The sequence below is a fragment of the Streptomyces antnestii genome (genome assembly GCF_004005495.1).
In the GTDB taxonomy this organism is placed as follows: domain Bacteria; phylum Actinomycetota; class Actinomycetes; order Streptomycetales; family Streptomycetaceae; genus Streptomyces; species Streptomyces antnestii.
Genome location: NZ_RZYA01000008.1, coordinates 170,945 through 228,615, shown reverse-complemented (window position 1 = coordinate 228,615; position 57,671 = coordinate 170,945). Strand labels below are relative to the sequence as shown.

Sequence of the window (57,671 nt, the reverse complement as noted above, 5' to 3'; positions counted from 1 at the left end):
CCGGACCGGGCCGGGTCACGCAGCAGCAGGCCATGGACGACGGTGCCGTCCCCGATGGTGAATTCCCGTTCTTCGTGACGGAAGAGCTCCACCTCGGCGAGTGAGGCGCCGTGTTTCGTGCGCACGTCGACGGTTCCGGTGGCCGGGTCGACGACGGTGATCTCGCCGAACGAGGTGGCCGTGGCCATGACCACCACGACCCTCCCGCTCGCGGTGTCCATTCCGGACACGACGAGGTCTGTGCCCGCCAGTACCGCGCACGGGTGTCCGCCGTCGACGTCCACTTGGTACAGATGGGTGCAGCCGCGGTCGCGGAGTCCGAACAGAGCCGAGCCACCATCCCCGGTCAGTTTCGGGAGCGCGCCGGGGTAGCCCGCGCCGCCGGACATCACGTTGCGGTCCAGCGAGACCGTCAGGTCGACCGCGTCACCACCGTCGAGCGGGACCCGCAGCAGCCCGAGATGGCCGACCTCGGTGTCACCCCGGCCCGTCACCAGGAGTTGGCCCCCGTCGGCGGTCCAGGTGACCGGCCCCGCCATGCCGTCGCCGGAGCCGATCAGCCGCGGCTCGGCGCTCTTCGCGGTCACGTCGACAACGTAGGCACCGGAACGGAAGGACAGGTCCGCGTCGTCGTCCCGTCCGGCGGAGAAGGCCAGGTGCGTGCCGTCGGGAGACCAGGCGGGGTCGCCCGCGTGCCAGTCGCCGAAGGTGACCTGCCGGACTTCCCGGGTGGCGACGTCGAGGACGTGCAGGTGCTTGCGGATGGTCTTGATCAACCCGGTGCCGTCGGCCTTGAAGTCGAGCCGGTCCGCCACCACCGGGGCGTTCGGCGCGAGTTCACCGCCCGCCAGGTCGACCGCGGCCGAGAACGCGATCTTGCCCCCGTCCGGGCTCCAGACCGGGGCGCCCGCCCCGAGCGGGAGTTCTGTGATCCGTTCCGCCTCCCCGCCGGACGACGGCAGGAACCACACCTGCGGCGGTCCGTCCTCGGCACGGAGGAACGCGATCCGCGTGCCGTCCGGCGCCCAGCCGGGCGCCATGTCGGCCGTTCCCCGGGTGAGTTGCCGGGCTTCGCCGGTGGTCGCGCCGACCTCCCAGAGCGTGTGCTCGTTCCGGTCTTCGTCGCGGTCCGCCGTACGCAGGACGTAGACGATCCGGTTGCCGTCCGGCGACAACGCGGGCTGGCTGGGGACGGCGATCGCGTACAGGTCGTCGAGACCGAGACGTCGGGTCATGGTGTGCTTGCTCCTCCGGGGATCGTGAGCCGGCGGCTCTCGTCTTCGCTGAAATGGCAGGCCGCCGAATGACGTCGGTGTGCCGCGTCCTCGGTGGGATCCACCTGAAGGCAGATCTCGCGGTCGGCGCGCACGAGCGGGCCGACCGGACAGCGGGTGTGGTATCGGCATCCGGCCGGTGGATGGTGCGGGTCAGCGGGTTCGGCGTCGGCGGTCGCCCCGTCCGCGCGGGTGTCGAACAGCGAGGTGTGTGCGGAAGGTGCCGCGGCCAGCAGGTCACGCGTGTACGGATGCTGTGGATCGGTGAGTACCTGTTCCGCCGGGCCGACCTCGACGATCCGGCCGAGGTACATCACCGCGACGATGTCGCTGAGGTAGCGGATCACCGCGAGGTTGTGCGAGATGAACAGCATCGACAGGCCAAGCCGTCGCTGCACGTCCCGGACGAGGTTGAGCACCGCGCCCTGCACCGAGACGTCGAGCGCGGAGGTGATCTCGTCCGCGATCAGTACCTCGGGCCGCCCCGCCAGCGCGCGGGCGAGCGCCACCCGTTGCCGCTGGCCACCGGAGAGCCGGCCCGGCAGATGTCCGGCGCGTCCCGGGTCGAGGTTGACCAGTTCCAGTAGCCGCGCGACCTCCTCCCGGCGCGCGGCGCGCCCGGAGAAGACGCCGCGCGGGATCGCTTCGGTGATCGACTCCCCGATGCTCATACGCGGGTCCAGAGACGAATAGGGATCCTGGAACACCATCTGCAACGGAGGGCGGCGGCGCAGCTTCCGGACGTCCACCCCGCCCAGCAGGACACGTCCGGCGCTGACCGGCGAGAGCCCGACGGCGGCGCGGGCCAGCGTCGATTTCCCCGAGCCCGATTCGCCGACGAGCCCGACGACCTGTCCGGAAGAGACGGTCAGGCCGACACGGTCGACAGCGGTGAGCCCGCGCCTCCCGCCGTACCGCACGCTCACCGCGTCGAAGACGAGATCGGTCACTCCGCACCTCCGGCGGTTACGGTTTTCTTGGCGGACGGGGAGAACGAGGTCTCGCTCGGATGCCAGCACGCGACCCGGTGCCCGGGCTCCACGCACTCCAGCACCGGATCTTCGAGACGGCATCGATCGGTCACCGCGGGACACCGGTCGGCGAAGGCGCAGCCGGTGGGCACGCGGTCCGGTTCCGGCGGGCGGCCGGGGATCACCGCGAGCGGTGCGTCACGGTCGGTCCCGAGGTCGAGCGTCGCGGCCAACAGGGCCTTCGTGTAGGGATGCCGTGGCGTTCCTGCCGACGGCAGGTCCTCCACGACCCTGCCTGCGTACATCACCAGCATGCGTTCGCAGGTCTGGGAAACGACCGCGATGTCATGGCTGATCAGGATGATCGCCGTATCCCGTTCGGTCCTGGTCCTCGCCAGCAGGCGCAGCAACTGCCGCTGCACGGTGACGTCCAGCGCCGTGGTCGGTTCGTCGGCGATGATCAGCTTCGGATCGCCCATCAGGCCCATGCCGATCATCGCGCGCTGCCGCATCCCGCCGGAGAACTCGTGCGGGTACTGCCGCGCACGTCGTTCGGCCGCGGGGATCCGCACCGTGCGCAACCGGTCCACGGCTCGTTCGAAAGCCTTGGCGCGTGGCAGTCCCTGATGCTGCTCGGCGACCTCGGCCAGTTGACGGCCGATCCGCCTGGTCGGGTTGAACGAGGTCATCGGGTCCTGGAACACCATCGCCAGCGATGTGCCGAGCAAACCTCGCAAGTCCCGCTCCGGGGTCGTCAGCAGGGGTTTCCCGGCGAATTCGAGCCTGTCCGCGGTGACCGCGGCCGGCGCTTCCACCAGCCTTGACACCGCCAGCCCGGTCAAGCTCTTCCCCGATCCCGATTCGCCGACGACACCGATCGCCTCGCCCGCGCGGACGGTGAAGCTCACCCCTCGGACCGGGACGGTCAAGCCCGCCTGACTCGGGAACGCCACTTGGAGGTTCTCCACCACCAGCACGACGTCGTCGGCGCGTCCGGAGGACTCCCGTGCCGGGGAGGCCGGGCGCGGCGCGAGTTTGCGCACTCCGGCGCGAACCCCGATCACCCCGGCCACGGTCTCGCCCACCAGGTTGAATGCGAGGCCGGCCAGGACCACCGCGACACCCGGCGCGAGCGCGGCCGCCGGGTTGACGTAGATCCCGTCGAGCCCTTCACCGAGCAGCCGTCCCCAGTCGTAATCCGGTGCCTGCACACCGATGCCGAGGAACGAAAGGCCGGAGAACGCGAGCAGCGACGCACCCGCGCCGATGGTCGCGTTCACCACCAGCGGTTCGCCCACGTTGGGCAGGATGTGGCGGACCAGCAGCCGGATCCGGCCGACGCCGGAGATCCGCGCGGCGGACACGAAGTCCTGGCCTGCCACGGAAGCCGACAGCGTCTGGGCCAGCCGCGCGAACGCCGGGGCCAGCGCGAAACCGACCGCCAGTACCGCGCCATAGGTGCCGACCCCGAAGATGACCGAGCAGAACAGCACCAGCAACAGCCCGGGGAACGCGACGGCGATGTTCACCGCCGAGGTGACCAGCCGGGCGGCGGGCCGCGGCAGCAGTGAGGGCAAGGTGCCGAGGACGAGCCCGGTCACCACCCCGATCACCGTCGCGAGCACCGCCAGCAGGACCGAAAGCCGCGTCGCCACCAGGACACGGAAGAGGATGTCGTGGCCGAGGGCGTCGGTGCCCAGCCAATGTGCCGCCGACGGTCGTTGAGCGATCGCTTCGGTGTCGATCTCGAAGGCCTTGTCGTGCCAGAGGATCGGGGCGAGCACCGCGAGCGCGATCACCACAAGCAGCAGGGACGCCGCGAACCCGCCCACGGGAGTGCGCAGGGCCGCGAACCATTTCGCTCCGCGCCGATTCACCGTCTCAGTGGCGACCACTTAGTTCTCCCGGATCGTCGAACGCGGATCGAGGACGGCCAGCAGCACGTCCACCGTCAGATTCACCAGCAGCACGCCGATGCCGTAGACGAGCACGATCCCCTGTACCAGCGGATAGTCCTTCTGCAGGATCGACTGCGCGATGGTGGAACCGAGTCCGGGCCAGGCGAACACGTTCTCCACCAGCACTGTCCCGGCGACCATCCCGGTCAGCATCAGCCCGCCCATGGTCAGCGTCGCGGTCAGCGCGTTCGGCAGCGCGTGCCGCAGGTAGACAAGGCGCGCGGGTAGCCGTTTCGCCCGCGCGGTGCGGATGAAGTCGTTGCCCAGCACGGAAAGCGTCTCCACCCGGACGATGCGGGCGAGCACCGAGGCCGGGCCGAGCGCCAGCGCGATCACCGGGAGCACGAGCGAACCCGCCCCCTCGCTCCCGGCCACGGGGAACCAGCCCAGCTGGACGGCGAAGAACGCGACCAGCGCGACGGCGAGCAGGAACTCCGGGACGGCCGCGAGCAGCACGGTCGTCGAGGTGAACGCCAGCTCGCCGCCCCGCCGTCGGCCGCCGCGGGTCAGCACGGCGAACAGCAGGCCCAGCGGGATCGCCACCGCGATGACCACCGCGAAAGCCGGCAACGCCAGCTGGAGGGTGGCGGGCAGCCGGTCGCCGATCACCTCGGCGACCGGCTGCCCACTGTTCATCGACGTCCCGAAGTCACCCGTGATCAGCCCGCCGAGGTAGTGGACGTACTGCAGCCACAACGGATCGTCGAGGCCGAGCGCCGCCCGCCGCGCGTTCACCAGTTCGACCGGCGCGGTCAGGCCGAGCGCCGCCCGGACCGGGTCCCCGGGGATCAGCTGGATCATCAGGAACGCCGTGGTGATCAAGACCCACAGCGAGACCGCGAATCTGCCGAATCGGCGAACCGCGAACGAGAGCCAGGGACTGCCGCGCCATCCGGCCGGGGCGACCTCGACCGCCATCAGCCGTACATCCGGATCGACGACGGCTCGACCGAGCCGAAACTGACCTTGAATCGCGCATTGCTGCCGAAGGTCGGGATGACCGAATTGACGTAGGGCACCACGTCCAGCCGCTCGATGAGCGCCGTTTCCGCGGCGAGCCAGGTCGCGCAGCCCGAATCACCCGGCATGTGCGCCGCCTGTGCGGCCAGTGCCGTGTACCGCTTGTTCGCTATATGCGCGAAGTTCGTGCCGGCGGGTGGTTTCGGCCCGGAGACGAAGGGGACGGCCTGGCTCGGCAGCACCAGGGTCAGCGGGGCGAGCGAGATGTCCCACTCACCGGTGTTGAAGAGCACCTGACTGGTCCCCGGGCTGTCGAGGCCCTTGAGCGTGACCTCCACGCCGGCGGCCTTCCAGGATTGCTGCATCAGTTCGGCGGAGGGCGCCGTCGTCGGCCCCGCCTGGGTTCCGTAGATGGCGGTCAGCGCGAGCCGCTTGCCGTCCTTGACCCGCACGCCGTCCGCTCCCGGCTTCCAGCCCGCCGCGTCGAGACCCGCCTTGGCCGCGGCGACGTCGAACGCGGGAAGCTTTCCGCTGACCGCGTCGCCGGGGCACGCCCTGGGTTCGGTGGTGACCATTCCCCGACTGGGCGCCCCGGAACTACCGGTGAGCACCTTGCCGATCTGGGGCAGGTCGAGTGCCTGCACCAGCGCGCGGCGAACGGCCGGATCGGCGCCCGCGCGACCGGGCGCCTGGTTGAAGAACATCTCGCCCATCGGCACGACCTGTTCGCCGTGAAACAGCTTCTGGGCGCGCAGGCGCTGCTGGTCCTGACCGGTGATCCTGGCGCCGTTGAGTTCACCGGACAGCAGCAGATTCGCGGCCGTCGTCGTGTTCTGGATGACCCGGAAGACGACCTTCTCCGGCAGTCCGGGCTGCTCCCGCTGCCACTTCCCGGGCCCCCACGCGTAGTCCTTCCGCCGGGTGAGGGTGTAGTGGTCGTTCGGCACGATTTCGGTCATGGTGAACATGCCGGTGCCGTACTTCCCCTTGGCCAGCGCCTGCCGATCGGTGACGCCCTTGCCGCAGACGATCGGCAGGCCGCCTGCGTTGCGCAGCAGGAACGCGTCCGGCGCCCCGCTGGTGATGGTGATCTTCCTGGCCGCGTCGTCCGCGGTCGCCTTGGTACCCGGCGCGATCGCGATTCCGGCCATCGGGGACTTGTTCGCGGGATCCCCGATGAAGCCGATGTTCGCCGCCACGTCGCTCGCGGTCAGCGGCGTGCCGTCGTCACAGGTGATCCCCTTCCGCAGGGTGAACGAGGCCGTGGTCGTGGTGGCCTCCCATTTCTCGGCGAGCCCCGCGATCGGTTTGCCGGTGTCGTCGAGGTTGATCAGGCTGTCGTAGAGGTAGCGGTCGATGTCCAGCGCGACCGCGAGCACGGTCATCGCCGGATCCAACGCTCCCGGGTCGGTGCCGATCGCCATGGTGAAGGTCTTGCCTTCGACCGGTTTCTGGTTCGCGGTCCGGTCCTGTCCGGCTTGCGACGTCCCCCCGCACGCGCTCACGGTCAAGGCCACCACGCTCGTGATCGCGGCGGTGAGCCGGGCTTTCTTCATGCGGTTCTCCTACTGGGTCAAGGGCTACGCGCAGAGGTGAGCGACGGCGAGGCCGGCGGCCCCACCGATGGCGGAGTCGACCGCGGGCAGGCGGTCGGCGCGGGATTTGGCGAGGGGATTCGGTGCGGGTGAACACCGCGACGGCGCAGCGGCGACCGTCCACATGGGTCACCACCCCCGCTTCGTCACGGACGGCGGGAAGCGTCCCGGCCTTGGCCGCGATCGCCACCTCGGCGGGGAAACCGGACGAGATCCGGTACGGCCGGCCCTGCTGGGCCATGGGTGTGGCCGCGGCGAGGAGTGCCTCCAGATCTTCGTCCGGTTTCGCGCCGAGATCGGCGATCACCGAGCGAAGAGGTCCTCGCAGCAGCCGATCAGCCGGGGCCGCTCGGTCTCGTCGAGCCGCCCGGCGGCCACCTCGCGGGTGAAGGCGACCGCCACCGGGGTCTTGAACACGGACACGAGCACGACCGGGTCGTCCGCGCCGACACCGACGACCGACGTCACCGGCTCACCCGCCGGTCGGCCCGTCCCGTGTGGACGAACAGCGCCCGGCCGGTGCCGTCATCACCGACGAAAGCGTGCGGCATGTGCAGGCCGAGTCCGTCATGTTCGACGACCAGGGTGTCGCCCTTGTAGCCGAGCAGCCTGCTCTTCTCCGGCCCCGTCCCGAGATCGGCGAAAACCCCCTTCGGCGTGCGCTCCAGCCACAGTTCACCATCCTCGTCCTGCGTGACGACGATGTCCGCGACCTGCGACGAGTACTCGCCGACGTAGCGGTACGGGTCCGCCGGAGCCTCGGCGGCGTCGGGCTCGGGCAGCGGAGGTACCTCGACGCCCGCCAGGTCGCCAAGCACCTTCCGGAAGATGTCCAGGTAGAGGTGCAGCGGCTTGCCGCCGTTGGTCAGCAGGGCCACCGCGACGTTGCTGCCCGGTACCACCCGCAGGAACGCCGACTGCCCGATGGTGCCGCCGTCGTGCCCGATCACCGGGCCGCCGGCCCAGTCGAAGATCATCCAGCCGATTCCCCAAGCCCCGCCCATCAGGCCGAGGTAGGGCATTTCGACCTGGCGTTCCCGCATGGCGCGGGCGGTTTCGGGCCGGAGGACCTGCGTGCCGTCGTCGGCGCGGCCTTCGTCGAGGTGCATGCGCACGAAGGTGAGCAGGTCGCGCGGGCGCATCGCGAGATGCGAACCCGCCGGGGCGTTCGACCGCGTCAACGCCCAGACGGGCGCGGCGACCGGCTCCGCGTCCAGAGCGGGCTGGACATGGCCGATCGCGGCGCGGTACCGGATCGCGTCGTACGGTCCGGCGGCGGCGTGGGTCAGTCCGAGCGGTGCGAAGAGATGGTCGCGCAGGCACTCGTCGTAGGGCTTGCCCCGCAGGACCTCGACGATCCGGCCGAGCACGCAGTACCCGGCGTTGTTGTAGGAGAACATCTCCCCGGGCTGGAACAGCTGCGGCACGTCGGACAGCGTCGCCACGAGCTTCGCCACGCAGTCGTCGCCCTGCCCGGTGTCGGTGAAGATGTCGCCCTCGAACCCGGCGGTGTGACAGGTCAGTTGTCGCACCGTGATCCGCGACGCTGCGACGGTGTCCGAGAGAGTGAACTCGGGAAGGTAGTCGAGGACGGGCTTGTCGAGGTCCAGCCTGCCCTCGTCGACGAGCTGCATCGCCAGGGTGCTCGTCCACACCTTCGTGATCGACCCGATCTGGAACACCGAATCCACTGTGGACCCCACGCCGGTGCTCTTGTTCAGCACGCCGGCCGCGTGATCGATCACCTCGCCGTTTGCGAAGACCGCGACGGCCGCGCCGGGCACCTGATGCTTCGTCAGCAGGGCGGGGAGGTTCTCCGCGAGCCAGGTATCAACCTCAGAAAGTTTCGACATGCGCACCTCTTGTCCGTGGAAAGGTGGACCGGCAGTCTCCGGAATGCTAGGTCTGTGACAGGCGTCACCGGTTCGTGCGGAGCAACGAGAGCGGCGGGAAAATTCATCGGGGCGGACGAATCATTCGCTCCCCGCCTCGGGAAGCCTGAGCCATTCGACGGCCTGTGCCGCGGCGAAGCCGATGAACGCGTCCCGCTCGGGCACCCTCGACCGCCCGTCGACTGCGTCGGTGAAGATCCCTACCGCGTAACGACCGCCATCCGGGTACTCGACCACACCGACCTCGTTGCGCACCGACGGCAGTGTCCCGGTCTTGCCGCTGACGCGGATCCCGTCGTCAGGGAACCCGGACCGCAGCCGGTGCGGCCACACCTGGAGTTCCATCCACCGCCGGACGTCCGCGCACGCGGTGGGCGCGGCCGCCTCGTCACGCCAGATCAGCGCGAGCAGCCTGGTGATCTCTTCGGCGGTCGTGGCACAGGTGTGCTCCGGTCGCAGCGCGCGCAACGCGGTGATCCGCTCCAACGGGAGCTCCGCCAGCAATCTTTCGTCGTCCTCGTAGGAGATCCCGAGGTCTTCCCCGATGCTGCCGAGTACCTCTCCGCAGTCCTGAGGGACGGTCGTGTTCTCAAAGCCGAGTCGCCGCAACGATTTCTCCGTCTTCTCCTTTCCGACGCGCGCGAGGATCAAGTCGGTCGCGACGTTGTCGCTGATCCCGATCATCAGGATCGCGAGGTCGTACCAGGACATCGTGATCTCGTGCCGAAAGGTGGCGAGGCCGTACGGGCTCGGCGTGGGATGTCCTGGCGGGACCGTGATCCGCTCGCCGAGGTCGAGCCCACCCTCGGCGGCCTGCCTCGCCAGTTCCAGCGCGATCGGGACCTTGAAGACCGACGCCGTGACGACGGGGGAGTGTTCGTCGACGCCGATCCGCCGGGTGCCGTCGATCTCGGCCGCGTGCAGCCGCACCCGGACGCCGGCCTGCTTCGCGCGGTCGTTGATCTTTGCGATGACTTCGGACGCGGTGGGCATGGGACTCCTGTCTACTTTCGAGGGCTCGGGCGAGGAACGTGTGGGTACAGCCACTCACGAGGCTTGGGATTTCGCCGGGGAGAAGGTGAACTGCGTGGCGTTCTGCGGTACCCAGAACGCCATCACGGCGGTGAGGAGGGTGGTACCGGTGAGGAAACCGAACGCGGCGGTGTAGGAGAAGGTGTCGGCGAGCCAGCCCATCGCCACCGGCGCGACCGCGCCGGCCACCTGGCCGCCGAAGTTCATCACTCCCATGCCGATCCCGACGACCGCCGTGGGGAGCACCCGCAGCGGCAGGCCGAAGACGGCCATCGTCGCCATGCTGAACACGGCGAGGGCGAGCGTCTCGTAGACGGTGAACTCCGCCGTGCTGTCCGCCTTCACCATCAACGTCAGCAGCACCGCGGTCGCCAGCGCGATCGAACCGAGGTACCAGCGGCCGTGATCGTGGAAGTACCGGTCGAACAGCCAGCCGCCGAGGACGGTCGTCCCGATGCTGACCAGCATAGGTATCGCGGCCAGTACCCCGGTCTGGCTCAACGACAGCCCCCGCGACTCCAGCAGATAGCTGGGTACCCAGGTGATCATCCCGTAATTGAGCATGTTGGTGACACAGAACAGCAGGGTGAACTTCCAGACCACAAAGGACTTCAGCACCTGCTTGCGGGACACCTCGGGAGTCTTCACCTTGTCGCGCGGAAGGCTGCTCAGCTCTTCGGGCAGCGCCTTGGGCAGCAGTGTCCAGACGACCACACCGATGATCGCGCCGATGCCCGCCATCCAGAAGAACGTGTGCCGCCAGCCGATCGCCATCAGCAGCGGGCCGACGATCAGCGGCGCCAGCCCCGCGCCGATCCCGCCGGCGGACAGCATCACACCGGTCGCCGTCGCGCGGTTGCCGGGGGTGGTCCGTTCGGCGATCGCCTTGAACGAGGCCGCCGGGAAGTGTCCTTGGCACACCCCGAAAAGACCACGGACGACCAGCAACATGCCGAAGGTGCCCGCCATCCCGGTCATCGCGGTGAACGCCGACCAGAGCAGCAGCGTGACCAGCATCGGCCCCCGCGAGCCGTACCGGTCGGCGAGGAAACCCGCCGGGATCTGGCAGACCATGTAGACCAGCGCGAATACGGTGACGAGCCAGCCTTGTTGGGTTCTGCTGAGCTCGAACTCGGCGCCGATCATCGGCAGCGCCATCCCGATGGAGAACCGGTCGATGTAGTCGACCGCCCAGGCGAACACCATCACCACCATGGTGATGAGCGCCGTCCGGTTGATCCGCCGCGCTGTCCAGGTGACCTCATTGACCACTGCCGTCATGGCGCCTCCGCGGAAACTCTGGGAGAGAAGGAGAGCGGCGCGAGAGTGGCGCCGATCACTCATTCTGAAACGCGTTCGGCGAGCGGAGTTCGTGCGGTCACACGAACATGTGCCGCCGTTTCGGGCCGGGGAGACCAACCCGGCCGGCGGTCAGGAGTCTTCGGCGTCCGGCGGCGCGGTCCGCGCATCACGGGGCAACAGCCGGAGTTGCAGCATCGCGGCGAACCTCTCCCTCGGGTCGTCGAGGTCGATCTCGCCGACTTCGGCGAGCCGCCGCAATCGGTAGCGGAAGGTGTTCGGATGCACGTAGGCCGACGTGGACGCGGCGCCGATGTCCCCGAAGGCGTCCAGCCAGCACCGGAGGGTGTGCACCAGTTGTGACTGGTGCTGGGCGTCGTAGGAGAGCAACCGCGCGACAGGTCCTGTCGCGACGCCTCCTCTGGCCGCGGCGAGATCGGCCAGTTCCAGTATGAGGGCGTCGACGTGGACGTCGTCGGCGGTCGCGACGCGTTTGGCGCCACCGTTGGTGAGCAGCACGCGCAACGCCCTGTCGGCACCGTCGCGCGAGGCACGCAGACCGGAGCCGTCGAGCGCGAGCGGTCCGATTCCGATCGCGGCCGCCGTCCGGCGTCCCGTGCGTTCCAGGAAGGTCGAGGCGACCCGCACCGAGCGCTCCTGGCAGTCGGCTCGGCCGCCGGGCATCGGGACGATGCCGTAAGCGACGTCACCCACGAGCGCGACGGCGGAGCGCGGCTGGACGGCACTGAGGTGCATGGCCAGCGCGTCGGCGACCCGCTGACGATCCGCCACAAGTCGGAGATCGTCCTCGAGCGCGGGCGCGCCGAGCAGGCCCATGGCGAGCACGATCGACGGCCGGCCGAGCAACCCGAGGCGGGCGATGGCCTCCGGCGCCTCGGCGCCGCCTTCGAGCGCCGTGCTCACCAGGTCCGCGCGCAGTCGCCGTTCGACGTCGGCGCCCGCGCGCAGCCGGAGCATGTGCAACGCGACGAGTTTGGTGGCGTCGATCAACGCCTGGGTCCGCTCCTCGCTGAGCGGCTCCCGGACCGCCGCCCAGACCGACCCGAGTACCTCGTCGCCCGCGCGGACGGCGAGCGCCACGCGCGGTATTGCGATCGCGTTGTCGTCGTAGCGTCTCGGATCGACGTACACGGGAGTGTGGTCGCGGTACAGCTTCTCGAAGACGCCGTCGCGTTCCAGGCCGCGGGTGAACCGCTCCGGCACCTGTCTGCCGAGGATGGTCTCCACCCGGGAAGGGTCCGCTTCGTCCTGACGTCCGGAGAACGCCAGGACCCGGGAGTTGCGGTCCTCGATGGTCACCGGCGCGTCCAGGAGCGCGGCGATCGCGTTGGCCAGTGCGAAGAGATCGCCCGACGGGATTCCGCCGAGGGTCTGCGGCGAGACCTCGCCGACGTCCTCCTCGGCGAGCAAGGTCCTGAGCATGGCGGCGAGCTGAGCCCAGGACGCGCCTCGCGCGAGCCCGAGCAGGGCGACCCCGGAAGAGTCCGCGGCACGCCGGAGTTCGGGCGTCGGGGTGACGGGGGACCGGACGACGAGCGCCGCCGCGCCCCGTGCACCCACGTCGTGCAGAAGGCGGACGACCTCGTCCTGCTCCCGCACCCCGACGCCGAGCACGACGGCCCCGTCAGGGATTTCGGATTCGTCGTGCGGATCGTGGATGACCACCCCGCCGAGCTGCTTGCGGGTGGTCCGGCCGACCGCGACCGGATCCAGGAGCACGTCCCCGAGGTCTTCGAGGACGCGCCCCAAACTCGTCTGCGGCCCACTGGGCACCGGTGTCAGCACCCCCCGAAGGTAGACCCGGCCTCGTCGAACCGACTGGTTCGATCCGACTACATATAGCCCCGGAATCCGTGGGCCGCTACGAAGCGATCCACGTTTTCCCGATGGTGACCTCGTCCAGCAGGTCGGGAATCGGGGTCACCCCGAGGCCCGGCCCGGTCGGCACCGGCAGATGCCCGCCGTCCAGCACGAACGGTTCGGTGATGTCGGTGCGGTAGAACCGGCCGGACGCCGAGGTGTCACCCGGCAGCGTGAAGCCGGGCAGCGAGGCCAGCGCGACGTTGGCCGCCCGGCCGAGCCCGGTCTCGATCATCCCGCCACACCACACCGCGACCCCGTGTGCCGCGCAGACGTCGTGCACCCGGCGGGCTTCGAGGTAGCCACCGACGCGACCCGGTTTGATGTTGACGATCTGGCAGGCGCCGAGTCGGATCGCGTCCACCGCGGCCTTCGCGGACACGATCGACTCGTCGAGGCAGATCGGGGTCCGGATGCGCTTGGCCAGTTCGGCGTGGCCGAGCACGTCCTCTTCTTCGAGCGGCTGCTCGATCAGCAGTAGGTCGAACGAGTCGAGCCGGGACAGCAGGGGAGCGTCGCCCAGGGTGTACGCGGTGTTCGCGTCGACCTGCAGCAGCACGTCGTCACCGAAGCGCTCCCGCACCCGGCGCACCGGCTCGACGTCCCAGCCGGGTTCGATCTTCAGCTTGATCCGGACGTAGCCCTCGTCGAGGTAACCGCCGACGACGTCGAGCAGCCGCGGGATCGAGTCCATGATCCCGACCGAGACCCCGCAGGCCACCGAGTCGCGGACGGACCCCAGTTCGGCCGCGAACGACCGCTCGTGGGCGCGGAGTTCGGCGTCGAGAACCGCCATCTCCAGAGCACCCTTGGCCATCCGGTGGCCCTTGAACTTCGCCAGCAACGGCGTCACCTTGTACGCGGTCACGTCCTCGGCCGCCAGTAGCGCCGGGATCAGATGGTTCCGCAGCACATGTTCGGCGGCGTCGTTGTACTCCGACGAGTAGAGCGGCGCCTCCATCGCGACGCATTCGCCCCAGCCCTCGGCCGCCGAGGTCACGGCGCGGACGAGCAGCAGTTCCCGTTCGGCCTGTGTCCCGAACGATGTCCGGAACGGAGCCACGAGCGGCATCCGGACCCGGCGCAGTTCCACACCGCTGAGTTTCACGACTGCTCCTTCGAGATCACGTACCAGCCGGGACGATCGAAACCGGCGACGTGGGCGTTGTCCGCCATCAGTCCGCCGAGGACTTCACGCAGGGCGACGCGCCACGCCTTGCCGCGACCGGGATCGGAGCGGCGCAAACGTTCGATGTCGGGCGGGACGGCGACGAGCACGGTCGGCGCGTCGGCGGATCCGATCCTCGGACCGCCGTCGGAGTCGACCGACAGTGCCTTCGCCGCGCCCGATGCTTCCGCGTCGATCAGCACGGGTTCACCGAAGGCAGCGGCACGGACTGCCGGGCTCGTCAGATCCCAGCCGACCATCAGCCGGTCGGTGTCGCCCGAGCCGTTGATGCTGTCCTCCATCGGACCGTAGAAGTCGGGCAGGTAGCCGATCGGGCGCGCCCCGAGTTTCCCCAGATTGAAGTAGGCGTTGCGCCGCACCAGCGGGTCGAAGGTCCAGGTGATCAACGAGACGTCCTGGAGCAGCGCCCAGCCGCGCTGGTGCAGTTTGAGCGCGTGCCCGATGCCCCGGCCGGCACCTGCCTTGGCGACGCCGGCGATGTGGCTGTGCAGACTCGCTTTCCCAGGGTTCCCGAAGAAGCCGAAGCAGGCCCCCAGGAGTTCGCCGTGCTCGAACGCGCCGGTGACGTAGTTCCCGGCCGTGGACATCGCGCGAAGCAGCTCCGTGCTCACCGGCCGGGCGCCGGGCGCGGACTGCCAGATCGATTCGAACAGACCGACCACCGCGGCCAGATCGGCGATTTCGGTGAGTTCGCGGATTTCGATGCCCGAAGCCACGGCCGCGGCCCGCGCGGCGGCGACCGCTTCGTCACGCACCTCCCGGGAGGCCAGGCTTTCCGCGTTCATCGCAAGATTTGTCACGGGACAGTCCTTTCCCGGCTCGACGGTTGAGTCACCGTCGTGCCTCACCAGATTGGCCCGCGGGTTTCGTCGCACCGGACGGATTCCGCTTCGCGAGCACGTTCTCCACGAGTGCGGCCAGCAACGCGGTGCGTCTCGGTAGTTCCGCGACGACGACGTGTTCGTGATCCGCGTGGGCCCCGCCGCCGACGGCACCGAGACCGTCCAGGGTCGGGATTCCGATCCCCGCGGTGTAATTGCCGTCCGAGGCACCACCGACCGCCACGGAAGTCAGTTCTCCGAGACCGAGTTCGCCTGCCAGTTCCCGTGCCAGCGAGAAGAGTCCCGCCGATGAACTTCCTTCGAGCGGCGGCCGGTTGATCCCGCCGGTCACGCGGACCTCGGCGTCTTCCAGTGCCGGACGGAGAGCCCGCATGGCCCTGTCGACGCGGAGTTGCTCGGCCACGTTCCACACGCGGACGTCGACCGCCACGTTCGCGGCGGCGGGAACGGTGTTGACCGTCGTTCCCGCCGAGACGACGGTGGGTGTCACACTGGTGCCCGCCCCAGGGTCGGCGAGCGCGGCCACCGCGAGGATCTGGTGCGCGACCTCGATTCCCGCGTTGATCCCCTTCTCCGGTTCGAGCCCGGCATGGGCGGCGCGGCCGGTCACCTCGACCCGGTAGTGGGAAACGCCTTTGCGGCGGCACTTCAGCGCGCCGCCGTCGGCCGAAGCCTCCAGCACGAAGGCCGCGTCACAGCCGGCCGCGGCTTCTTCGATCAGCGCACGGGAGGACGGCGAGCCGATCTCCTCGTCACCGGTGACCAGAATGGACAGTCCGTCACGGTCGGGCAGCGTCGCGGCGGCGTGCAGTGCCATCACGACCCCTGCCTTCATGTCGAAGCAGCCGGGACCGCGCAACACCCCGTCCCGTACGGAGAACGGATGCGTCTCCAGCGAACCGTGGGGCCACACCGTGTCGTGGTGACCGAGCAACAGCACACGAGGCGGCCCGTCACCGAACCGCCAGCGCAGGTGCGTGACTCCGTCGACGACGATCCTCTCCGGCTCCGCACCGAGCAGTCTCCGGCCCACGTCGGCCACCACTTCGGCGCTGCGGGCCACCGCTTTGTGATCCGACGACGGGGACTCGCAACGGACGAGCGTCTCGATGTCGGCCAGCAGGTCGCTCATCGCGGCTCACCGCGCAACGGCTTGCCGGGGAAGGCGTCGGTGCGCAGGTTCCCGTCGGTGACGACCGGAACGCCCGAGACGAACAGATGCCGGACTCCGACCGATGGCCGCGTCGAATCGAAGTAGGTCGCCGCGTCAGTGATGGCGTTCGGGTCGAGGACGACGATGTCGGCGTCGGCGCCGACGCCGAGCCGTCCCTTGGCCAGTGCCCCGGGCGCGACCTCGTCGAGCACCCGCGCCGGCAGGTAGGAGCAGCGCCGGAACGCCTCCAGCCAGGTCCAGGCCTTGCTCTCGCGCACCATCAGGCGCAACGTCTTGGCGTAGGTCCCCGCCGTGCGCGGATGTGTCGCGCCACCGCGTGGCAGCGGCCATTCGGTGCTCTCGCTGGTGCCGTTCTTCCAGTACACGGGCAGCGCGTCGCTGGCGACGATGGCGTCGGGGAACGCGAGCGCCTTCTGCAGCAGGCCGAGGTCGTGCGGGCTGCTCTCGTCGAGGAACTCCAGGATGCACGGTGCGCCCGGATCCTCGGCACGCACCTGGAGCAGACGGCCTGCGTCGGCGATACGCTCCCCCGACTCGAGCATGATCACACTGGACGGGGTCAGGCCCTTCATCTTCAAGCGTTCGGGTGAAAGGAACGCCGCGCCGATCCCCGTGCTGCCCGCACCGTAGGGATAGGCCTCGACGGTCACCCGTGATCCGGCCGCGCGGCCGGTTTCGAGCGCCGCGAGCACCCGCTCGATCTGGTGGCCGGACGTGCTGTTCACGTGGCAGTGGTGCATCGCGGCACCGGTCTCGGCCGCGACGATCGCGATTTCCGCCGAACCGTCGATGGGTGTCTCCGGATTCACCTCGACCAGTTCACGGACGTGGGTGTAGGTCGGCGCACCGGCCTCTTTGGCGAGTCGGGCCAGCGCGAGGAACTCACCGGGGTCGGTGTCGGGCGCGTAACCGAGGAGCACACCGACGCCGAGCGCGCCCGCGGCCAGCTCACCGTCCACGAGGGACAGCCAGGCCGCCATCTCCTTCGGCGACGAAGACCGTTGCCAGGCCGGGTTTCCGAGGACGGCAAGCCCGCTGTCGATATTCGCGTCCGGCTCGATCCCGGCGAGCACCTGCGCCCGCGCGGCACCCCAGGACGCGGAGAACCCGTAGTGCAGCGGACGTCCCGCCGCCGCGGCCTCGGCGTAGGCGCGCTCGATCGGCATCAGACCGGCTTCGAGGTCGAGCGCGGTCGTCACGCCGTCCATCGCCTGCAACCGCTGGCCCGCGATGGTGTGCACGTGGCTGTGCAGGTCGATGAAGCCCGGTCCCACGACGAGCCCGGAGACATCGATCTCCACATCGCCGGGCCCCGCGGTCAGACCTTCCCCGACGGCGGTGACCACCCCGTCGGATACCAGCACGTCGGCCGTACCGTCGAACCCCGTCGCCGGGTCGATGACACGACCGCCACGCAAGAGTGTCCGCATGCTTCGCCTCCTAGGATCGCCTCGTTCATGGCGACCCTAGGAGCTTTCTCGGACCGACCGTTCGTACCGCGCTACGAATCCGGGGCCCTCGGTCCATCCATCCGCACGAACCGCTCTCCCGGCAGGCGCCTATCCACTTACGACACCGGCCAGGGCGTGTTGCGAAAGCGGCAGTTGAGCCGCGATGAGATTGCCTTGAGGGTCGCTCCCCCCCCCAGGGCAGCTGTCGACGCAGCACCGCATTCTCGTGTTGCAAGGCCGGCAACTCAGCTGCCTCACTGCTTGGTTCTGCGGGCCAGCTCGCGCTTGAGGATCTTTCCGGTGGCGGTCATCGGCAGGCCGGCCACGAACTCGACGGTGCGCGGGTACTTGTAGGACGCCATCTCTCCCTTGGCCCAGGCGACGAGCTCGTCGGTGGTGAGGGAGGAACCGGGCTGCAGGATGACGTAGGCCTTGATCTCCTCGCCGTGGCTGTCGTGAGGTACGCCGATGACGGCGGCCAAGCTGACCTCCGGGTGCTTCATCAGGACTTCTTCGATCTCACGCGGATAGACGTTGAAGCCGCCTCTGATGATGAGGTCCTTCGACCGGTCGACGATGTAGTAGAAGCCGTCCTCGTCGCGTCGTGCGAGGTCGCCTGTGCGGAGCCATCCATCGCGCATGACCTCGGCGGTGGCTTCCGGCCGGCCGTAGTAGCCCTTCATCACGTTGTGGCCCTTGACCGCGATTTCGCCGACCTCGCCGCTCTCGGTCACCTCGGTCCAGTCGGCGTCGACGAGTTTCAGTTCGACGCCCCAGATGGGCACCCCGATCGATCCCGGGCGTGGGTCGAGGTCGGGGTCGCTGAACGTCGCGACGGGAGATGTCTCCGACAGTCCGTATCCCTCGAGCACCGTGATCCCGAGGCGCTGTTCGATCTGGTGGGCCATCTCCATCGGGAGTGCGGCACCTCCGGAGATGCCGATCCGGAGGTTGCTCGCGATGCGCTTGACGTCGATGTCGTCGCTGAGCGCGTTCAAGAGCCCCCACCACATGGTGGGTACGCCGGCGAAGAACGTGATGGGCTCGCGGCCCATCAGGCCGACGACTTCGCGCGCATCGAAGCGAGGGACGAGGTAGAGGGTGGCGGCCATCGAGAAGCCTGCGTGCATCTGCACTGTGGCACCGAAGGTGTGGAAGAGCGGGAGGCAGAGCAGGTGGCTGTCGGAAGCCGGCGTGCTGCGGAACAGGCGGTTGCATGCCAGCACGTTCATCACCGTGTTGGCGTGCGACAGCTCTGCGCCCTTGGCCTGTCCGGTGGTCCCGGAGGTGTAGAGGATGACCGCCGTGTCGGTGGGCTCGGTCGTCACCGAGTCGTACGTTGTGCTGTGGCCGGCCAGGACACTGCCGAGCGTCTCGACGCCGTCGATGGGACTGGGAGCGGCCGGATCATCGGTGATCACGAAGAAGTGCTCGACGGCGTCGACCTGCTGGAAGCCGGCGAAGCCCTCGGCGCTCATGGGCAACTCGGCGGTGCCCTCGAAGCAGAAGTAGGCCTTCACGTCGGCGTCGTCCAGGTGGTAGGCGATCTCGCGGCTTTTCAGGAGGACGTTGAGCGGGACGACGACTGCGCCGGTCTTGATGATGCCGTAGTAGACGACCGGGAAGTGCGGCAGGTTCGGGCAGCTGAGGGCCACCCTGTCACCGGGGCCGATCCCGCGTTCCACGAGCAGGTTCGCGACCTGGTTGGCCGCGGCGTTCACCTGGCTGTACGTCAGGCGGGTCGGGCCCAGTACGACAGCTTCGCGGTCGGGGTACTTGCGGGCGGAATCCTCGAGCAGGATCGACAGGTTCAGCATGGTGACTCCTCAGAGCCTCGCGGCGGGCTTGTTCGCCCGCGGATGGATCGTGGGGTCCGCGCCTCGCCGCCGGCGCGGCCGTGTACGTCGTCGTCTCGATCGATCGACGAAGATGTCGTACTCGAGATACCCCGTGCCGCCGTAGGGCGAGAGGTCGGTGACTCCGGTGTCGCGGAGACGGCGGCATCGGCCACGATCTCGGGTGAGCGTGACCTACCTCTCGGATGAAGGTCGGTGGGAAGAACGGCGGCTACCAGCCGTACTGGTACTCACGCCAAGTGATGCTTCGCTGCATGCCTGCCGCCTGCCGTCGCTTACGCGCCGGCCGGCACGACACCTGTCCCTCGCGCCCGGGTGGCCACGATGGGCTCGGCCAGTACCTTCGCTCGACCGGTCTCGTCCAGGGAGCGGCAGATGATGCGCAGCTCGAAATCGACCGTTCGACTCCGGTTGCCTCTGGACGCGAGGCGCGCCTCGACTTCGATGACGTCTCCGCCGCGGACCGGAGCGAGGAACTCGACCGAGGAGTACCCGACGAACAGACTTTCGTGGCCGTCGGTGGCGATCGCCAAGTGTGTGCCGGCATCACCGAACAACTTCAGGCTGAACGCACCGTCGACGAGGTTGCCGGCGTAGTGGGCATCGGAGGAGGCGACGTACCGCTGGTGGACGACGTTCACGCGATCTCCTCGTCGATACGGCCGATCCCGGGTGTAACGGCCTCTCCGCCGATCCTGACGCCGGGGTAGCCGCGCTTGGCGATCTCGGTGCACATGCGGCGGTACTTGCCGACGCCGCCCACGTAGCCGAGGAAGGTGGTCGGCTTGCCGGTCACGTTGGAGCCGCGGTACCAGGAGTCGGTGGTCGCGTACAGCGTCTGGCCGACCGTGGCCTCGGTGATGCTCACCCAGTCGTCCTGGGCCTCGGTGGTGGGTTCGACGACATCGCTGCCTTCGGTCTTGGCATGCGCGATCAGGTCGGTGATCCAGTCGACCGCCTGCTCGATCGTCACGACGACGTTGCTCGCGAGTGCGGGGCTCTGGGGGCCGGCGATCATGAAGAAGTTGGGGAATCCGGCGGTCATGGTGCCCAGGTAGGTGCGTACGCCGTCGCTCCATGCATCCTGGAGCGTGCCTGCCTCCGGCGTCGTGACGTTGAGTGCGTACAGGGGGCCGGTGAAGGCGTCGAAACCGATCGCGAGAACGATGGCGTCGACGTCGTAGGAGCCGCGCTCGGTGATGATGCTGTCGGAGGTCATGGTCGCGATCGGCTCATCACGCAGCGACACGAGCGAGACGTTCGGACGATTGAACGTCTCGTAGAAGTCGGTTCCGAAGCAGCTGCGCTTGGCGCCCAACGGGTGGAACCGGGGCTCGAGCAGGGACGCGGTCCGCGGATCATCGACGATCTGACGGATCTTCTGACGCACGAACTCCGCCGCGGTCTCGTTGGCCTCCGGGTCGGTGAGGAGGTCGGCGAACTCCCCGCCGACGCCCTGGAATCCGCTGCGTTCGTAGGCCCGCTCGTAGCGCTCCTGACGCTCCTCGGCGGAGACGTCGAAGGCGCAGTCGGTCACCGGGCGGTCCGGGATGCCGCCGGGGGACTGCCGGCACTCCTCGCGGATGGCGGGGTAGTCGCTCTTGATCTCGGCAACTGTCTGCGCGGGCAGTGGGGCGTTGCGGGCGGGGAAGACGTAGTTCGGGGTCCGCTGAAAGACGGTCAGGTGGTCGGCCACTTCGGCGATGAGCGGGATGCACTGCACGCCCGACGATCCCGTGCCGATGACGGCGACCCGCTTGCCGGCGAGGTCGTCGAGCGAGATCGTCCAGCGGCTCGTCGACACCGTAAGCCCGGTGAAGTTCTCCAGGCCCGGCACGTCGAAGTCCTTCGGCGTCGACAGTCCGCCCGAGCCGGCCAGGAGGTAGCGACCACGGCGGGTGTCGCCGGAGTCGAGGGTCAGCTCCCACAGGTGCTCGTCCGGAAGCCAATGCGCCGCGATTACTTTGGTGTTGAACCGGAAGTGCCGACGAAGGTCGAAGCGGTCGGCGACGTGGTTGATGTAGCTCAGGATCTCCGCCTGCGGGGCGAAGCGCTCGCTCCAGGTCCACTCCTGCTGGAGTTCCTCGCTGAACGAGTACGAGTAGTAGACGCTTTCGACGTCACATCGGGCGCCGGGATACGTGTTCCAGAACCAGGTGCCGCCGACATCAGGGGCGGTCTCGAACCCGGCGAACGTCCAGCCCTGCTCGGCCGCCTTGTAGGCGGCGTACAGGCCGGAGAACCCGGCACCGACGCACAGAACGTCGACGATCGGGGGCGTGGAAGAGGTTGCGGTCATGTTCTCTGCCTTCTCGTGTCCAAGGGGCTGACAGACAGCACTGAGCTAGTCATTTGACTATGTCGGATGACCAAGAATGTAGCTACGGGCCATGACCTCGTCAATGCCCGGCTGTCATCAAGGAGTCGAGGTCGATGCGGCGCGGGCGGCGGCGACGCCTCGCAGATGCCGGACCACGTCGTCGATCGCCGCGTCGGTCTTGGCGAAGACGCCGACCTCGGTGAAGAAGCCGTGGAACACGCCCGAGTGGCGAATGGCGGTGGTGGGTACGCCGTCGTGTCGCAGTCGTTCGGCGTACGCCTCGGCGTCGTCACGCAGAGGGTCGACCTCGGCGGTGAGGACCAGGGCCGGCGGCAATCCACGGAGGGACGCCGCCTTCATGGGGGCTGCGTACTGATCGACGCCGTCCTGGTGCGGGCCGACGTATTGCTCCCAGAGCCAGCGTGCATCGGCTGTGGTCAGCAGGGGCGCGTCGGCGAACCGGGTCCAGGACGGCGTGGAGAACCGGTCGTCGACCGCGGGATAGACGAGGAGCTGCGATGCGGGGAGCGGGAGTCCGCGGTCCCGGAGGTGGAGGCAGAGCGCAGCGGTGAGGTTGCCGCCTGCGGAGTCGCCGCCGACGGCGATCATGTCCGGATCGATGCCCGCATCGAGGGCTGACCTGCGGAGCCAGGCCAGTGCGTCGAGCGAGTCCTCGAAGGCCGCCGGGTAGGGGTGCTCCGGGGCGAGCCGGTACTCCAGGGAGAGCACCGCCCACCCGGAGCGAGCGGCGATGGCGCGGCAGACCTCGTCCACTCCGTCAAGGGTTCCGAGAACGAATCCGCCGCCGTGGAGATACAGCAGGGCCGGCCGCAGGTCCTTGGCCGGCGAGCCGGGTGGGTGGTAGAGGCGCGCGCGCAGTGGTCCGGAACGGGTCGGGACGGTCACCGCCTCGATCCGGTCGAGGGGTGTCAGCGGGCGGTCGGACGGCGTGCTCGCGAGCAGCTCGCGCGCCGCCTGGGCTCCGAGCTCGCGGACAGGTGTGGTCAGCGCCTCGGCGATCGCCTGGGCGACGAGCAGCGCGTCGGCGTCGAGGCGCTCCCAGTTCGGTGGGACTGGCTTGGTCATGCGCGGGGGCCTTTCCGGCGAGGTGGCAAGGGGGGTGTTGACAGGTTGTGAACCGTGCCCCAACATCCTAGTCACGCGTTTGAGTCAGATGACTAAGAAATCGCGGATTGCCAGAGCCCGTGCGGCGCCCATACCGGGTCGCGTGGCTCGTGAAGTCGAAAGGACCGAAGGATGAGCGGAACCATGACGGCCCCCACGTCGACATCTGCGGGTGCCGCAGATGTCGACGTCAGGATCGAGGACGATGCGAGTCCCCTCGTGCGACTGATCGGCCGCACGCTGCGTGACTCCGCCCGGACCGGGCATGCCGTCGACACCCTGAACCGGTCGACCGGCACCGTTGCGATTCACTCCCACGACACGCCCCAGGCCGCGACGATCAGCTTCGGCGCCAACGGAATCGACGTCTCCAGCGGCGTGCTGGTCGAGCCGGACGCCGCCGTGACGGTCGACCTCAACGCGCGTTTCGCGCCGACAGCGGATCCCTCCGGTGACGCCGGCCTGGCAGGGGGCGTCCTGCAGGCGCTCACCCCGCCGCTGCCCGGATGGCGTGATGCCGCTCAGCGGTTCTGGGACGCGACACGTTCACTGCCGGGCATTCCCGACGTGCTGATCGCGGTCACCGAAGGGCCCGAGGGCCTGGAGCAGGCCGTGCTCGGCGACGGCCCCACGCAGTACCTGATCGCCGGAGCTCCCGAGACGCTCGCCGCTGTGTTCTGCGGTGCGGACGACCTCTTCGCTGTCCTGTCCTCGGGTGCCCTGGGCATCCAGGGCACCCTCTCGCAGCTGTCGGTGATGACCGGCGCGTCCTGGAAGGTTCGTTACGATGTCTGAACTCACCACCTCGGCCACGAGCGCGCCGCTCCGCGACTCCGGCACGCGAGCCGTCCGGCTCGAGGCGACGAATCACGAGGGATGCTTCCTCGGCAAGAACGTCTCGCCCAAGAAGTACGCGGCGGGCAAGGACGCAGGGTTCGCCTTCGCAGATCTCCTGTTCGGCCTCGACCTCGGCAACCTCCCCGCCTTCGGTGCCGCCTACCCCGCCTGGCGTGGCCACCTCGACGACGTCTACCTCCGCCCCGACGTGTCGACCCTGGTCGAGTGGAAGCCGGGCCTGGACGCGGTCATCGGTGACTACTGGCTCAAGGACGGCACGCCGGTCCCGATCTGTCCGCGCAACCTCGTGCGGAAGATGGTCGAGCGTCTGGCAGGGCTCGGATTCACCGCGACCGTCGCGGTCGAGATCGAGGCGACCGTCTTCGAGGAGTCGATCCACGAGGCGCGCGCCCGCGGGTACCGCGACCTGACCCCCTTGGGCGGCAGCGCGGGCACGGCGTACCACCTCGCCAAGTCGAAGGACTGGACCGACTACATGAACGCCGTGGCCGACCGCCTCGACGAGGTCGGCATCGAGTGGGAGGCCTGGAGCGACGAGGACGCCGCCGGTCAGATCGAGCTCAACATCTCACCGGGCGATCCGATCAAGGTCGGCGACGCCTGGGCGCGGACCCGCCAGATCATGCGCGAGGTCGCGTTCGAGCGCGGGCACAGCGTGACCTTCATGGCCAAGCCCACCGCCGGTTACGGCCAGGCATCCCACATCAACCTCTCCCTGCAGCGCGACGGTGCCAACGCGTTCTACGCCGAGAACGGACCGTCGGACACGATGCTGCACGCCATCGGTGGGCTGCTGGCGACGATGGAGGGCAACACCTCGATCGTGTTGCCGCAGATCACGTCGTACCGGCGACTTGTCGACCTCAGTGGGCCGCCGGTCACGATCAGTTGGGGCATCAGCAACAAGACCGCCGCGGTGCGCGCCGTCTGCGGACACCCCAAGTACTCCCGCCTCGAATACCGCCTCCCGGGCGCGGACGCGAACCTCTACCTCGCGCTCGCGGGCGTGCTCGCCGGCGTCATCGCCGGTGTCGAGCGGAAGATCGACCCGCCCGAGCAGGTCACCGACATGGCGTGGTGCCTGCCGCCGGGCCTGGGCATCGAGCGGATCCCGGACACCATCACGAAGGCCGCGGCGGCCCTGGACGCCGACCCGATCCTGCGCGAGCTCCTGGGCGACGAGTTCGTCGACTGCTGGGTCGCGTCGCGCAAGTGGGAGTGGATGCAGTTCCACACCGCCGGCGGCGACCCGTTCGCCGAGCTCTCGCCGTGGGAGTCGACTCGCTACTTCGAACTCCCGTGAGCGCGCGTGAGGAGGCCGCGACGGTGCGCCCGCTGCTCGGCATCACCGGGCGCCGGTACCGGCTGGAACTGCTCGAGGGAGCCGACAAGCGGTACGGCGACCGTTGCACCGACAGCTACATGTCGGACTTCGCGAGCCACATCGCGCAGGCCGGCGGACTTCCGGTGCACCTGTCGTACGACACCGACGCGACGGACATCTGCCAGTGGCTGTCCGGCGTGGTGATCACCGGCGGACAGGACGTCCATCCGGCGTGCTGGGGCGGCGACACGTCAGTGGTCCGCGACGTCGATCCACGGACGGACCTGATGGTCCACGACGTGGCTCGGGACGAGTACGAGATCGAGCTCGTCCGAGCCGCGCTGGAGCGGGGGATTCCCGTGCTGGGTGTGTGCCGCGGCCTGCAGGTGCTCAACATCGCCCTCGGCGGCACGCTCGTCGCCGATCTTCCGCCCGGCTCCGTGAGGCACCTGTCCACAGAGGCTGCGCCGACCGACGGCACTACTGATCACCTCGTGACCTTCGAGAAGGGCTCGATCGCCGCCGGCCTGTTCGGCGAGCACGCGCTGACCAACTCCTGGCACCACCAGGCCGTCGACCGCTGCGGCGCCGGCCTGGTCGTGACCGGACGCACGAGCGACGGCGTGATCGAGTCGGTGGAGCTCCCCGGTACTCCGGTGCTCGGAGTCCAGTGGCACCCGGAGTGGATGAAGAGCGCAGACCCGGCGCTGACATGGATCGTCCAGGCCGCGGCGGAGCTGCTCGCGGCCCGCCGCGGTGAACAGACGCACAGGAGCTTGCGATGACGGAGAACGTGGCAGCCGAGCAAGCCGGTCGCACCCAGGCACGTCCCGCGCCGGTGGTGAAGCCCGGACAGCTCGGCGAGGACCCCGCCGTCCCGACCCTGACCGAGCTGCTGTCGCAGCGCGCACAGGATTCACCGGAACGGGAGTTCCTGCGCTTCGGCGAACGGTCATGGAGCTTCGCCGACATCGACACATGGAGTTCCAGGCTGGCGCACCGGCTGATCGAGCTCGACGGCGTACAGCCGGGCGACCGTGTCGCGATCATGCTCCCGAACGTCGTGCACTGGCCGGTCATCTGGCTCGCTGCACTCAAGGCCGGAGCGGTCGCCGTTCCGGTCAACTCCTCCTACCGGCGGGGCGACCTCGCCTTCGTCCTCCGGGACTCGGGTGCGCGCGTCGCCTTCACCGACTCCGAGCGGTCCGGGCTGGTCGCCGACGTCCTGGCGACCGAGGACGGGCTCGCCGGCCTTCGTGTCGTCGACGTCGCCGACGACGGGTCCGAGCCCTTCCCGCAGACGGCGCCGGCGGTGCCGGTCGATGCAGGGACGCTGGCGAACCTGCAGTACACCTCCGGCACGACCGGTTTCCCCAAGGCGTGCATGCTCACCCACGACTACTGGGTCCGGTTGGGCTGGGTCTGTGCGGCGGTGACCGGACTCGGTACCGAGGACGTGCTCCTGACGTCGCAGCCGTTCTCCTACATGGATCCGCAGTGGAACACGGCGCTCGCACTCACGATCGGGGCCCCGCTGGTCGTGTTGCCCCGGTTCTCCGCGTCGACCTTCATGGCGGACGTCCGCCGGCACCGCGCGACCTTCTTCTACGTCCTCGGGTCGATGCCCACGCTGTTGTTCAAGCAGCCGCCCGCGCCCGAGGACCGCGACAACGAGGTACGCCACGTGCTCTGTTCGGGCATTCCCGTCGGTCTGCACGCGCAGCTGGAGGAGCGATGGGGTGCGCCGTGGCGGGAGATCTACGGGATGACCGAGTCCGGTGTCGACCTGTTCAGCCCGTTCGCCGACGCTGATGCCGTCGGGAGCGGGAGCCTGGGGCGGCCGGTGCCGACGAAGCAGGTCCGCGTCGTCGACCCCGACGGCAACGAGGTGCCGGCCGGCGATCCCGGGGAGCTGGTCATCTCGGGCAAGCCCATGATGAGCGGTTACTGGAACCGCCCGGACGACGCGGCCAGGGTCTTGCGCGACGGCTGGCTCCACACCGGTGACGTCGTGGTCCGACGGCCCGACCACGGCATCCAACTGGTCGGCAGGATCAAGGACATGGTGCGCCGCGGCGGCGAGAACGTCGCGAGCGTCGAGGTCGAGGCCGCCCTCGAGCGCGACGACGTGGTGGTCGCGGCCGCGGTCGTCGCCGAACCCGACGACACTCTCGGTGAGGAGGTCAAGGCCTTCGTCCAGCTGGCGGCCGGCGTGCCGGCCGATCGTGCGACAGCCGAGGCGATCGTCGAGCGGGCCGGCAAGGAACTCGCTCGGTTCAAGGTGCCGCGCTACGTGGAGTTCGTCGCCGACTTCCCCCGGACGCCGTCCGAACGCATCTCCAAGCCGGCCCTCAAGGCACGCGCCGTGGACGATCCCGGCGTGACGCACGATCTCGGTGCACGACGGAACAAGACGGGGGCACGTACCGCTTCCGACGGAGGATTCCTCGACGTCGACGTCATGCGTCGCGTTGCCGTGCTGACGCTCCGACGTCCCGAGAAGCTCAACGCCATGGACGTCGCCACCCGGCTGCGGCTGGCCACGGTCATCCGCGAGTTCGGGACCGGCGACAGCGTGCGCGGGATCGTGCTCACTGGCGAGGGACGGGCCTTCTCCGCGGGCGAGGACCTCCAGAGCGTGCCGTCCACGGACGCCGAGCTCCGTGAGGCGTTCGCGAGCTTCCACGACATCACCCGGGCCATCCTGCAGACGCAGGTACCCGTGGTCGCGGCGGTCAACGGACTCGCGGTCGGGGGAGCCTCGGAGATCACCCTGTGTTGCGACGCTCGCATCGGAACCCGGGCGACGGAGTACTACCAGCCGGAGAACGGCCGGGGCATCACGATCTCGAACGCGTCCAGCGTGCTGCTCAGGCGCCTCATCGGGAGCCATGCGATGCGCATGGTGCTCGGATCGCCTCGGGTCCTGGCCGACGAGGCGCTGCGGATCGGGCTCCTGGACGAGATCGTCGAGCCCGACGCCCTGATCGGCCGGGCCATCGACACCGTCATCGAGTGGACGCCCGCGGGAAACACGACGGCCCTCCACCTGGCACTCCTGCGCCCTCAGACAGAGGAGGTCGAAGCGGCCTTCGCCCGTGAGGACCTCGCTGCGTGGAAGGCGTGGGAGAGCGGAGTCCTCAGTGCGGGGATCGGGGGCTTCTTGTCCGCCAGGGGCACCGGCGCGTAAGCCCCGCCCTGAGCTCGCCATCACCTTCAACAGACCAATCCCACAGGAATCGACAGAGGGGACGTCGACATGATCGACACCCAGGCCGCGGTACTCACCGCGGTCAATGAGCCGCTCGAGCTGACCGACATCCGGGTGGACGAACCGGAGCCGCACGAGGTGCGGGTCGCGGTCACGAACGTGGGGCTGTGCCACAGCGACCTGCACTACATGACGGGGACGGTTCCGACCGGCCTGCCGGTCGTCGTCGGGCACGAAGTGGCGGGCGTGGTCGAGGCGGTCGGGGCACAGGTGTCCGGCCTGCGTCCCGGGGACCGCGTGGTCGGCGCGCTGACACCCTCCTGTGGCCGCTGCGTCAACTGTGAGGCGGGACGGTCGACCCAGTGCCGTCGTGTCGAGGATGTACGCCGCCGTCCGCGGCCCGCGTTCCAGACCACGGACGGCAGGCCGATCGAGCGGCTCGGCGACGTCGGGGCGTTCTCCCGGCACGTCCTCATGCGGGAGAACGCACTGGTGCGGCTCCCTGACGAGGTACCGCTGCACGTCGGGTGCCTCTTGGCCTGCTGCGTCATCACCGGTGTAGGCGCCGTCTTCCGCGGCGCCCAGGTGAGGCCGGGCAGCACGGTGGCGGTCATCGGCTGTGGCGGCGTCGGCTCGGCCATCATCCAGGGGGCCAGGCTCGCCGGAGCGTCGGCGATCGTTGCCATCGACCTGGACGACGCACGGCTCAAGGCCGCGCGCGGCTACGGCGCGACCCACGTCATCAACGGCGCAGACGGCGACATCGTCGCGGAACTGCACCGCCAGTTGGGCGACGGAGTGGACTACTCCTTCGAGGCGGTCGGCTCGGCCCGAACCGCGGCGACGGCCGTGGCCCTCCTGCGTCCGACGGGTACCGCGTGCCTGGTCGGCATCGCGCCCGGAGGTACCGAACTCAGCATCCCGGCATCGGACTTCTTCTTCGAGGAGAAGCGACTCATCGGCTCCTACATGGGCTCGGGTCAGGCGCGGCAGGACATCCTCCAGCTCGCGCACCTGTACCAGCAGGGACGCCTGCTGCTCGACGAGATGGTGACGCGGGTCATCCCGTTCGGCGAGATCAACGAGGGCTTCGAGGCGATGAAGTCCGGTGACGTGACCCGCATCGTCGTCGATCTCCAGTCCTGACCGACGAGTGAATGCAGAGGTGAGCTCCATGGCGAGCAACGAGATCAGAATCCCCCAGCCGGTGAACTACATCGCCGACGACTGGAGCGAGTGCCCGACGGTCGATGGCGCCTGGAACGTCGACCCCAACACGCGCGAGCCCGTCCACCGCCTCGTCACGACAGCACCCGACGATCTCGACCGGGCGCTGCGGCACGCGGAGCGCGTGTACGACATCGGCCGCTGGGACGAGGACGCCCGGCGTGAGCGCGCCGGCATCCTGGAGCGCGTCGCCGAGATCATCGAGACCCGTGCCGAGGACATCGCACGCACGGACTCGCTGACCAGCGGCACACCCATCGGCGTCACGCGCAAGGTCGCGGCCTTCCTGCCCGCGAGGATCCGGGCGTCGGCGTCGGACCTGGTGAACATCCCGCGCGTCACCGCGCTGGCGGCCGGCGGCCGCGACGTCCGCCTCTACAAGGTGCCGTGGGGGCCGGCCGCGATTCTCACGCCGTGGAACGGTCCGAGCTTCATTCCCGCCGCCAAGATCGTCAGCGCGATGGCGGCGGGCTGCCCCGTCATCCTCAAGCCCTCGGAGCACGCGCCCGGCAGCGCGCAGATCATCGTCGAGTGCTTCGTCGAGGCGGGCCTGCCCAGCGGCGCGCTGCAACTGGTGCACGGCGGCGGCGACGTCGGCGCCAGGCTGACTGCCGACCCGCGCATCAAGGTCGTCTCCTTCACCGGCGGACCGGGTGCCGGCCGCGCCATCGCGCGGGCCGGCGCGGAGGACTTCAAGGTGTTGCAGCTGGAGCTCGGCGGCAACAATCCGGTGCTCGTGCTGGACGATGCCGACCTGGACGTCACCGCCGACGGCATTCTCGACGGCATGACCAAGCTCAACGGCCAGTGGTGTGAGGGGCCGGGCAAGATCCTCGCTCACCGCAGCCTGGTCGACCCTCTTCTGGAGGCGTTGACCGAGCGGATCTCCAAGCTCGTCGTCGGGCACTCTCTCGACGAGGACGTCGAGATCGGCCCGATCTCCAACGCGCCGCACTTCCAGACCCTCAAGAGCAGGATCGAGGGGCTGTGTGACCTCGGGGCGAGCATCCACCGGCCCGCCCAACTGCCCGGGCTCGACGGCTTCTTCATGTCGCCGACGATCGCCGCCGGCGCCGACCCCGCTCAGGCCACCGCCGAGCTGTTCGGGCCCGTCGTCTCGCTGCACGCCGTGGACTCCGACGAACAGGCGTTGCGCATCGCCAACGCCAACCCCTCGGGCCTCGATGCCTACGTGTTCGGCACCGACACCGACCGCGCGATCGACGTCGGCTCCCGTGTCATGTCCGGCGAGGTGCGCATCAACGGCGCCAAGATCGCCGACCTCGGTGAGGAGTCGGCTCAGAGCTTCTGGGGCCCGGCCGGCATCGGCGGCCACGGACCGGCAGAGTCGGTGCGCGTCTTCTGCGGCGACCGGGTCGTCGGCGTCGACTCGCCCGACCTGCCGTTGTGACAGCACCACACATGATCGGTGGGAGGCCCGACCTCGGGCCTCCCACCGTGCACACCCAGGACGAGCGGCTGCACCACGAACATCTTCCGCCCAAGAGGTCGTCGGCGTCCTTGACTTGAGTGCGCCGGGCCGCGCCGCCCGTCGCGTTCATGGGTCAATCACAGTGCTACGGGCGTAGATCCGAGCCGGACCGCGAGCCAACTCTCGAGTACTGAGGCGGCGACTTCCATCTGCTCCGTTGCGGCGGACCGATCCCCGTACGTCAACCAGTTCAGGGCGAAACCGTCGGACAAGGTACCGATGACATAGGCGATCTGATCGATGGTTTCTGGTTCGACCGGGTGCTCTGAGGTGGCGCTGCGAAGCACAGCGCGCACCGTCTCAAGGGCCTGGTCGAACACCGCGATGCCGCGGTCTCCGTGCTGACGCCGTGCCCAGCTGATGAGTTCCAATGCCGCCGCGGTGAAGGTGGTTGACTCGACGTAGAACTCCATGACACCGCGGAGGAGTTGGCACGCTGTGTCCACCAGGTTGGAGTGCGGATCACTGTCTTTCACCACATCGCGGTACCTGCCGGCTACGAACTCGTAGACATCGGCGAAGAGGTCCTCCTTCGAGTCATAGCAGTAGTGCAGCATCGCCACGTTCGCCTGAGCCTGCTCGGCAATCCGCCGGGTTGTTGCGCCGTCGATGCCGTGGATCGCGATGACTTCCACGGCGGCGTCGATGAAGTCGCTACGCCGTTGGGCGACGGAGATCCGTGCCACGAAATCCTCCCGTTTAAGGCGTCCACACAGTTGGTCGCTTGATTAAGTCAATGCTCAGCCTAGCAGTCGCGCCTGCGGTCGGTGGCTGCTGCGGCCGAAGCGCGAAACTTTCTTAGTCGGATGTCTTGAACGTATGACTAACTTCGCTTTAGCGTATCGGCTCACAAGGCGGTCGGCCCGCTCCAGCGCGGCCCGGCACTCACGAAAGAACGGACCTGTCATGGCGAAAAACGAACTCGCTCGTCTCACCCCCGACGCCACCACGGACGCCGCGGTCGAGGTGATCATGCGAGACGGCGGCGTGATCATCGAAGGGCTCTTCGACGAGGTCACCATCGAAGGCATCAAGAAGGATCTGGACCCCGTGCTCGACTCGGTCGACACCGGCCACGACGCGGTGTTCGCCGGCAACAGGACCAAGCGCGCAAGCGGCCTGTTCGCGCGGACCGAGCACATGGCGACGATCGCACTGAACCCGCTGTTCCGAAGCGTCGCCCAGAGCATCCTCAACAAGCCGATCAATGCCTTCTTCGGCGAGGAGTCGGTGCCCTTCCCGGCAGGCACGCACATCGGCGCGACGATGGCCATCAAGATCGGCCCGGGACAGGGCTCGCAGCCGCTCCACCGCGACGACTCGGTCTGGCTGTGGCGACACCCCACCTACCAGCGCGAAGCGCGGGTGCAGATCATGGTGGCGGTCAGCGACTTCACCGCCGAGAACGGTGGCACCCTCGTGATTCCGGGCTCCCACCTGTGGGACGACGAGCGCGCGCCGCGACTCGAGGAAGCGGTCCCGACGGAGATGAAGGCCGGCTCGGCGCTCATCTGGATCGGCTCCACCTACCACGGTGGTGGCCAGAACACGACCTCGGACGAGCACCGCTTCGGCCTGTCGACGGGCTACGACCTCGCTTTCCTGCGCCCCGAGGAGAACCCCTTCCTCACCTACACGCTGGAGCAGATCCGGTCGTTCCCGGAGGAGATCCAGCGAGGACTCGACTGGTCCTCCGAGCACTACCTCGGCTGGGTCGAGGTCGGCGGGCAGATGTCCGACCCCATGGACCTGCTCGGCCGTGACGACTACACCTCCACCGGCGCCGGGCTCCCCGGCCAAGTCTGAGAGAGCCGGCCAAGAACATGGACATCCAAGGAACACTCGGCCGGACCGATGCGGTGGCTCCGGCCCGCATCGCGGCCAACAAGAGAGCATTGATCGCGGTCGCTGCCCTGCTGGCCACCGTGACGAACGCGGTGGCATTCATGGTGCCGCCGCTGCTGCCCCTGATCACCTCCAGCTACGCGCACAACTCGGTGAGTGCCGCGACCTGGATCTTCAGCGCACTCACGCTGGGTGGCGGCGCAGGATTCGTACTGATCCCACGGTTGACCGACATGCTGAGTGAGCGCGCGATGGCGTTGCTCGCCGGCGGCTTCCTCGTGGGAGGCGCGCTGATCCCAGCGATCGCCGACAACTACGTCGCCCTGGTGATCGGATCGGCGCTCCTCGGCTTCGGAAGCGCTGCCCAGCTTCTGCCGCTGAGCTTCCTGCGGCGGCACCTGCCCGGCAACGGCGTGTCGACGGCGGTCATGGTCCTCATCATGGCCACGGGCAGCGGCGTGGTGCTGGGCATGGTGGGCGGCGGGATCTCCGTGCGGATCTGGCCACTTCCCACCCACCTCAACGCGGACGGCTCGCTGCCGAGCCTGTCGATCGCCCCCTTCTACTACATCCTGGCCGCGCTCTTCGCCATCACCACGGTCGCCCTGCTGGCGGTCGTGCCGAACTCTCCGGCGCAGTCCAGGGGTCGTCTGGGCGTCGTGAACACGATGTGGCTGATCGGCTGGGTGGCGCTCATCCTGTTGCCCCTGAGCGCGCCGCCGGACAGCGTCATCGGCAAGAACAGCGCGATGATCCTCCTCGCCGGCGTGGTCGCGGCGGTCGCATGGGTCTTCGCGGAGCGCCGGTCCACAAAGCCGGTCTTCGACATCTCGGTGCTGCGCACGCCCTACGTCACCACGGCGTGTCTGTCGGCCGGGCTCTTCGGCTGTATCGATGCCGCGTTCCTGGTGCTGGCCAACTACTACGTCCAGACCCCGAACGGCCTGCCCCTTTCGACCAACGGTGGGCTGACGGGCTGGTCGACGAAGTTCGCGGAGTACGGCCTGACCTACGATCCGCTGAAGACGAGCCTGATCATGCTGCCGTTCGCGCTGACGATGTTCATCAGCGGCAAGTATTCCGAGAAGCTCATCGCTCGCGGTCGCCCCGGCGCCATCCTGATAGGTGGCGCCGCGGTCTGCGCGGCCGGCCTGCTGCTCCTGGCCGTTGCTCATGACCGGCCATGGGAGTACGTCGTCGCGTCGGGCGTCATCGGCCTGGGGAGCCGGGCCGGCTACAGCGCCGCCTTCGCCATACCGCAGTTCGTCGTCCCGGAGGAGAAGGCCGGTATGGCGGCCGGAATGCCCGGCACGGTCATGGCCATCGGCATCGCGATCGGTGCCGCAGTCGTCACGATCCTGCTGAACGCATCGGGATTCGTGTACCACTCGATGGACGTCGCCGGCATGACGGCCGGCAAGCTGAACCCCTCGATGGTGAACCTGAAGGCTTCGGACTACCTCCTCGAAGGCGCCCACATGCCGAGCGCTCAGGCATACACCACGGCCTACTGGGTCTCGCTCGTCTTCCCGGCGCTGGTCATCCTCGCGACGGTGCTGTCGCGACTGCGGCACAAGGGCGGCTTCAGGGCCGTGCTCGAACAGCACACGCACGGCTGACCGCAGAGGCGCGTGGGAAGTGCCGCGTCCTGAACCAGCCCCTCGCTGCGACGGCCTCCACGGCTGAAGCAACCCAGCGACCACCGCACAGATCGCCTCCTGCTCAGCACATCGGGCCCCGACTCAAAGGGACAAGAACCATGAAGGAACTGCTCTTCATGCTGGCCGATCTCTGGATGATCTTCGCCGGCTTCTTCTACGGATGGAAGTTCATCCGACGGTACGGCAACTACCTGCTCGGCCTGGAATGGATCATCGTAGCCACGTCCGGCTCGAACTTCCTCGTCTGGTCCCTCCTCGGAGGCGACCCGGGCAGCGTCCTGTACAACATCGCGTACTTCTTCGATGCCTTTTCGCGATCGGTGGGCATCACCCTGATTCTGGTCATGGGCCTGATGCGCGTCACACACCGGTACAAGCCGACGTTGGTGGCCGACATCGGCGCGTTTGCGGTCGCCATCGCCGCCGGGCTGTATCTCCAGCAGTTCCGCGGCCATGAACTTCACGTCGGCACAGCCACGTTCTACGTCGTCGTCAACGCGCTCACGACCCTGTTCCTCGCCTACTTCTCGCGGCGGCTCTGGAAGATCCGTGCCAAGGGTCTGGCCATCGGTACTGCGCTCGCCACCGCTGCGGGGACCGCCATCGCCGTCACATACGACTTCTTCCCGATTTCGGGCGACGACGAGTACCGCACCATCTTCTACACCCTCGCTCTCGCCACTTGGGGAACCCAGCTCTTCGTGTACTTCATCTCGTACCGCGCTCTGCACAACCACAACGTGGAGACAGGTGTGGAGCCGGCTTCGAACGAACCCAGCGTTGCTCGGGCTTGAGCGACACACCAAGGATCAGAGTACGTTCGCGAGGAGCAATCAGATGAAGACCGACAACGTCGAGTACACCACCTTCAGCGGCTGGGTCGATCCGCCTGCGGACATCCAGCCGGCACTGACCGGCGAGCTCACCTGTGATGTCGCGGTCGTCGGCGGCGGCCTCGGCGGCATGTCGACGGCGCTGCGGCTGGCCGAACGTGGTCAGGACGTGGTGGTGCTGGAGGCCGAGTTCTGCGGACACGGCTCCAGCTCCCGAAACGCAGGGCAACTGGCGGGTGCTCCAGGCGGAGACCTCCAGCTCCTCAATCTGCTCTACCGCAAGAAGATGCCCGGCATGATCCGGCTCGCCGAGCACGCCGCGCACCACGTGGAAGACCTCATCAAGACGCACGGCATCGACTGCGACTACGAACAGACGGGCAACTGCTTCGCGGCGGTGTCGCGTGGACAGATGGGCCGAGTGCGCCGTGTGACCAAGATTCTTCAGCGCGCCGGCTGCCACGTGGAACTGGGCACGAGCGAAGAGCTCGGAATCCCGCGCGGATTCCTCGGCGGGATGCGCGAGGTGGTCGGGGGAATGATGAATCCCGGCAGGTTCACCCTGGGTGTGCGCCGCGCACTGCTCGGCTCCTCCGCGCGAGTCTTCGAGCAGACGAAGGTCACCGACGTCACGCGCGACCGCGGCCAAGTGGTCCTCACCACTCCTCAGGGTCAGGTGCGGGCGAACAAAGTGGTCCTGGCCACGAACGCGTACGCGGGAGAGTGGGACATCACTCCTCCACGGCTCTCCGTACCCATCTACGTCATCGAGGTGGAGACCCAGCCCATCGATCCTTCCCGTTTGGCGGCACTGGGGTGGACCAGTCGGTCGGGACTGGTCACCCAGCACGCCATCATGGAGAATTACCGGCTGACGCCCCGCAACACCATCGTGTTCGGCGTCCGACGGCTCGAGCGTGGCACGTCGTATCCGCTCCCGCGGAAGAAGCCGGACCCGGCGCTCGTCGAAGAACTCGCAGAAGCCTTCGCGACGCGGTTTCCGACTCTATCCGACGTCGCGATCGAGCGTGCGTGGGGAGGATGGATCGCCATCACCTCGTCCTGGCTTCCGCTGGCCGGGCAGATCGAGGACAACGTCTTCTACTCGATCGCCTGCAACGGTCACGGGCTCGCTCAGGCGCCTTACGTCGGGACCCTCATCGCCGATCTCATCGTCGACGGCGAGCGACACGAGGACTTGGAGGGATTGTGGATGAAGGAGCCCAAGTTCCCTCGTCCGATGATGATGGGTCCGCTGGGACTGCGCACCATCTGGGCCGTCGACCGTTTCAACGACCGGGTCAACGGAAGCCGGCGCAACGCCCGTCGAGGCTCGGTTCCCGTGGCCTGACCGCTCTGACCGGACGGCAGGGAGTCAAGGACACGCTGTGGCCGCGAGGCCGCCAGCGTGTCCTTGCCACGGATCCAACGATGATTTGTGACGACTGGGGATCGCCGCGGTTCCCGTGTACGGGCGGCTCACGCTGGGGCTCGTATGGGGAATCCTGCAACTCGGCTTCTTCATCGGCACCACCTGGTGGTACGAGAACCGGGCGACGCGTCTGTGTGACCCCCTCGAACAGTTCTTGGCGTCACGCCAAGGGGCAGGCGTCCCCGATCCTGCAGCCGCCGTCTCCCTCGCCCACGATGTGTTCACGCGAGCCGGCGGCCCTCGTGCCACCGCCCAAGGAGCGGTCTGCATTCGGCGTCGCGGTGACCTGCAGCTAAGACGTGCCGGGGTGTCCAGGCGTAGCCTTATTTTCAGACATTCCGGCACTGGGCAGGTCGCATGGCCACGATGCGCGCATCACGGGAGACCGGTCAGCAGAACCCTTTCGACACGACCACAGCAGCCATGATCGTGGTGGATGTGCACGGGCGGGTGATGGGTTGGAGTCCCGCAGCCCGCGATCTCTACGGCGCGGACGCGCAAGATGTGCTCGGCCGCCCGGTGAACGAGGCCCTGCGGGACGTTCGGACCCGGGGTGACACGCTGCAGGCGTTCGGGGCGGCGGGGGCACCGGCGCTCAGGGAAGTCCGGACCGAGAACCGCACCGTTCGACGCCCCGACGGGACGCTGGTGGAGACAGTCCTGCGCATCTTCCCGGTGGAGCAGGAGCAGGGAACGCCCGCCTGGGTCGTGATGGCCGCCGCCTGCGACCGCTATCAGGAGTGGATGACCGACCAGTCGATGTTGTCCGGGCTCTTCACCCAGTCTCCCGTGGCGCTGAGCGTCTATGGACCGGACACCCGCCTCAAGTGGGTCAATGGCGTGGTGCAGGACGTCATGGGCTGGCACGCCGGTGAGTGGGTGGGACAGGCCAACAGCGTGCTCTTCCCCCACGGCACGGTCCTCTCCCCTCCGGGTTGCCACGACATAGAGAAAGTGCTGGAAGAGGTGTTGCGCACCGGAGAGCCGGTGCTCGACGTCCATTGGCGGGGACCCATCCCCGCTGCGTCAGAGCACCATCGGGTCATCTCGTGCTCGTACTTCCGTCTGCAGGACGACGCGGGCCGGCCCCTGGGCGTCTGCGAGGCGGCCGTCGACATCACGGAGCGCTACGAGGCAGAGACCCGTCTGGCACTGCTCAGCCGGGCCAGCGGAATCGGTACGGCGCTCGACGTCAGGCAAACGGCCGAGGAACTCGCGGGCCTCGTGGTTCCGGATTTCGCCGACACCGTACGGATCGAGGTCGCGGAGTCGGTCCTGGCCGGAGAGGACGTCCCGCCCTCGGCTTCCGGCGCACCGGCGGGCCTACGGCTCGCGGCGGAGCGCACCGCGAGTGAGCGGTCCATTGCGCGAGGTGATTCGCTGCTGGGTGTCATCGGCAGTGGCTCGACGACCGCGCACCAGCGCCTGCTGTCCCTGCCTCTGCTCCTCGGTGGGAGTGTGCTGGGCATGGTCACCCTCCTCCGGCAGCCGCCCCGCACGCCCTTCACCGAGGAGGACCGCGCTCTCGCCGAAGAACTGGCCTCGCGCACCGCGGTCTGCGTGGACAACGCTCGCCGCTACATCCGCGAGCACACCACGGCGCTGAAACTGCAGCACGACCTCCTCCCGCGAGCGCTTCCGCAACCGAGTGGAATCGATCTTGCGCACCGCTACATCCCCACCGTCGGCCCTCTCGGAGTCGGGGGCGACTGGTACGACGTGATTCCGCTGTCGGGCGCCCGAGTCGGCCTTGTGGTCGGCGACGTGGTGGGACACGGAGTGGACGCCGCGGCCACCATGGGCCGGTTGCGCACGAGCGTGCGGGCGCTGGCCGCCCTGGACCTGCCGCCGGACGAACTCCTGACCCGGCTCGACGACTTGGTGGGTCAGGCACGGATCGGAATCCATCGGGCACCGGGCGACGAGTGGGCGGACAGGGCGCTCGGGGCGACCTGCCTGTACGCCGTGTACGACCCCACCTCCTGCACGTGCGTCATGGCCAGTGCGGGCCACCTCTCACCGGTTGTCACCGGTCGCGGGACAGGGGGCTCGCAGGCCGCACCGCTCGACCTGCCGACAGGGCCCCCGCTGGGCATTGGTGGGCTGCCTTTCGAGAGCGTGGAGTTCGAATTCGCCGAGGGTACGGTGCTCGCTCTGTTCACCGACGGAATGGTCGAGGCGCGCAACCGGGACGTGGACGAGGGCGTGGCGGACTTGTGCCGGGCACTGGATGCGCCGACCGGGTCCCTGCAGGGAACGTGCGACGAGATCGTCTCGCTCGGCGCCCAGGGATCCGCCGAGGACGATGCCGCACTGCTGTTGGTGCGCGTCCATGCCCTCCCCGAGGACAGCACGGCATCCTGGCACGTCGCCTCCGACCCGGCCGAGGTGGCCTCAGCCCGCGCACTCGTCCGAGGGAAGCTGGAGGAGTGGGAGCTGGACGACGCGACGTTCGTCGTGGAACTGGTCGTGAGCGAACTCGTCACCAACGCGATCCGATACGGCAGCCCTCCGGTCTCCCTGCGTGTGCTCCGTGACCTCGACCGCACCTTGATCTGCGAGGTTTCCGACGGAGGGCACACCTCTCCGCATCTACGCCGCGCCGGCAACGAGGACGAAGGAGGACGAGGCTTGTTCCTCGTGGCGCAGCTCACCGACATGTGGGGCACTCGCTACGGCCGCCAGGGCAAAACGATCTGGGCCGAGATCGAACTGGGGCAGGAAGTGCCGCTGGACCTGTATCCGACGCTGTGACAAGGAACCGAGCGACCGCCAGGAACAGGAATCCGTCCGGCTCGATCAGGAAACCGCTGTGGCCTGCAATGGCGGGGGAGGTGCACGACGGTCACGGTGCGCCGGGCTCAAGCGATGTTCCGTGCGGTGATTCGGGAGTCAGTCACGCCGTCGAGCGGTTGGTGGCGCCCTCGGGTGCAGGGAAGCCGCCCGAGGCGGCTTGAGCGCCTTGGGTGCAGCTCATGTCGGCTGCAGAGGCGCGCGTCGCCCCGACTTCTCATGCGTCAGCTCTCGCCTCTGGGTCGGCCGGCCGGTGAGCAGTCGGGTAAGCCGTTGTGGTTGACGGCTACGGTGCGCCAGGTGGTGGAAGGACGGTAGCGAGCCACAGAGATTTACACAACACTCGCTACGCTAAAGCTGTGGCAGAATCACGGGATGCCCAAGAGCCCGCCCCGACACGTGAGCAGCGGTGGCGCAGTCGAGCCGGCCGTGCGGCGTGGCCGACCGACCGGCGACCACGTGGCGAAGCGAGCGGAGTTGCTGAAGGCGGCGGCCTCGGTGATAGCGCAGGAGGGCTACGCCGGCGCGTCGCTGCGCAAGGTGGCCCAGCGCGCGGGGTACACGACCGGGGCGGTGACGTACTACTTCGCGAACAAGGAGGAGCTGGTCACTGCGCTGATCGAGAGCCGTTTCGACAGGTACGAGGAGATGCTCGAAGCCGCCCGCGGTCAGGCCGACATCAAGGCGCTCATAGAGCAGTGGCTGGCTCTGACCACCGGCGATCCCGAGTACTGGCCCGTGATGTCCCAACTGCTTGCCCACGCACGGTTCGAGCCGGCCTTCGCTGCCCTCATCGAGCGGCGCTACGCCCGCTACCGCGAGGTGCATACCTCGATCATCGCGGCCGGGCAGGCTCTGGGCACCATCCGCGACGACATTCCCGCCGACCTGCTTGCTGACCAGCTCAGTGCCATGGGTGACGGCTGGATGATGATGTTCCCCTTCGAACCCGAGAGGTTCACACCCGGCCGCATCCAGGCCCTCGTCGACGCCGCCATCGCCCTGATCTCTCCAGCCCCGGACACCCGCCGCACATCCGGCCCCTGATCGACGAACACACCACCAGGCCACGGTGGTTCGGCAACAATCCCGGCTGACCTGTGCCCACGTGCGGACGGCGGCCACCCCGGGGAGGAAGTCCTCTCGGCAGCCGAACGCCTGGGCTCCGACCGTGCCAGGCAGGGGAGTCCCTCTGGCGGCCATTCTGGACGGATTCCAGGCGTGCCGTTCCTACTTGGTCGAGAGTCCTTGCTCAGGCAACTCCTGCACGGCGAGGAAACAGCGATCGGCCGACTGCCGACCCTCCCCGCCGACGCCTCCCTCCTCGTCGCCGCGCCGCCTGCCCTCCTCGCCGATGTAGCCCCGCTCTACGCCCTCGCCCGGCGCGCCCTCCAGGCAGCGAAGTCCCTTCACTTGACGGGATTCCACGGCCTCACGGACGTGGCCCTGCTGACCGTCACCCACGCAGGCTCAGATGTGGGCAGGCTGCTTTCTGACTCCCTCCTGGGTGAAATACCGCCTTCGGCGCCTCCGCGAACTCGTTGGGGCCTCCCCGGCGGACGCCGACACCGTCGAGGAAACAGCCCACTGGTGGTGGGCACTGCGCACATGGCTGGGTCGCTGACCAAGCTGTCCGACCCCAGCTGATCATTTGCCGTGGTCAGCTGATGCAGAGCGAGGCCGGTCGCCCCTCGGGCACCAGGTCTCTGGCCTTGTCCGGATAGGCGAAGAACGACACGGGGGACTGAGTGACTGCGACGATCAGGTGCTTCACGTCGGCGAGTTGGCGCTGCACCGGCTCGGCCGGATACCCCAGCCGTTCGATCGCCGGCAGGTCCGCACCCCGCTCGATCCTCGCGGCGAACGTCTCGACGAAGGCCCTCGCGCCGATGCCGGCATCAGGTTCGCGGTGCGGCCTGGTGGGTCCAGTGTCGCTGCCATCGCTGCCGCGTCGGTCACCATGCCTTCGAACAGGCCGAGCACGCCTCGCACTTCGGGCCCGAATCCAGCGCGGCCACGACGTGTGTCTCTGACGTGCCCGGGTTGGCGAAACACACGTCCACACCCGCGCCGACCAGTGTGCGGATCAGGAACTGGGCGCCGTTGAGATCGCTCACGGCCAGTTGAGCTCTCGACCGTGCTTGCCGTCGGCTCGCTTCACGTGGGCTGCGCCGTCACCTCGCAGTGGCTGTACGGCTCGCGTGGCCGCAGGAGTCTTGGCCGGCTGATTTTTCGTAACAGGCGTTGCGTTAAGGCTCGGGGGCTGGGTACGGTGCCGCCCATCTACTGGCACTCATAGCGGGAGCTCGTGATCGACATGTACGACGTTGCAGTGATCGGTGCCGGCTTCGCCGGTGTGACCGCGGCTCGGGATCTCAGTCTCGAGGGCTACTCGGTGGTGCAGCTCGAGGCGCGCGACAGGATCGGCGGGCGCACCTTCCTGGGTGAGGCGTTCGGCAGCTCCGTGGATTTCGGCGGCACCTACGTGCACTGGACCCAGCCGCACGTCTGGCCCGAACTCGAGCGTTACGGCATCGGCGTGGTCACGCCCATGGAGATCGAGAGGGCCTACTGGCTCGCCGACGGTATCGTCCACTCCGGGACTCCGGCCGAGCACGCCGACGTCGCTGGTCCGCTGGTCGCCCGGTGTCTGGCCGATGCGCGGGCGCGGTTTCCCCGGCCGTTCGACATCTCCGCCGCCGACACGAGTGCGATCGAGAAGGAGACGCTCGGGGACCGGCTGGACTCACTGAACCTCTCCCGGCATGAGCGGGACGTGCTCGGCGGCGTACTGGCGTCGCTGGTCCACTCCGAGGGCGAGCAGGGCATCGCGCAGTTCCTCTTCTGGTCCGCGATCTATTTCGGCAGCTGGTCGGCGTTCCTTGAAGCGGCCGGTCACTTGCCGATCGAGGGCGGGACCAAGCGTCTGCTCGACGCGATCATGGGTGAGTCGAAGGCTGAACTCTGGCTGTCCACGCCGGTGGCGGCCGTCGAGGACGACGGGCTCGCGGTCATGGTGACCACCCGCGAGGGCGAGCGCATCCGGGCGCGGCGAGCCGTTGTGGCGCTCCCGCTCAACACCCTGAGCGACGTGACCATCACGCCTGAGGTCGCCCGGCCCGTGCGCACCTTGATCGAGCGGAAACAGCCGATGAGGACGCGCAAGATCTGGGCGCGGGTCAAGGGTGAGATCGAACCGTTCACAGCCAGTGCCCCGGCCGGCAAGCACCCCATCAACACCGCCAGGACGGAGTACCGCCACGAGGGCGACACGCTTGTCGTGTGCTTCTGCTCCGACGCCTCGGCTATCGATGGCGAGGATCGCGAGGCGGTGCAGCGCGCCCTGCGGTTGTTCGTTCCCGGTGTCGAGGTGGTGGACACGGCGTGTCACGACTGGGCGGCCGATCCGTTCTCGCAGGGGACCTGGGTGCATCACCGGCCGGGGATGCTGACTGGGGCGGCTCCCTTGATGCGCGAGCCTCACGGGCGCATCCACTTCGCCGGCGGTGATATCGCGGCGGTCGGTGTCGGTGGTATCGACGGTGCCATCGAGACCGGTGCCAAGGCGGCCCGGGACATCGTTCGTGCGCTGGCCGCCGGCCGCGACTGAGGGCGCCCGGTTCGGACGCGAGGTTCGCGAAGTGGTATGTCACCGCCCCACCCAGGTCGTGCACCCCGCGCGCTGTGACGCCTTGCGCAGCGGCGCGCCGGCGTAGTCATCCTGTGCGATCACCGGTCCTCTTCGGCATCCCGTGATCCGTTCACATATTTTTCATCACGAGCGTTGTGCAAATTTGCCCGGCGCTCTACCGTTCTGCTGACCCGACATGAAGGAGGAACCAAACGATGCACGAGTCATTGCGAGAAGCGTTCCGGAACGACGGAGCCGTCCTCATGAAGGACTGCCTCGACGACACGCAGTTGACGAAGTGCCGCGAGGCGTTCGACTGGGCCGTCGCGAACCCCGGCCCCCACGCGACGTCGATGTTCGACGGGACGGAGCAGCGGTCGCTCGTCGACAACGCCAACCCGCTCGCCAAGGACCGGCTGGACGCGCTGGTGTCGGAGCTGCCGTTCGGCCGGATGTTCGCCGAGCTGTGGAGCTCGGAGCACGTCTGGTACTTCGCCGAGGAGGTGTTCCTCAAGGCCGGCGGACACGGCGCGCGCAGTTCCTGGCACCAGGACACCTCGTACCTGCCGTGGGCGGGCGAGCACTGGGGCAACGCGTGGATCAGCTTCCAGTCGATCCCCAAGCAGAACTCGCTGGAGATCGTCCGCAGCTCCCATCGTGGTGTCCAGTACGACGGGACCACGTTCAATCTCGACGATCCGACGGAACCGCTGTACGGCGGGGGAGTCCTGCCTCGTCTGCCCAACATCGATGCCGAGCTCGCGGAAGACCCCGACGCCTACGACATCGCCTCGTGGGCGGTCGAGCCCGGTGACGTCGTCGCACTTCACCCTCGCTCGCTGCACGGCGGCGCCGGCGTCGACGCCGGTTGCCCCGACCGCCACACCCTGGTCCTCCGCTTCTTCGGCGACGACGCCACGTTCCGTCCCCTCCCGGACGCGAACAAGCGCTACGCCCGCAACGGCGTCCTCTTCGAGGACGAGATGGCGAAGCTGAACCAGGGAGAGCCGTTCCGCTCGCCCATCTTCCGCCAGGTCGTCTGATCGGATTTGTGATGAGTCTTTCTGACAAAGAACGCCAATCGATCAACCCGCCTCCGACCCAGGAGGTCTACGACCGGCTGCACTTCTCGCAGGCGACTCGCGTCGGCGATCTGATCTGGGTGTCCGGTCAGGTCGGGATCGACACGACGGACATGAAGCCCGGCGACGGCATGGAGGCCCAGGCGCGACTCGCGTTCGAGAACGTGAGGACCGTCCTGCGGGCCGCGGGAGCGAGCCTGGCCGACATCGTCGAGCTGACGACGTTCCACACCGATCTCCGAGGCGACATACAGGAGTTCGTCCAGGTCAAGGACGAGTTCCTCCCCGACCGGTACCCGTCGTGGACCGCGGTCGGAGTGACCCAGCTGGCCCGCCCCGAACTGCTGGTCGAGATCCGTGTCGTCGCCGTGGCCGGCAGCGGCGACGGCTGACCCGACTGCACACCGGTCGGATGACACAAAAGGTGAGCGCATCCGCATGAGAAGTCGGATCGACGCACGCCGCATGCCGTCGACATGAGCCCCGCCCGAGGCGCTCAGGTCGCCTCGGGCGCAGCCCAAGCTCTCGTGGCCGGCTCCCGAATTGCTGCACAGAACATTGTTTGAGTTTGAGTCCCATAGCGAGGCCGGCAACGACGTCGGCCTCTCGACTCGCTTCCTGATCCGCACGCAGTCGGCGTGCCAGCTCCTTCTTGTCCGCGCGTGCCACGGTGCCGCCGCATGAAAGGAAGAACAATGGATCGTTCAGACACCGCAGAGAAGGCTGTCCGGGTGCGGAATGCCGCGGACATGTCTGCGCGGCTCGACCGCTTGCCGGTGATGACCCCGCACATCATCTGGATCGCGATCCTGGCCGCCAATCTGGCGCTCGAGTTCTATGACAACGCGCTCTTCGCCTATGTGATGCCGGCGATCAAGGAGAACACCGGCTTCACCCTGGGGCAGATCGGCACGGTCAACACCGCCTTTTTCGTCGGGATGGTCGTGGGCGGTCTGGGCGGTGGACGACTGTCGGACAGATCCGGCCGACGGTCGGTCCTCGTATGGGGGACGGTCCTCTACTCGTTCGGAGCACTGGCGACCGCGCTCTCGCCGAACTTCGAGCTGATGCTCATCGCCCGTGTGGTCACGGGTATCGGGGTGCAGGCGGCGGCTTCGGTTCTGCTGGTCTACGTCGCGGAGATGTTCCCGAGCAAAACGCGTGGCCGGTTCGTGTCGGTCCTGACCTCAGGGTTCGTGGTCATTGCGCCAACGATCGCGCTGCTCGCGCTGGTTGTGGTCCCCCACGGTGGACCGAATACGTGGCGGCACCTGTTCCTCATCGGCGGTATCGGCTTGGTGATAGCTCCTCTGGTGCGCTTCCTCATACCGGAGTCGGTGCGCTGGTACGCCTCTCATGGGCAGATCGACAAGGCTGAGGAGATCGTCGGGAAGCTCGAGGCGCGTGCCCTTCGTCGCGGACCGCTGAGCGAACCGCAGGCCGTTCCGGAAGGCGCACAGGGCCTCTCACTCCGCCGGCTTTTCGGGCACAAGCGCGTGATCCGCACCATCGCAGTCGTGTCCGTCGGCTATTTCGGAACAACCCTGGGCTACTACCTGTTCCAGAACTGGGCTCTCTACTCGCTCGTCTATGGCCTCAAGTACTCCGAGGCCGACGCGTACGAGATCCAGTTCATCTGGAACGTGGTCTACTGCGTCACCCCCCTCGTGGCGCTCCTGGTCATGGACAGGGTCGAGCGGAAGACGCTCATCCTCCTCACGTCCGTCATCTCCGCCGTACCGCTCGTGCTGCTCGGCATGTCGACCAGCAACTGGGTCGTCCTCGCCTCGGGCGGTGCCGCCGCCATCGTGACCGGGATCGTCATCACCGTCTTCTACACCTACATCCCGGAAACGATCCCCGGGGAGGCCCGCGGCCTGGGCAGCGGGATCATCATCAGCTTCGGGCGTGTCGGCGGTGCCGTCTCGGGCGTCTTCGGCGCAGCGCTCTTCGGTGGCTGGGGCATGGGCGGCGTGATGGTCACCGCGGCGGCCGCCTACATCGTGTTCTCGATCGTCGTCTTCATGTTCGGGCCTCGGACAACGAACCGTCCGCTCGAAGGAGTCGCCGCCGAAGAGCTCAGTACAGCGAAGTAGCCCCGCGACAGCGCAGGGCGGTTCGGGCCGAGAAGGCACCGGTGCAGAGAAGAAGCAATGGAGAGCGTGCGCGGGCGTTCGCGCGCGGCTGGTACGGAGGTTTGAGATGACGTCCGCAGGTGTCACCTACTCGGAGTTCGGCTGGGTCGATCCGCCCACCGATGTCACTGCACCAGTCAAGGGCGAGCTCACCTGTGACGTCGCAGTCGTCGGCGGTGGGTATGCCGGCATGGCGGCGGCGCTGCGGCTGGCCGAGCGAGGTGCCGACGTCGTCCTGCTCGAGGCCGGGTTCTGCGGCAGCGGGGCGAGTTCGCGCAACGCCGGCCAGCTGGGGAGTGTGCCGGGGGGTGATCCGAGCCTCCTCAGCCTGGTGCACGCACGCCGCTGGCCCGGCATCATCCGCCTCACTGAGGGAGCCCTCGACTTCACCGAGGAACTGATCGGGCGACTCGGCATCGACTGCGAGTACGAGCGAACGGGCAATGTCCGGGCAGCCGTCTCCCCGGGGCAGCTTCGGCTCGCGAGGAAGGCGGCGGACATCTTCCAGAAGGCGGGGGTGGACGTCGAGTTCGGCGACGGGCGTGATCTCGGCCTGCCGAACGCCTTCCTCGGCGGCATGTTCGAACGTGCCGGTGGGGTCATGGACCCCGGAAAGTTCGCCCTCGGTCTGCGAAAGGCACTGCTCGCATCGGATGCGAAGGTGTTCGAACAGACCGCCGTCCAGGCGGTGGAGCCCACCAGCGCGGGGGTCATCGTCACCGTGCCGGGAGGCCACGTCCGTGCCGAGCGGGTCGTGCTCGCCACCAACGCCTACTCCCGCGAGCTCGCGATCGCCCCGAAGCGACTGGCGGCACCGATCTGGGTCAGCATGGTCGAGACCGAACCGATCCCGTCCGACCTTCTGACCGGGACCGGCTGGACGAGCCGTTCCGGCATCGTCACCCAGCACAACATCATGCAGAACTACCGCATCACCCGGCGCAACACGATCGTCACCGGTGTTCGCCGGCTGCAGGTGGCCCGGGGCACCGTGGGCGTCCGTAAGCCGGACCCCGAGGTCGTGGCGGACATCACCGAGGGCTTCCGCGCCCGGTTCCCCTCGCTGCACGACATCGCGATCCAGCGGGCATGGGGCGGATGGATCGCCAGTACACCGTCGATGCTGCCGGTCGCCGGAGAGGCGACGAAGAACGTCTCCTACCTCATCGCCTGCAACGGCCATGGCCTCTCCCAGGCCCCCCACCTCGGCACACTACTCGCCGACCGGCTCGCCGGCGACGAGGTCCACGACGACCTCGCCACCGTATGGCGAGAGCGGCCGCGGTTCACGCCCGCGTTCACCTTCAGCGCTCCGGTCCTGCACGCACTGTGGGCAGTGGACCGGAGGGCGGATCGCAAGGCGTCATAGCGGTCCTCGTCCTGCCGTAGACCACATCCCGGCCCGGGGCACCCACGGGCGTTCCGGGCCGGAGTGCCTCTCGAACCGATTCACCTCAAGCCGTAATGCGCACACTGGAGTGCCCTTCATGAGCTTCAACCTCGCCACCGCCCTGCGGGAGTCGCGCGTCGCGAACCCTGACAAGCCGCTGTGCCACTTCGCGGACATGACCTTCAGCTATGCGCAGGTCGATGAGATCTCCGGCAAGGCTGCGAACGGCCTCCTGTCCCTCGGGCTGCAGCGGGGTGACAAGGTCGCCGTCCAACTGCCCAACGTGCCGCAGTTCTTGTTCACGTACTTCGGCATCCTCAAGGCGGGCCTGACGATGGTCCCGCTCAACCCGTTGCTGCGCGCTCCGGAGATCGCGTATCAGCTCGACGACTCCGACGCGAAGCTGCTCGTGACCTTCGAGTCGTTCGCCGACGAGGCTCTCGAGGGTGCGCGGCAGGTCGAGGGGGTGGCCACGTACGTCGTCACGACGCCGACCGGCGACGGGCTGCCGGAGGGCGCGCTCCCTTACGACGGGCTGTACTCCGCCGAGGACACCGGCGACATCGTGCCACCAACGCGGACGACACCGCCGTGCTGCTGTACACCTCGGGTACCACCGGCCGGCCGAAGGGCGCCGAACTCACCCACTTCCAGCTCTACATGAACTGCACCGTCGCCGGAGACGTGTTCGGCATGCAGGAGGACGACGTGTCCGTGGCGGCCCTGCCGCTGTTCCACGTCTTCGGGCTGTCGAGCGTCCTCAACGTCGGCGTGCGCTTCGGCAGCACGATCGTCCTCGTGCCCGGGTTCGAGGCGGAGTCGGTGCTCGACGCCATCGAGCGGCACTGCTGCACGATCTTCACCGGCGTTCCCACCATGTACGTCGCGCTGCTGTCGGCCGACATCTCCGGCCGGGACCTGGCTTCGCTGCGGGTCGGCGTCTCCGGCGGAGCCGCGATCCGGGGCGAGGTGATCCGCGCGTTCGAGGAGAAGCTCCCGGGCGCCGTGATCCTGGAGGGTTACGGACTGTCGGAGACGGCCAGCACCACGACGTTCAACATCAGTGCCGAGGCCCGGAAGGTGCTGTCGATCGGCAAGCCCGTCTGGGGCGTCGAGGTGCGCGTGGTCGACGAGAACGACGAGCCGCTGCCGCCGGGGCCCGAGCACATCGGGGAGGTCGTCGTCCGTGGCCACAACATCATGAAGTGCTACTACAAGCGGCCCGAGGCCACCGCCGAGGCGCTGCGGAACGGGTGGTTCCACACCGGCGATCTCGGCTACGCCGACGAGGACGGCTATTTATTCATCGTCGATCGCAAGAAGGACCTGATCATCCGCGGCGGGTACAACGTGCACCCGCGCGACGTGGAGGAGGTGCTGTTCGCGCACCCGGCGGTGGCCGAGGCGGCCGTCGTCGGCAAGTCCGACGAGCGGCTCGGCGCGGAGGTGCTCGCCTATGTGGCGCTCAAGCCAGGTGCGTCTGCCACGCCCGAGGAGATCGCCGCCTACTGCAAGGACCGGATGGCCGCGTACAAGTATCCGCGCGAGGTGCGTCTCGTGGATCCGCTGCCGAAGGGCCCGACGGGCAAGATCCTCAAGAAGGCGCTCCGCACGCGGGTGTGACCCGGCCGACACCAACCTGCGAACTCTGAGCTGTTGACGACTGCATCGTCCTGCTGCAGTCTCTTTTTTGCTAAGCAACCGCTTAGTTTGTGAAAGGGGGATCATGCCTGAAGCCGTCATCGTCGCCACCGCCCGCTCGCCGATCGGGCGGGCCCACAAGGGCTCCTTGAAAGACATGCGTCCCGACGACCTCGCGGTCCAGATGGTCCGGGCGGCCCTCGCCAAGGTCCCCGAGCTCGACCCGAGGACGATCGACGACCTGGTGCTCGGCTGCGGTCAGCCGGCCGGTGAGGCCGGCTTCAACCTGGGTCGGATCGTTGCTGTCCTGGCGGGCCTGGACGAGGTGCCGGGCACCACGGTCAATCGCTACTGCTCGTCCAGCCTGCAGAGCACCCGGATGGCGCTGCACGCGATCAAGGCGGGTGAGGGGGATGTGTTCATCTCCGCCGGCGTGGAGACGGTCAGCCGCTACACCAAGGGCAATGCGGACGGCCTGCCCGACACCAAGAACCCGCTCTTCGCCGAGGCGCAGTCCCGCACCGAGCAGTTCGCCGCCGGCGGTCGAACCTGGGCGGACCCGCGTACTCAGGGCCTGCTGCCGGACGCCTACATCGCGATGGGCCACACGGCCGAGAACGTCGCACAGTTCAAGGGTGTGAGCCGCGCGGAGCAGGACGCGTTCGGTGTGCGCAGCCAGAACCTCGCCGAGAAGGCGATCGCCGACGGCTTCTGGGAGCGCGACATCACCCCGGTCACGCTGCCGGACGGCACCGTGGTGTCCAAGGACGACGGCCCGCGTGCCGGGGTCACGCTGGAGGCGGTCTCCGCGCTGAAGCCGGTCTTCCGGCCCGACGGCACCGTGACGGCGGGCAACTGCTGCCCGCTCAACGACGGTGCCGCCGCGGTCGTCATCATGTCGGACACCAAGGCCCGTGAGCTGGGCCTCACCCCGCTGGCCCGGGTGGTCTCCACCGGCGTCTCGGGCCTCTCCCCGGAGATCATGGGCCTGGGCCCGGTCGAGGCCTCCAAGCGGGCCTTGGAGCGGGCCGGTCTGACCATCGGCGACATCGACCTGGTCGAGATCAATGAGGCCTTCGCCGCCCAGGTCATCGCGTCCGCCCGGGAGTTGGGTATCGACGAGGACCGACTGAACGTCAACGGCGGCGCGATCGCCGTCGGCCACCCCTTCGGCATGACGGGCGCCCGGATCACCAGCACCCTCATCAACTCGCTGCAGTGGCGCGACAAGCAGTTCGGCCTGGAGACCATGTGCGTCGGCGGCGGACAGGGCATGGCGATGGTGCTGGAGCGCCTCTCGTGACCGCGACAGAAGGCCAGGTCGGACCTGAGACGAGAGGAAGGGCAGCCATGACTGGGAAGTTCGCGGGACGGACGGCGATTGTCACCGGCGCCAGCCGGGGCATCGGGCTTGCCATTGCCGAGCGGCTGGTGGCCGAGGGTGCCAAGGTGGTCATCACCGCTCGTAAGCCGGAGGCGCTCGAGGAGGCCGTCGCCCGGCTCGGCGGCCCCGAGCACGCGCTCGGCATCGCGGGCCGCGCGGACGACGCCGACCACCAGGCAGAGGTCGTCAAGCGTGCGATCGACACCTTCGGCAGCGCCGACCTGCTGGTCAACAACACCGGCATCAACCCGGTGTACGGCCCGATGGTCGAGATGGACCTTGCCGCCGCCCGCAAGATCTTCGAGGTCAACTGCATCGCCGCCCTGTCGTGGGTGCAGCAGGTCCACCAGGCCTGGATGAAGGACCACGGCGGCGCGGTCGTCAACGTCTCCTCGGTGGCCGGGGTCAAGCCCGCGCCCGGCATCGGCTTCTACGGAGCCAGCAAGGCGATGCTCACTCACATCACCAAGGAGCTCGCAGTCGAGCTCGGCCCGGACATCCGGGTGAACGCGGTCGCCCCGGCCGTCGTGAAGACCAAGTTCGCCACCGCCCTCTACGAGGACAGGGAGGACGAGATCGCGGCGACGTACCCGCTCAAGCGGCTCGGCGTACCGGAGGACATCGGCAGCGTCGTCGCGTTCCTGCTCTCCGAGGATGCCGCCTGGATGACAGGGCAGCTGCTGGTCGTCGACGGCGGTGTGCTGCTGACCGGAGGTGTCTGATGCCGGTACGTGACAAGGGCGTTGCCGTCACCGGCGCCGACCGCGCCGGGCTGCAAGCTTCAGCGGCGGCTCGAGGAGCAGGGGCGCGGCGATGACAACACCCGTGGAAGCCGTGGTCTTCGACTACGGCGGTGTCCTCACCGGCCCGGTCCGCGACTCGATCGCGGCGTGGCTCGAGGCCGACGGCGTCGAGCCGGGGTCGAGTCGGCCGGCGCCGCCGCCCGCTACGCCGCGGCCACCTTGGCGGCCGGCGACCCGGACGGGGAGATCGCCGCCACCGTCGCGCAGGCCTACTGCAGCGACCTCGCGGTGAAGGCGGCGGAGGAGGCGATCCAGCTGCACGCCGGCATCGGCATGACCTGGGAGCACCCGCTGCACCTGTACCTGAAGCGTGCGAAGGCCGACCAGATCGCCTTCGGCACCGGCGGCGACCACCGGGCGCGCCTGTCCCACCTGGTCGAACTACCGGGGCCCCGATGATTCAAAGGCCCTGTACGGCGAGAGCGGCGAACCCAAAGGAACTCCCAGCCGCAACGCCACTGAGCCCGAGGGCCTTCCACAGGCCCTTCGCTCCGTCGCCGACGATCAGCTCGGGGTCGCGCATGCCGCGCCTACGGCAGTCCCGCAGCGGGTCCGCCCACGACTCGGTGTGGGTGGTCGGTTCGAAGACTTCGTACAGGTGGTCGGCGGCTCGGCGAGCTGGCGCCGCTGCTGTGGGTTCCCATTCGGAGTGGTCCGTTCCGGCGTGGTGGCCAGGCCTTTGTCGGCATGTCTCATTCGTGGGCCAAGGCGTCCTGGCTCGCGATCTTGTCCCTTGCGGCTGAGCTGACCTCGTCCTGCTTCAGTTCGAACGTGGCTCGGCTGCTGCTTCGAGCCGCTCGGTCGGTCCTGCAAAGGCCAGGTACAAGGACCGAGAGCTGAGGAGCCAACGGTCTTCGACCTTGCAGAACGAGTCCTCGTAATGGCCGACCTGCGTCGGGGCCCGCGGCGGGACGAAACCACCGGTATATCCGTCAACACGGTAGGTCGTGAAGTATGTGGTCGCGGTGGCTGTCGCCTCGGATGTGACGGTGACCAGGATGTTCGTGCATATCCGGCGCGAGAGCCGGTCCGCAGGTCGGCCGGCGAAATACGACCGAAGTGCATCACGGCCCTGGATCCGACGGTCGCCCTCCGCCCACTCCCAAAACCCGGCATCCGTAAACAGATCGGCCACGTCGCCCGGGTCACCGAGGTCGAGCTTGTGGACGAACTCGACGATGAGGCGTTCACAAGCACGCTCGGCGAGCAGACGGTCTGTGGGATCCAGCGCTTTAGTAGCCACCCTCATGTCGTATCAGGATGATCAAGGACGCCGCGACAGCTTTTTTGCGTCCTGCGCATCCGCGAGCGGCTTCGTCTTGCGCCATGCCTGCGACCAACCATTGGCCGTCGCCCAAGAACAGGCAACCCGTCAAATCGCCTTGGCGGTTTGACGCCTGATGGCGACCACCTTCGGTTCGGTCATCGCCTCCACGGCGGATCGGATGCCCTCACGGCCCACACCCGAGTGCTTCGGGCCGCCGAAGGGCATGGCGTCGATTCTGAAGTCGCTGCTTTCGTTGATCATCACGGCGCCCACGCGCAGTGCTCCCGCAATCGTCACGGCCCGGTCCAGGTCCTGGGTGAAGACACCTGCCTGGAGGCCGTAGGCGGTGGCGTTCGCCTGCTCGACGGCCTCACTCACGGTGTCGAAGGGCTGGACCGTCACGACGGGACCGAAGACCTCCTCGCTCATCAGCCGTGCGTGCGCGGGGACGTCGGTCAGTACGGTCGGCCAGTAGAAGGCCCCCTCGCGGCGCGCGCCGGCGCGGGCGATTGCACCGCCTCGCTGCGCCTCTTCCACCCACTCCTCTACCCGCATCGCTTCTCGTACGTCGATGAGTGGGCCGACGTCTGTACGGGGATCCGTCTTGCTACCCACACGCAGCGCGTGGGTCCTGGCCGCCACGTGCTCGACGAAGCGTTGTATCAACGCAGCCGCGACAAACACCCGTTGGACGGACAGACAGTTCTGTCCGGCCACGCCGAACGCGCCCTCGACCACGGACCGGGCCGCGAGCCGCCAGTCCGCGTCTGCCAGGACCAGGACGGCGTTGTTGCCGCCGAGTTCCATGAGGGTCTTCTTCGCTCCGGCCGCGCGGGCCACGGCCTCCCCGGTCCGGTGGCCGCCGGTGAACGAGACGAGGTCGACGATCGGATGGCCGGCCAACGCCGCCCCGGCGCGGTGACCGGAGCCCGGCACGACGGCGAGACGCTGCGCGGGCACGCCCGCGTCGAGCAGGATCTCGGCTAAGGCCAGCGCGGTGAGGGGGGTGCGTTCGGCGGGTTTGAGGACGGCGCCGTTGCCTGCCACCAGGGCCGGGCCGAGCTTGTGGGCCACCAGGTTGAGCGGATCGTTGAAGGGTGTGATGGCGGCGACCACGCCGACCGGCTCGCGGGTGTACCACCCGAGCCGCCCCTCGCCGCGTGGTGTGTCGGCGAAGGGAAGCGTCTCCCCGGTGAGGTGGCCGGCCTGGTCGGCGGACAGGCGGAGCGTCTCGGCGGCGCGAGAGATCTCGGCGTCCGCCTCCCGTACGGTCTTGCTGCTCTCCCGTGAGATGACCTCGGTCAGCAGTTCGCGGCGGTCCAGGACCAGCCTGGCAGCCGCGGTGAGCGCCTCGCGCCGCTGCCACACCGGCCAGGGCGAGCCGTGCGTGGCGGCGGCCACCGCTCGGACCGCCTCGTCGACTTCGGCTTCGTCCGCGTCCGTGACGTAGCCGAGGAGGCTGTCGTCCTCGGGGTCGTGCACGGCGAAGGACACCTTGCCGTCCACCCAAATACCGGACCACAGCGCGCCGGCGGGCGGTTGCCAGGTCAGTGAGGTGCTTGAGGTGCTTGAGGTGCGTGACGAGTCCAGCGTCGTGTCGATGTGCGGCGTCATCACGACACCTTCTCGAAGTGGTGGGCGACCGCTTCGTGGGCGTCGTGTCCGCCGTCGTCGCTCGGACTCACATGCACAAGGGCGTCCTGGAGTCTGGGTACGTGGTGCAGCAAGGTGTGCCGTACCTGTTGGGCGATGTCGTGGCCCTCGACGAGGGACTTCTCGCGGTCGACGAGCACGGCCACCTCGGCGTGCATCCTGTGCCCGAGCCAGCGCATGCGCACGGCCTCGATCCGGACGACACCCTCCACGCCGGCGATGTGCTGCTCCGCGGTGGTGACGATGTCCGGGTCCACGGCGTCCATCAGCCGGCGGTAGATGTCGCGGGCGGCACCGCGGAGCACCATGAGGATGGCGACGGTGATCAGCAGGCCGATGACCGGGTCCGCCAGGGGGAAGCCGAGCAGGACGCCGATCGCGCCGAGGACGACAGCGAGCGAGGTGAGGCCGTCGGTACGGGCATGCAGGCCGTCGGCGACGAGCGCGGCGGAGCCGATGCGGCGGCCCACGCGGATGCGGTAGGAGGCGACGAGTTCGTTGCCGACGAAGCCGATGAAGCCGGCCGCGGCGACCAGCCACACGTCGTCGATGGCCTGGGGGTGGCGCAGGCGTTGCACCGACTCCCAGCCGGCGACGAGCGCCGATGCCGCGATCATGAGGACGATGAAGATTCCGGCGAGGTCCTCGGCACGTCCGTAGCCGTAGGTGTAACGGCGGGACGAGGCGCGGCGCGCCAGCACGAAGGCGACCCACAGCGGAACGGCCGTGAGCGCGTCGGAGAAGTTGTGGATGGTGTCGCCGAGGAGGGCGACCGACCCGGAGAACACGACGACGATCACCTGAAGGACCGCCGTGGTCAGCAGGGCGACCAGGCTGATCTTGAGGGCGCGGATGCCCTCGTCGGAGGACTCCAGAGCGGCGTCGGTCGAGTCGGCGGCGTCATGGCTGTGCGGGCGGAAGATCTCCAGGAGCGCGCCGCGCAGGCCGCCCGGGTGGGCGTGGCCGTGACCATCGCCGTGGCTGTGATCACCGGCGTGACCGTGACCGTGACCGTCACCGTGTTCGTGTGCGTGGCCGTGCGCATCAGCATGCGCGTGATCGTGATGGTGCGTGGACATGCGGGGTCCTCTCCCGTACGGCTGAAGGAATGGTCGTGGCGCCGCAGTGCCGGTGGGCCGGAACGGGCGTCAGGGGCCCGGGAAGTGGCAGGCGACGTGATGCTGCTGCTCGGATTGCGCCGGGCTCCACGCGGGAGCCTCCGCGGCACACCGCGCCTGGGCCTTGGGACATCGGGTGTGGAACCGGCAGCCCGACGGCGGACTCAGCGGGCTCGGCGGCTCGCCCCGCAGCGTGCTGAAGGTACTGACGGTGCCGTCGGTCTGAGGCGAATCGGGCAGCGAGGACGCCAGCAGGGCCTGGGTGTACGGGTGCGCCGGGTGCTCGAACAGCCGGTGGCGCGGGGCCACTTCGACGACTCTGCCGAGATACATGACGGCCACCCGGTCGCAGATGTGCCGTACCACCCTGAGGTCGTGGGAGATCATCAGGAGGGTCAGCCCGAGTCGGTCCTTGAGCTCGACGAGCAGGTTGAGGATGTGGGCGCGGTTGGAGGCGTCGAGCGCCGACGTGGGTTCGTCGCACACCAGGAAACGGGGACGCAGCAGCAGGGCCCGCGCGATGACCGCCCGTTGCAACTGCCCGCCGGAGCACTCGTGCGGCAGTCGTCCGGCGTACGAGTCGTCGAGTCCGACCTGCGCGAGGACCTTGGAAATGCGTTGCCCGCGTTCTTCACGGGTGCCCAGGCGGTGCTGGGCCAGTGGAGCTTCGAGGCTGACGCCCAAGCGCATGCGGGGATCGAAGGCGGACAGCGGGTCCTGGAAGACGAGTTGCATCGAGCGTCGCAAGGCCTTGCGTTCCCGGCCGCCGGTCGCGCGGGAGACGTCGGTGCCGTCGAACATTACGCGCCCGGAGTCCACCGGCGTCAGTCCCAGCAGCGCCCTGGCGAGCGTGCTCTTGCCGCACCCCGACTCGCCCACGAGGCCCAGGACTTCGCCGCGCTCGATCTCCAGGGAGACGCCGTCCACGGAGTGGACCCGCTTGCCGCCCCGGCCGAACACGCCGCCGCGGACCGGGTAGTGCTTGACCAGGCCGTCGACGCGAACCAGCGGGGTGCGCGAGACGGGCATCGGCAGGTCGACGGGGGCGGCGGGCGCGGTCATGCGCTCACCATCCGGTCCGGCGATGGTGACGCCCAGCAGCGGCTGCTGTGATCGGCACCGCAGGTGTGCAGCGTCGGTTCGGTGTCCTCGCACGCGTGGGAGATGCCGAGTTCCTCCGCCACCGGACACCGTGGGCGGAACCGGCAGCCGTGGTCGAGGCCGCGCGACTGAGCCGTACTGCCCTCGATGGCGAAAAGGCGCCCGTCCTCGGACCGCAGCAGCGAAGCACGCAACAGCGCTCGGGTGTAAGGGTGTTGGGGGTCGGTGAAGAGCTCCTGGGTGGTGCTCTCCTCGACGATGTGGCCCGCGTACATGACGGCCACGCGATCGGCCAGCGAGGCGACGATCCCGAGGTCGTGAGTGATCAGCAGGACCGAAAGGCCCCGCTCACGCTGCTTGCGGCGCAGCAGGGCGAGGATCTGGGCCTGGACGGTGACGTCGAGGGCCGTGGTCGGTTCGTCCGCGATCAGCAGCCCGGGGTCGCCGGCGAGGGCGGAGGCGATCATCACGCGCTGCGCCATACCGCCCGACAGCTGATGCGCGTAGGAATCCGCCACCCGGTCGGGGTCGGCGATCCCGACATCGTGCAGCAACTCCTCGGCCCGCGCGCGTGCCTGGCGCCGGCTGAGGCCGTGGCGCAGCCACAGGGGTTCCACGACCTGGCTGCGCACCGTGGCGGTGGGATCGAGGCTGGCCTTGGGCTGCTGGAACAGCATCGCGACCTGGTTGCCGCGGATGTGGTTCATGCGTCCGGCGGAGCAGCCGGCCAGGTCCTCGTCGTCCAGGGTGATGCGGCCCGCGGTGATGTGCGCGCCGGCCGGCAGCAGGCCGGTGACGGCGTGGGCGGTGAGGCTCTTGCCGGATCCCGACTCGCCGACGAGAGCGACGATCCGGCCGGACCGCACGGTCAGATCGAGGCCGTCCACCGGGGGAGTGCCGCCGGCGGGGGCGTGGTCGGCGAACTCCACGCGCAGGTCGCTGATGGAGAGGTGGGCGCCGGTGGCCGGGTC

Annotated in this window: 47 protein-coding genes and 2 pseudogenes (2 of these 49 running past the window's edge); 22 read left to right on the top strand and 27 right to left on the bottom strand. The window is 68.6% G+C overall.

The genetic code is table 11. From position 1 onward, the window contains the following. The 19 genes and pseudogenes from EOT10_RS19220 to EOT10_RS19135 form a co-directional block, all read right to left on the bottom strand. A protein-coding gene (locus EOT10_RS19220; protein ID WP_127829458.1) for a serine hydrolase crosses the window boundary here: on the bottom strand, positions 1-1,235 show its 5' portion. Its footprint begins 2,074 nt before the window's first position; the window shows 1,235 of its 3,309 coding nt (coding positions 1-1,235); the start codon lies at positions 1,233-1,235; its stop codon lies beyond the left edge, outside the window. Then, positions 1,232-2,224, bottom strand: a complete 993-nt coding sequence (locus tag EOT10_RS19215) for an ABC transporter ATP-binding protein (RefSeq protein ID WP_127829457.1) — start codon at positions 2,222-2,224, stop codon at positions 1,232-1,234. The genes EOT10_RS19220 and EOT10_RS19215 overlap by 4 nt, the downstream gene beginning before the upstream one ends. Then, positions 2,221-4,140, bottom strand: coding sequence for a dipeptide/oligopeptide/nickel ABC transporter permease/ATP-binding protein (locus EOT10_RS19210; protein WP_223281075.1), 1,920 nt, complete (start codon positions 4,138-4,140; stop codon positions 2,221-2,223). Before EOT10_RS19210 ends, EOT10_RS19215 begins: the two co-directional genes overlap by 4 nt. Beyond that, positions 4,141-5,121 carry an ABC transporter permease gene (locus tag EOT10_RS19205; protein ID WP_127829456.1) on the bottom strand — a complete coding sequence of 327 codons (981 nt, stop codon included), beginning with the start codon at positions 5,119-5,121 and terminating at the stop codon, positions 4,141-4,143. Then, a complete protein-coding gene (locus tag EOT10_RS19200) occupies positions 5,121-6,719 on the bottom strand; it encodes an ABC transporter substrate-binding protein (protein WP_127829455.1) in 1,599 nt (532 codons plus the stop codon). The genes EOT10_RS19205 and EOT10_RS19200 overlap by 1 nt, the downstream gene beginning before the upstream one ends. A gap of 127 nt (positions 6,720-6,846) precedes the next feature. Next, positions 6,847-6,999, bottom strand: a pseudogene (locus EOT10_RS42870) (serine hydrolase); the annotation flags it as partial. Positions 7,000-7,061: 62 nt separating this feature from the next. Further along, positions 7,062-7,226 carry a serine hydrolase gene (locus tag EOT10_RS42015; RefSeq protein ID WP_223281074.1) on the bottom strand — a complete coding sequence of 55 codons (165 nt, stop codon included), beginning with the start codon at positions 7,224-7,226 and terminating at the stop codon, positions 7,062-7,064. Further along, entirely contained in the window at positions 7,223-8,611 is a 1,389-nt protein-coding gene (locus EOT10_RS19190; RefSeq protein ID WP_127829454.1) for a serine hydrolase domain-containing protein, read from the bottom strand. The genes EOT10_RS42015 and EOT10_RS19190 overlap by 4 nt, the downstream gene beginning before the upstream one ends. A gap of 120 nt (positions 8,612-8,731) precedes the next feature. Beyond that, a complete protein-coding gene (locus tag EOT10_RS19185) occupies positions 8,732-9,643 on the bottom strand; it encodes a serine hydrolase (RefSeq protein ID WP_127829453.1) in 912 nt (303 codons plus the stop codon). A gap of 54 nt (positions 9,644-9,697) precedes the next feature. Further along, positions 9,698-10,963: an MFS transporter gene (locus tag EOT10_RS19180; RefSeq protein ID WP_127829452.1), complete on the bottom strand. Its 1,266-nt coding sequence runs from the start codon at positions 10,961-10,963 to the stop codon at positions 9,698-9,700. A 150-nt stretch (positions 10,964-11,113) separates the two neighbouring features. Then, positions 11,114-12,787 carry a PucR family transcriptional regulator gene (locus EOT10_RS19175; RefSeq protein ID WP_127829451.1) on the bottom strand — a complete coding sequence of 558 codons (1,674 nt, stop codon included), beginning with the start codon at positions 12,785-12,787 and terminating at the stop codon, positions 11,114-11,116. Between the two features lie 76 nt (positions 12,788-12,863). Next, complete coding sequence (menC, locus tag EOT10_RS19170; protein WP_127829450.1) at positions 12,864-13,970, bottom strand: o-succinylbenzoate synthase; 1,107 nt, start codon at positions 13,968-13,970, stop codon at positions 12,864-12,866. After that, the gene (locus EOT10_RS19165) at positions 13,967-14,851 is read right to left on the bottom strand and encodes a GNAT family N-acetyltransferase (RefSeq protein ID WP_127829449.1); all 885 of its coding nucleotides are present in this window, start codon (positions 14,849-14,851) and stop codon (positions 13,967-13,969) included. Before EOT10_RS19165 ends, menC begins: the two co-directional genes overlap by 4 nt. A gap of 31 nt (positions 14,852-14,882) precedes the next feature. Further along, positions 14,883-16,025 carry a M20 family metallopeptidase gene (locus EOT10_RS19160; RefSeq protein WP_189491767.1) on the bottom strand — a complete coding sequence of 381 codons (1,143 nt, stop codon included), beginning with the start codon at positions 16,023-16,025 and terminating at the stop codon, positions 14,883-14,885. Further along, on the bottom strand, positions 16,022-17,497 hold the full coding sequence (locus EOT10_RS19155) for an amidohydrolase family protein (protein WP_127829448.1): 1,476 nt from the start codon (positions 17,495-17,497) through the stop codon (positions 16,022-16,024). The genes EOT10_RS19160 and EOT10_RS19155 overlap by 4 nt, the downstream gene beginning before the upstream one ends. 275 nt (positions 17,498-17,772) lie before the next feature. Beyond that, on the bottom strand, positions 17,773-19,335 hold the full coding sequence (locus EOT10_RS19150; protein ID WP_127829447.1) for a long-chain-fatty-acid--CoA ligase: 1,563 nt from the start codon (positions 19,333-19,335) through the stop codon (positions 17,773-17,775). A 314-nt stretch (positions 19,336-19,649) separates the two neighbouring features. After that, positions 19,650-20,015 (bottom strand): hotdog domain-containing protein, encoded by a 366-nt coding sequence (locus EOT10_RS19145; protein WP_127829446.1) that lies wholly within the window; start codon positions 20,013-20,015, stop codon positions 19,650-19,652. Next, the gene (locus EOT10_RS19140; protein ID WP_127829445.1) at positions 20,012-21,673 is read right to left on the bottom strand and encodes a flavin-containing monooxygenase; all 1,662 of its coding nucleotides are present in this window, start codon (positions 21,671-21,673) and stop codon (positions 20,012-20,014) included. Before EOT10_RS19140 ends, EOT10_RS19145 begins: the two co-directional genes overlap by 4 nt. A 117-nt stretch (positions 21,674-21,790) precedes the next feature. Beyond that, a complete protein-coding gene (locus tag EOT10_RS19135) occupies positions 21,791-22,780 on the bottom strand; it encodes an alpha/beta hydrolase (protein WP_127829444.1) in 990 nt (329 codons plus the stop codon). A 171-nt stretch (positions 22,781-22,951) separates the two neighbouring features. Between EOT10_RS19135 and EOT10_RS19130 the strand changes: the two genes are divergently transcribed. The 6 genes from EOT10_RS19130 (at position 22,952) to EOT10_RS19105 (ending at position 30,850) form a co-directional block, all read left to right on the top strand. Beyond that, positions 22,952-23,614 (top strand): hypothetical protein, encoded by a 663-nt coding sequence (locus tag EOT10_RS19130; RefSeq protein WP_127829443.1) that lies wholly within the window; start codon positions 22,952-22,954, stop codon positions 23,612-23,614. Next, positions 23,607-24,980: a glutamine synthetase family protein gene (locus tag EOT10_RS19125; protein ID WP_127829442.1), complete on the top strand. Its 1,374-nt coding sequence runs from the start codon at positions 23,607-23,609 to the stop codon at positions 24,978-24,980. The genes EOT10_RS19130 and EOT10_RS19125 overlap by 8 nt, the downstream gene beginning before the upstream one ends. Further along, the gene (locus EOT10_RS19120; protein ID WP_127829441.1) at positions 24,977-25,786 is read left to right on the top strand and encodes a gamma-glutamyl-gamma-aminobutyrate hydrolase family protein; all 810 of its coding nucleotides are present in this window, start codon (positions 24,977-24,979) and stop codon (positions 25,784-25,786) included. The genes EOT10_RS19125 and EOT10_RS19120 overlap by 4 nt, the downstream gene beginning before the upstream one ends. After that, positions 25,783-28,191, top strand: coding sequence for an AMP-binding protein (locus EOT10_RS19115; protein ID WP_127829440.1), 2,409 nt, complete (start codon positions 25,783-25,785; stop codon positions 28,189-28,191). Before EOT10_RS19120 ends, EOT10_RS19115 begins: the two co-directional genes overlap by 4 nt. A gap of 69 nt (positions 28,192-28,260) precedes the next feature. Continuing rightward, positions 28,261-29,358 (top strand): Zn-dependent alcohol dehydrogenase, encoded by a 1,098-nt coding sequence (locus EOT10_RS19110; protein ID WP_127829439.1) that lies wholly within the window; start codon positions 28,261-28,263, stop codon positions 29,356-29,358. A 28-nt stretch (positions 29,359-29,386) separates the two neighbouring features. Further along, positions 29,387-30,850, top strand: coding sequence for an aldehyde dehydrogenase family protein (locus EOT10_RS19105; RefSeq protein WP_127829438.1), 1,464 nt, complete (start codon positions 29,387-29,389; stop codon positions 30,848-30,850). A 158-nt stretch (positions 30,851-31,008) separates the two neighbouring features. On the opposite strand, the gene EOT10_RS19100 is transcribed toward EOT10_RS19105, so the two are convergent. After that, positions 31,009-31,617 (bottom strand): TetR/AcrR family transcriptional regulator, encoded by a 609-nt coding sequence (locus tag EOT10_RS19100; protein ID WP_223281073.1) that lies wholly within the window; start codon positions 31,615-31,617, stop codon positions 31,009-31,011. 220 nt (positions 31,618-31,837) lie between these two features. Between EOT10_RS19100 and EOT10_RS19095 the strand changes: the two genes are divergently transcribed. The 6 genes from EOT10_RS19095 to EOT10_RS19070 all read left to right on the top strand — a co-directional run bounded on the left by EOT10_RS19095 (position 31,838) and on the right by EOT10_RS19070 (position 40,542). Further along, complete coding sequence (locus EOT10_RS19095; RefSeq protein ID WP_127829437.1) at positions 31,838-32,737, top strand: phytanoyl-CoA dioxygenase family protein; 900 nt, start codon at positions 31,838-31,840, stop codon at positions 32,735-32,737. Between the two features lie 17 nt (positions 32,738-32,754). Further along, entirely contained in the window at positions 32,755-34,395 is a 1,641-nt protein-coding gene (locus EOT10_RS19090) for an MFS transporter (protein WP_127829436.1), read from the top strand. Positions 34,396-34,535: 140 nt separating this feature from the next. Next, the gene (locus EOT10_RS19085) at positions 34,536-35,231 is read left to right on the top strand and encodes a transporter (protein WP_127829435.1); all 696 of its coding nucleotides are present in this window, start codon (positions 34,536-34,538) and stop codon (positions 35,229-35,231) included. After that, the gene (locus tag EOT10_RS19080) at positions 35,188-36,621 is read left to right on the top strand and encodes an NAD(P)/FAD-dependent oxidoreductase (RefSeq protein ID WP_223281072.1); all 1,434 of its coding nucleotides are present in this window, start codon (positions 35,188-35,190) and stop codon (positions 36,619-36,621) included. Before EOT10_RS19085 ends, EOT10_RS19080 begins: the two co-directional genes overlap by 44 nt. 447 nt (positions 36,622-37,068) lie before the next feature. Then, complete coding sequence (locus tag EOT10_RS19075; RefSeq protein WP_223281071.1) at positions 37,069-39,456, top strand: SpoIIE family protein phosphatase; 2,388 nt, start codon at positions 37,069-37,071, stop codon at positions 39,454-39,456. 498 nt (positions 39,457-39,954) lie between these two features. After that, the gene (locus EOT10_RS19070; protein WP_223281070.1) at positions 39,955-40,542 is read left to right on the top strand and encodes a TetR/AcrR family transcriptional regulator; all 588 of its coding nucleotides are present in this window, start codon (positions 39,955-39,957) and stop codon (positions 40,540-40,542) included. A gap of 183 nt (positions 40,543-40,725) precedes the next feature. On the opposite strand, the gene EOT10_RS19065 is transcribed toward EOT10_RS19070, so the two are convergent. Further along, positions 40,726-40,908: a hypothetical protein gene (locus EOT10_RS19065; protein ID WP_127829432.1), complete on the bottom strand. Its 183-nt coding sequence runs from the start codon at positions 40,906-40,908 to the stop codon at positions 40,726-40,728. Between the two features lie 247 nt (positions 40,909-41,155). Further along, the gene (locus EOT10_RS42625) at positions 41,156-41,290 is read right to left on the bottom strand and encodes a hypothetical protein (RefSeq protein WP_262985423.1); all 135 of its coding nucleotides are present in this window, start codon (positions 41,288-41,290) and stop codon (positions 41,156-41,158) included. A gap of 522 nt (positions 41,291-41,812) precedes the next feature. Between EOT10_RS42625 and EOT10_RS19055 the strand changes: the two genes are divergently transcribed. From EOT10_RS19055 to EOT10_RS42005, 10 genes and pseudogenes are all read left to right on the top strand, one after another. Then, on the top strand, positions 41,813-43,105 hold the full coding sequence (locus EOT10_RS19055) for a flavin monoamine oxidase family protein (RefSeq protein ID WP_127829555.1): 1,293 nt from the start codon (positions 41,813-41,815) through the stop codon (positions 43,103-43,105). A gap of 236 nt (positions 43,106-43,341) precedes the next feature. After that, a complete protein-coding gene (locus EOT10_RS19045) occupies positions 43,342-44,169 on the top strand; it encodes a phytanoyl-CoA dioxygenase family protein (RefSeq protein ID WP_127829431.1) in 828 nt (275 codons plus the stop codon). 11 nt (positions 44,170-44,180) lie between these two features. Beyond that, on the top strand, positions 44,181-44,600 hold the full coding sequence (locus tag EOT10_RS19040) for a RidA family protein (protein WP_127829430.1): 420 nt from the start codon (positions 44,181-44,183) through the stop codon (positions 44,598-44,600). A gap of 246 nt (positions 44,601-44,846) precedes the next feature. Then, entirely contained in the window at positions 44,847-46,304 is a 1,458-nt protein-coding gene (locus tag EOT10_RS19035; protein WP_223281069.1) for an MFS transporter, read from the top strand. 106 nt (positions 46,305-46,410) lie between these two features. Further along, on the top strand, positions 46,411-47,712 hold the full coding sequence (locus tag EOT10_RS19030; RefSeq protein WP_127829429.1) for an NAD(P)/FAD-dependent oxidoreductase: 1,302 nt from the start codon (positions 46,411-46,413) through the stop codon (positions 47,710-47,712). A gap of 118 nt (positions 47,713-47,830) precedes the next feature. Then, the gene (locus EOT10_RS42620; RefSeq protein WP_262985422.1) at positions 47,831-48,397 is read left to right on the top strand and encodes an AMP-binding protein; all 567 of its coding nucleotides are present in this window, start codon (positions 47,831-47,833) and stop codon (positions 48,395-48,397) included. Continuing rightward, entirely contained in the window at positions 48,325-49,356 is a 1,032-nt protein-coding gene (locus tag EOT10_RS42615) for a class I adenylate-forming enzyme family protein (protein ID WP_262985421.1), read from the top strand. The genes EOT10_RS42620 and EOT10_RS42615 overlap by 73 nt, the downstream gene beginning before the upstream one ends. 103 nt (positions 49,357-49,459) lie before the next feature. Then, on the top strand, positions 49,460-50,677 hold the full coding sequence (locus tag EOT10_RS19020) for an acetyl-CoA C-acetyltransferase (RefSeq protein WP_127829428.1): 1,218 nt from the start codon (positions 49,460-49,462) through the stop codon (positions 50,675-50,677). 47 nt (positions 50,678-50,724) lie between these two features. Further along, positions 50,725-51,480 carry an SDR family oxidoreductase gene (locus EOT10_RS19015; RefSeq protein WP_127829427.1) on the top strand — a complete coding sequence of 252 codons (756 nt, stop codon included), beginning with the start codon at positions 50,725-50,727 and terminating at the stop codon, positions 51,478-51,480. Between the two features lie 198 nt (positions 51,481-51,678). Continuing rightward, positions 51,679-51,960: pseudogene (locus EOT10_RS42005) on the top strand (acyl-CoA dehydrogenase family protein); the annotation flags it as partial. Positions 51,961-52,321: 361 nt separating this feature from the next. Here EOT10_RS42005 and EOT10_RS19005 read toward each other — a convergent pair. The 5 genes from EOT10_RS19005 to EOT10_RS18985 all read right to left on the bottom strand — a co-directional run. Further along, positions 52,322-52,810, bottom strand: coding sequence for a nuclear transport factor 2 family protein (locus tag EOT10_RS19005; protein WP_127829425.1), 489 nt, complete (start codon positions 52,808-52,810; stop codon positions 52,322-52,324). 123 nt (positions 52,811-52,933) lie between these two features. Further along, positions 52,934-54,442 carry an aldehyde dehydrogenase family protein gene (locus tag EOT10_RS19000; protein WP_127829424.1) on the bottom strand — a complete coding sequence of 503 codons (1,509 nt, stop codon included), beginning with the start codon at positions 54,440-54,442 and terminating at the stop codon, positions 52,934-52,936. After that, entirely contained in the window at positions 54,442-55,560 is a 1,119-nt protein-coding gene (locus EOT10_RS18995; RefSeq protein WP_127829423.1) for a cation diffusion facilitator family transporter, read from the bottom strand. Before EOT10_RS18995 ends, EOT10_RS19000 begins: the two co-directional genes overlap by 1 nt. A gap of 69 nt (positions 55,561-55,629) precedes the next feature. Continuing rightward, positions 55,630-56,661 (bottom strand): ABC transporter ATP-binding protein, encoded by a 1,032-nt coding sequence (locus EOT10_RS18990; protein WP_127829422.1) that lies wholly within the window; start codon positions 56,659-56,661, stop codon positions 55,630-55,632. Then, positions 56,658-57,671, bottom strand: partial view of an ABC transporter ATP-binding protein gene (locus EOT10_RS18985; protein ID WP_127829421.1) — the 3' portion only. It continues 45 nt past the right edge of the window; only the last 1,014 of its 1,059 coding nucleotides appear in the window; the start codon falls outside the window, past its right edge — the gene reads right to left on this strand; it ends in the stop codon at positions 56,658-56,660. Before EOT10_RS18985 ends, EOT10_RS18990 begins: the two co-directional genes overlap by 4 nt.

Excerpts from the sequence above, each read along its gene's own strand:
- EOT10_RS19205 (WP_127829456.1), bottom strand. The coding sequence starts at position 5,121 with ATGGCGGTCGAGGTCGCCCCGGCCGGATGGCGCGGCAGTCCCTGGCTC.
- EOT10_RS19200 (WP_127829455.1), bottom strand. The coding sequence starts at position 6,719 with ATGAAGAAAGCCCGGCTCACCGCCGCGATCACGAGCGTGGTGGCCTTG.
- EOT10_RS19190 (WP_127829454.1), bottom strand. The coding sequence starts at position 8,611 with ATGTCGAAACTTTCTGAGGTTGATACCTGGCTCGCGGAGAACCTCCCC.
- EOT10_RS19185 (WP_127829453.1), bottom strand. The coding sequence starts at position 9,643 with ATGCCCACCGCGTCCGAAGTCATCGCAAAGATCAACGACCGCGCGAAG.
- EOT10_RS19180 (WP_127829452.1), bottom strand. The coding sequence starts at position 10,963 with ATGACGGCAGTGGTCAATGAGGTCACCTGGACAGCGCGGCGGATCAAC.
- EOT10_RS19160 (WP_189491767.1), bottom strand. The coding sequence starts at position 16,025 with ATGAGCGACCTGCTGGCCGACATCGAGACGCTCGTCCGTTGCGAGTCC.
- EOT10_RS19155 (WP_127829448.1), bottom strand. The coding sequence starts at position 17,497 with ATGCGGACACTCTTGCGTGGCGGTCGTGTCATCGACCCGGCGACGGGG.
- EOT10_RS19150 (WP_127829447.1), bottom strand. The coding sequence starts at position 19,335 with ATGCTGAACCTGTCGATCCTGCTCGAGGATTCCGCCCGCAAGTACCCC.
- EOT10_RS19140 (WP_127829445.1), bottom strand. The coding sequence starts at position 21,673 with ATGACCGCAACCTCTTCCACGCCCCCGATCGTCGACGTTCTGTGCGTC.
- EOT10_RS19135 (WP_127829444.1), bottom strand. The coding sequence starts at position 22,780 with ATGACCAAGCCAGTCCCACCGAACTGGGAGCGCCTCGACGCCGACGCG.
- EOT10_RS19130 (WP_127829443.1), top strand. The coding sequence starts at position 22,952 with ATGAGCGGAACCATGACGGCCCCCACGTCGACATCTGCGGGTGCCGCA.
- EOT10_RS19125 (WP_127829442.1), top strand. The coding sequence starts at position 23,607 with ATGTCTGAACTCACCACCTCGGCCACGAGCGCGCCGCTCCGCGACTCC.
- EOT10_RS19115 (WP_127829440.1), top strand. The coding sequence starts at position 25,783 with ATGACGGAGAACGTGGCAGCCGAGCAAGCCGGTCGCACCCAGGCACGT.
- EOT10_RS19110 (WP_127829439.1), top strand. The coding sequence starts at position 28,261 with ATGATCGACACCCAGGCCGCGGTACTCACCGCGGTCAATGAGCCGCTC.
- EOT10_RS19105 (WP_127829438.1), top strand. The coding sequence starts at position 29,387 with ATGGCGAGCAACGAGATCAGAATCCCCCAGCCGGTGAACTACATCGCC.
- EOT10_RS19095 (WP_127829437.1), top strand. The coding sequence starts at position 31,838 with ATGGCGAAAAACGAACTCGCTCGTCTCACCCCCGACGCCACCACGGAC.
- EOT10_RS19090 (WP_127829436.1), top strand. The coding sequence starts at position 32,755 with ATGGACATCCAAGGAACACTCGGCCGGACCGATGCGGTGGCTCCGGCC.
- EOT10_RS19085 (WP_127829435.1), top strand. The coding sequence starts at position 34,536 with ATGAAGGAACTGCTCTTCATGCTGGCCGATCTCTGGATGATCTTCGCC.
- EOT10_RS19075 (WP_223281071.1), top strand. The coding sequence starts at position 37,069 with ATGCGCGCATCACGGGAGACCGGTCAGCAGAACCCTTTCGACACGACC.
- EOT10_RS19055 (WP_127829555.1), top strand. The coding sequence starts at position 41,813 with ATGTACGACGTTGCAGTGATCGGTGCCGGCTTCGCCGGTGTGACCGCG.
- EOT10_RS19045 (WP_127829431.1), top strand. The coding sequence starts at position 43,342 with ATGCACGAGTCATTGCGAGAAGCGTTCCGGAACGACGGAGCCGTCCTC.
- EOT10_RS19040 (WP_127829430.1), top strand. The coding sequence starts at position 44,181 with ATGAGTCTTTCTGACAAAGAACGCCAATCGATCAACCCGCCTCCGACC.
- EOT10_RS19030 (WP_127829429.1), top strand. The coding sequence starts at position 46,411 with ATGACGTCCGCAGGTGTCACCTACTCGGAGTTCGGCTGGGTCGATCCG.
- EOT10_RS42620 (WP_262985422.1), top strand. The coding sequence starts at position 47,831 with ATGAGCTTCAACCTCGCCACCGCCCTGCGGGAGTCGCGCGTCGCGAAC.
- EOT10_RS19020 (WP_127829428.1), top strand. The coding sequence starts at position 49,460 with ATGCCTGAAGCCGTCATCGTCGCCACCGCCCGCTCGCCGATCGGGCGG.
- EOT10_RS19015 (WP_127829427.1), top strand. The coding sequence starts at position 50,725 with ATGACTGGGAAGTTCGCGGGACGGACGGCGATTGTCACCGGCGCCAGC.
- EOT10_RS19005 (WP_127829425.1), bottom strand. The coding sequence starts at position 52,810 with ATGAGGGTGGCTACTAAAGCGCTGGATCCCACAGACCGTCTGCTCGCC.
- EOT10_RS19000 (WP_127829424.1), bottom strand. The coding sequence starts at position 54,442 with ATGACGCCGCACATCGACACGACGCTGGACTCGTCACGCACCTCAAGC.
- EOT10_RS18995 (WP_127829423.1), bottom strand. The coding sequence starts at position 55,560 with ATGTCCACGCACCATCACGATCACGCGCATGCTGATGCGCACGGCCAC.
- EOT10_RS18990 (WP_127829422.1), bottom strand. The coding sequence starts at position 56,661 with ATGACCGCGCCCGCCGCCCCCGTCGACCTGCCGATGCCCGTCTCGCGC.